The organism is Streptococcus sp. CSL10205-OR2, assembly GCF_025660655.1.
GTDB lineage: Bacteria > Bacillota > Bacilli > Lactobacillales > Streptococcaceae > Streptococcus.
In genome coordinates this window covers 1-57671 of sequence record NZ_JAOTIN010000001.1, presented here as the reverse complement: position 1 = coordinate 57671, position 57671 = coordinate 1, and the positions used below count along the sequence as shown (strand labels likewise).

Here is a 57671-nt window from a genome sequence, read left to right as displayed (position 1 = left end):
TATATCCAAGAAGTCACTTCTGTTTATGATATTGAATGGGCTGATGGGGTTAAATACGGCGAAATTTTCAAACAACCTGAATATGAACACTCAAAATATAGTTTTGAATTGAGTGATCAAGAGTTGTTATTAACTAACTTTAATAAATTTGAAAAGGAAGCCAAACGTTGTATAACAGATTCTCTAGTTCATCCTGCTTATGATTATGTTTTAAAATGTTCTCATACGTTTAATCTCTTAGATGCTAGAGGGGCTGTTTCTGTAACAGAGCGAGCAGGCTATATTGCACGTATCAGAAATTTAGCGCGTGAAGTGGCAAAAACGTTTGTTGCAGAGCGTAAACGTCTAGGTTATCCTCTTTTGGATGATGACACGAGACAAGCATTACTTGCTAAGGAGGACAAATAGAGATGACAAAGAATTTATTAATTGAACTAGGTTTAGAAGAAATGCCTGCCTATGTTGTCACACCAAGCATGAAGCAATTACGTGATAAAATGGGACAATTTTTAAAAGAAGAACGATTAAGTTTTGATAAAATTGAAATGTTTTCAACGCCAAGACGTTTAGCGGTTAGAGTTGTTAATCTAGCTGATTATCAAACTGATCTGGTTGAAGAATTTAAAGGACCTGCTAAACAAATTGCTCTAGATGAAAATGGCGAATTTACAAAAGCAGCTCAAGGCTTTGTCAGGGGAAAAGGGTTGACAGTTGATGATATTACCTTTCGTGATATCAAAGGCACAGAATATGTTTATGTCACCAAAAAAGAAGCAGGAAAACCAGCTAAAGAAGTGTTAAAAGCTATTCCTGAGCTTCTTAAAAGTTTGACTTTTCCAGTTAGTATGCACTGGGCTTCAAACCGTTTTGACTTTATTCGTCCTGTTCATACCTTGATTGTTTTATTAAACGATGAGATGTTAGAAATGGACTTTCTTGATATCACAAGTAACAGAATTAGTCGTGGGCATCGCTTTCTAGGAAAAGAAGTTGCCATTACATCGGCTGATAGTTATGAAGATGATTTGAGAAAAGAATTTGTTATTACCAACAGTGTAGAACGTGAAAATATGATTGTTGAACAAATCAAAGCGATTGAAAAAGAAAAAAATGTGGCAGTTGAGATTGATGAACAATTACTCAATGAAGTGCTTAACCTAGTAGAATACCCAACAGCCTTCATGGGAAGTTTTGATGTTAAATATCTTGATATCCCAGAAGAAGTTCTGATTACCTCAATGAAATCACATCAACGTTATTTTGTCGTAAGAAATCAAAACGGTCAGCTCTTGCCACACTTTATCTCGGTACGTAATGGTAATGATAAAGGACTTCAAAACGTCATTCAAGGAAATGAGAAGGTCTTGTTGGCTCGTTTAGAAGATGGTGAATTTTTCTGGCGTGAAGACCAAAAATTAAAGATTGATGACTTGGTAGAAAAATTAAAACAAGTTACTTTCCATGAAAAAATTGGTTCTCTTTACGAGCACATGGAAAGGGTTGAAAAAATTGCTAATCTTATTGGACGTCAATTGCATCTATCAAATGATGAGTTAGACAATCTTAATCGTGCTAGCAAAATCTACAAATTTGATTTATTAACCGGCATGGTTGGTGAATTTGATGAATTGCAAGGAATTATGGGTGAAAAATATGCCCTTCTTGCCGGTGAAAAACCTGATGTGGCAACTGCTATTCGAGAACACTATATGCCCATTAGTGCTGAAGGAGAATTACCAGATAGTCTAGTAGGTGCTCTTCTTGCCATTTCTGATAAGTTAGACACTCTCTTATCATTTTTCAGTGTTGATCTTATTCCAAGTGGCTCTAACGATCCGTATGCGCTTAGACGAGCAACTCAAGGAATCGTTCGTATCTTGGACAAATTTGGTTGGTCTCTTTCTTTAGAAGAATTGATTACTAGTGTCTATCAATTAGATGTCACTCCTTTTAACTATACGAATCAGTCAGAAGTGATGAGCTTTATTTTGGCTAGAATAGAAAAAATGATGGGTTCTGATATTTCCAAAGATATTATAGAAGCCGTTTTATCAAGTTCCACTTCCGTTGTTCGCACTCTTCTTGAAACCAGTCTAGCTATTTTTGAAAAAGCAAGACAAGATGATTTTAAAACATCCGTAGAAAGCTTATCACGTGTCTTTAATCTAGCAGACAAAGCCAATAGCGACAAGGTTGATGAGTCTTTGTTTGAAAATTCTTTTGAAGAAAAATTATATCAGGCCACCAAATCTTTAGATTTAGCTCATGATATGTCAGACAATTTGGATAACCTATTTGCTTTAAGTCCAATCATTGATGCTTTTTTTGACAACACTATGGTTATGGTAGACAATCAAGCATTAAAAGACAATCGTTTAGCGATTTTAGCACAGTTAAGAAATAAAGCTAACCAAGTCGCTACTTTCAATAAAATCAATACCAAATAGGGAGGTCTTATGAAGCAAGAAAAAATTGATCGCATCAATGAATTGGCAAAGAAGAAAAAAATGCAAGGTCTCACCCCAGAAGAAAAAGTAGAGCAAGCAGCTCTTAGAAAAGAATATATTGAAGGGTATCGTCGTACTATTAAGCATCATATTGAGGGTTTAAAATTAGTTGATGAAAAAGGAAATGATGTGACTCCAGAAAAACTAAAAGAGATTCAACGTCAAAAAGGCTTGCATGGTCGCAAATAACAAACTATATTCTTTGAAAGCCACTAATTAGTGGCTTTTATTAGTTACCTAACGGTAGTTTTGTGCTATAATGAAAGAGATAAAAAATAAAGAGAGGTCACAACATGACATTTGACAACATCGATCAGTTGGCAGTTAATACGATTCGTACCCTATCAATTGATACTATCCAAAAAGCTAATTCTGGTCACCCAGGTCTTCCAATGGGAGCAGCTCCGATGGCTTATGTGCTTTGGAATCATTTCTTAAAGGTAAATCCAAAAACTAGTCGTAACTGGACAAATAGAGACCGTTTTGTTTTATCTGCTGGTCACGGTAGTGCAATGCTTTATAGTTTACTACATTTAGCGGGTTACCAATTAAGCATTGAAGATCTAAAAAACTTCCGTCAATGGGGTTCAAAAACGCCAGGTCATCCAGAAGTTAATCATACTGATGGTGTTGAAGCAACAACTGGTCCGTTAGGTCAAGGTATTGCAAATGCTGTTGGTATGGCTATGGCTGAAGCTCATTTAGCTGCTAAATTTAATAAACCAGGGTTTGATGTTGTTGACCATTATACCTACGCTCTTAATGGTGATGGCGATTTAATGGAAGGTGTCAGTCAAGAAGCCGCTAGTCTAGCTGGACACTTAAAATTAGGAAAATTAATCTTGTTTTATGATTCTAATGATATCTCCCTTGATGGACCTACTTCAAAAGCTTTTACAGAAGATGTTAAGGGACGTTTTGAAGCCTATGGTTGGCAACATCTTCTTGTGACAGATGGTAATGATTTAGATGCTATCAGTGAAGCGATTAAACAAGCACAAGCTGAAACCAATAAACCAACCATCATTGAAGTCAAAACTGTTATTGGCTATGGTGCTCAAAAACAAGGAACCAGCGCTGTTCATGGTGCACCACTTGGTAAAGATGGTGTGAGTTTTGCCAAATCAACTTATGAATGGGATTATCCAGAGTTTACAGTTCCAAAAGAAGTGACAGAACGTTTCCAAACTGGTTTAGGACATAGAGGAGAAAAAGCGGAAAACTCATGGAATGATCTTTTTGCACGTTATGAAAAAGAATATCCAGAATTGGCTAAAGAATACCAACAAGCTTTCTCAGATTTACCAGTTGAAGTGTCATTAGAAGATTATGATTTAGAGACTAACCTTGCTAGCCGTGTTACTAGTCAAAAGGCTATTCAACAGATTGCTGAACAAGTGCCATCATTATGGGGTGGGTCTGCTGACCTTTCAGCGTCTAATAACACAATGATTGCCAATGATACAGACTTCCAAGCAGATAACTATCAAGGACGCAACATCTGGTTTGGTGTGCGTGAATTTGCTATGGCTGCAGCTATGAATGGGATTGCTCTTCATGGTGGTACACGTGTTTATGGTGGGACTTTCTTTGTATTTGCTAATTATCTTTTACCAGCTGTTCGTATGGCTGCCTTACAAGAATTACCAACTGTTTATGTGATGACACATGATTCTATCGCTGTTGGTGAAGACGGTCCAACACATGAACCAATTGAACAACTAGCAAGTGTTCGCTCAACGCCTAATCTAAATGTTATTCGTCCAGCTGATGGTAATGAAGTTAATGCAGCTTGGGCGCGTGCCTTAGCTGAAACGAAGCGACCAACAATGCTTGTGTTAACACGTCAAAACCTTCCAACCCTTGAAGGAACAAAAGAATTAGCAAAAGCTGGTGTTGATAAAGGTGCTTACATTTTATCTAAAGAAAAAGGAAATCTTGATGGTATCTTGATTGCAACAGGAAGTGAAGTAAAATTAGCTCTTGAAGCACAAAAAGAACTAGAAGAAAAAGGTGTCTTTGTTCGTGTGGTATCAATGCCATCACAAAATATTTTTGATGAACAAGATAAAGACTATCAAGAAAGTATCTTACCGTCACATATCACCAAACGTTTAGCTATTGAAGCAGCAACAAGTTATGGTTGGGCTAAATATGTTGGTTTATCAGGAAAAACACTAACCATTGACACTTGGGGAGCTTCAGCACCAGGAAATCTAGTGTTGGAAGAATATGGCTTCACTGTTGAAAATGTTTTAAACCATTATCATAGCTTATAAAAATGAAACACTAACCTTCATTATCTCTTTTTAAGAGCTAGTGAAGGTTTTTTATAGCAAAAGTAACCGATGATTTTCTGTAAATCAAGCTGCTATAAAGTCGATACTTTTTTTGTTATAATCAAAGGGACAAGCATGAGTCTGATGTCATTATTTTTTAGAGTATTTTCTAATTTTTTTGAGTTGTTCATTAATCTTTCTCAATGTAAAACTGAGTTTTTATGTCATTAAAAGGGGCTGACTATAAGAAATTGTCTAATCAAATATGATAATTCTTTTCTGAATGTTCCAATAGATGTTTAGGAATTTTTAAGTTTTCAGGTATACTCTAGAAAATAAGCTGGTCCTAATGAAAAACAGTTTATAAAAGACTAAAAATATGTTAAAATAAAGGTTATGACTAATGATTTTAACCACACAACAGTTCTCTTAGAAGAAACGGTTGATATGTTACATGTTAAGCCAGATGGTATATATGTAGATGCTACTTTAGGAGGTTCCGGACATAGTAAGTACTTGCTTTCAAAGCTAAGTATTAAGGGGCATCTGTACTGTTTTGATCAGGATCAGACTGCTATTTATAATGCCAAAAAAGAACTTGAATCCTTTATTCAAAAGGGACAAGTGACTTTTATTAAAGATAATTTTAGAAACCTCAAAAAAGCTTTATTAGCTTATGGTGTCACAGAAATTGATGGCATTCTCTATGATTTGGGAGTATCAAGTCCTCAACTTGATCAGCGTGAGCGTGGTTTTTCTTATAAAAAAGATGCACCCCTTGATATGCGTATGAATCAAGAGGCTAAGCTATCAGCTTATCATGTGGTTAATCATTATGATTACCATGACTTGGTTCGTCTCTTTTTTAAATATGGGGAAGACAAGTTTTCAAAACAAGTCGCTAGAAACATTGAAAAAACGAGACAAATAAAGCCTATTGAAACAACAACAGAATTAGTTGATATCATTAAAGCCAGTAAACCAGCGAAAGAATTAAAGAAAAAAGGTCATCCGGCCAAACAACTTTTTCAAGCGATTCGTATTGAAGTTAACGATGAGTTGGGTGCAGCTGATGAGTCTATCCAACAAGCTTTGGAGATGTTGGCTGTTGATGGCTATATATCTGTTATCACCTTTCATTCTTTAGAGGATCGTTTAGTCAAACAATTATTTAAAGATGTCAGTACTGTTGATGTACCAAAAGGTCTCCCTTTTATTCCAGAAGGAATGAAAGCTCAGTTTGAATTGGTTAATAAAAAACCAATCTTGCCACAACCAAAAGAATTAGAAAATAATAATCGTTCCCACTCGGCTAAATTACGAGTGGCCAGAAGAATTTGGAAATAAAGCTAATGAATGAAAAAAAGAATGAAGTCATCATTAATGTGATTCAAAAAAGAATCAAAACATTTACGCGAATTGAAAAAGCCTTTTATGGTGCCTTGATTATCACAGCAATCGTTTTATCTGTTGGTATTGTTTATATTCAAAGTCGAAATTTTCAGCTACAGCAAGAAATTTCACAACTAAATAAAAAAATAAACAACCAAAAAGATGAGTTTGATAATGCTAAACAAGAAGTTAATGAATTAACACGTTATGATCGCATTTCTGAAATTGCTGAGGAGGCTGGTTTAACCATTCAAGGCGGAAATAGTCAGAAGGTGGAGTGACATGAAAAATTTGAAAAAACGATTTTTACAATATGTTACCAAAAATAGGAAAAGTCCTTCTGCCAATAGAGAACATGTTGGTCAAAATATGATGATCTTAGCCATTTTTATCTTTCTAGTCTTTATGATAAATTTTATTATTATCATTGGAACAGATAGTAAATTTGGTGTCGATCTTTCTGAAAAAGCAAAAACGGTTTATCAAACGACTCAAAAAGTTCAGGCTAAAAGAGGTTCGATACTTGATAGAGTTGGTGAAGTTATTGCAGAAGACTCAACGACCTATTCTATTTATGCTGTTATTGATAAAAATTATGTCTCGGTAAATGATGAGAAATTATATATCCAATCTTTTCAATATGATAAGGTAGGAGATATTTTAAAAGAATATCTTGATATTGATAAGGACTATGTGATTGAGCAACTAAAAAGAGATGCCTCACAGGTCTTATTTGGTCCAAAAGGAGATAATATCTCTTATGGTGTCATGACAGAAATCACCAAAGCGATGGAAAATGCTAATATTCAAGGTATTGGATTTACCACAAGTCCTGGAAGAATGTATCCAAACGGTGTTTTTGCTTCTCAATTAATTGGCTATACAACTGTTAAAGAAGATAAAAATGGGAGTAAAACCCTTACAGGTTCTGGAGGATTAGAATACGCTTTAAATGATATTTTGTCAGGAACAGATGGTGTTGTAACCTACCAAAAAGATAAAAATGGAAATACCCTTCTTGGAACAGCAACAACTGTCAAAGAAGCATTAGATGGAAAAGATGTCTACACCACTTTATATGCACCTCTTCAAACCTATCTAGAGGCTCATATGAATGTGTTCCAAGAAAAGGCTAATGGTGTCAATGCGAGTGCAACAGTTGTTAATGCAAAAACTGGAGAGATTTTAGCCACTACTCAACGACCAACCTATGATGCTGACACTAAAGAAGGTTTTGGTGTTGAAGGTTTTGAGTGGCAAAATTTGCTTTATCAAACTAGTTATGAACCAGGTTCAACTTTGAAAGTCATGACTGTTGCTTCTGCTATAGATAATAAAACCTTTAACCCAAATGCAACCATTGACAATAGTAATGGGATAACAGTTGCAGATACAACCATTCAGGACTGGGATATTAATGACGGTAGTTCTCAAGGAACTGTCAGAAACTTTGTTCAAGGATTTGCCCATTCTAGTAACGTCGCGATGACACAATTAGAGCTTAATATGGGACATGATACTTGGTTAAATTATCTAGAGAAATTTCGTTTTGGTATAAGAACACGCTTTGGTATGGGCTATGGTGATGTTCAGGAAAATCCTGGAAAAGTTAACTCTGATAATGTTGTTACAACAGCAATGAGTTCGTTTGGACAAGGGATAAATGTTTCGCAAATTCAAATGTTAAGAGCTTTCACCGCTATTTCCAACGATGGTGTCATGCTACAACCAAAATTTATCAGTCAAATCTATGATCCAAATACTGATACATCTCGTGTAGGAAAAGCTGAAGTTGTTGGAAAACCTGTTTCTTCTGAAGCTGCTTCTCAAACACGTGATTATATGGTAACTGTTGGAACGGACCCTATTCATGGAACACTTTATAGTCAAGATTATGGTCCAGTTATCCAAGTTGGCAATGAATCCGTTGCAGTAAAATCAGGAACAGCTCAAATTGCTAAGGAAAATGGTGCGGGTTATCTAGAAGGTGAATTAAATAATATTTATTCAGTGGTTGCCATGGTTCCTTCTGATGAACCTGATTTCATTATGTATGTTACTTTGCAACAACCTGAACATTGGTCATTTCTTTTCTGGCAAGATTTGGTTAATCCTGTTTTAGAAGAAGCAATGTCAATGAAGCCCATTTTAACAGAGCCGGTTGTTTCTGTTTCAAATAAAAAAATGACTTACAAACTTCCAAAAGTTATTGGTGAAGATCCAGGTACAATTTCTGATGAATTACATCGTAATCTTGTTAGCCCTATTATATTAGGATTAGGAGATAAAATTGAAAAATCTTCTGTCAAAGAAGGTCAAGAACTTAAAGAAAGTCAACAAATTTTATTATTGACAAACAGTTTTGATACGTTACCAGATATGTACGGATGGACTAAAAAGAATGTTGAACAGTTCGCCAAATGGTTAGACATTGAGATTACCTTTAAAGGAAGTGAAGAAGGAACTGTTGTCAAACAAAGTAAAGATGTCGGAACTAGTTTGAAAAAACTCAAAAAATTAACAATTACACTAGGAGATTAGTATGTTACTAAGTCTAGCAGCGGGAGTTCTCGCTTTTCTAGCAACTGCTTTATTAATACCTCACTTCATACGTTTTTATCAGTTGAAAAAAATTGAGGGTCAACAAATGCATGAAGATGTGAAACAACACCTTGATAAAGCAGGAACCCCAACAATGGGGGGGACAGTCTTTTTAGTTGTTTCTTTCATCATTTCAATACTTTTAACCTTATTATTTTTAAGAGGAGATAACGTTGATACAAATGCTGTTTTGGGTATTTTATTAGTCATATTAATCTATGGTGCTATTGGATTTTTTGATGATTTTTTAAAGATTTTCAAAAAAAGAAATGAAGGATTAACTGCTCGTCAGAAATTAATTCTTCAAATTTTAGGAGGCATTATCTTTTATGTTTTGTACATGCAAGGTAATGGTACAAATTCTTTAAATGTTTTAGGTTATCATTTGCCTTTAGGTATTTTTTATGTGACATTTGTCTTATTTTGGTTGGTTGGCTTTTCAAATGCTGTCAACCTAACAGATGGTATTGATGGTCTTTCTTCTATATCGGTTGTTATTAGTTTGTTAACCTATTCAGTTATTGCTTTTAAGCAAGAACAGATGGGAATTCTACTTGTTATTGTTGCCATGATTGGATCTTTGCTTGCCTTCTTTATTTTCAATAAGAAGCCTGCCAAAATCTTTATGGGAGATATTGGAAGTTTGGCATTGGGTGCGATGTTAGCAGCTATTTCAATTGCTCTACACCAAGAATGGACACTCTTGTTAATTGGAATCGTTTATGTTCTTGAGACTAGTTCAGTCATGCTTCAAGTTGCTTATTTTCGATGGACTAAAAAAAGAACAGGTGAAGGCAAACGAATTTTCCGAATGACGCCTCTTCATCATCATTTTGAATTGGGTGGTTTTACCGGACGAGGAAATCCTTGGTCAGAATGGCGAGTGGATATTGTGTTTTGGGGGATAGGTCTACTTGCTGGCCTTATTACCTTAATGATGTTATATGTTTAAAACCAAACAGCAGTTATCTGCTGTTTAATTTGTTATCGTATAGGTAATAAAAAGAGAGGGAAAAATGTTATTTAAAGAATTTAAATTTAAAGATTATATTAATGACGCCTTGGTTGATTTGGGGTTCAAAGAACCAACCGAAGTGCAAGAAAAATTGATTCCGATTGTAAAATCAGGAAAAGATTTGGTGGGAGAGTCTAAAACAGGCTCAGGAAAAACACACACTTTTTTACTCCCTATTTTTGAAAAGCTTGATGAAACTAATGATACCGTTCAAGTTGTTATTACAGCTCCAAGTAGAGAGCTAGCTACACAGATTTATGATGCGACACGTCAAATTGCTCAATTTTCCAAAAAACCTATTCGTATTGCAAATTATGTAGGTGGCACCGATAAACTAAGACAAATCGATAAGTTAAAAAACAATCAACCACACATTGTTATTGGAACACCAGGCCGTGTTTATGATTTGATTAAATCAGGAAATCTTGATATTCATCGTGCACATACTTTGGTAATTGATGAAGCTGATATGACTTTAGATATGGGCTTTTTAGAAACGGTTGATCGCATTGCTAGTCATCTCCCAAAATCAGTTCAAATCTTAGTTTTTTCAGCCACAATTCCAGAAAAGCTAAAGCCTTTTTTGAAAAAATATTTGACACAGCCTGTGATTGAAAAAATAAAAATAAGTACAGTGATTGCTGATACTATTGAAAATTGGCTAATTTCAACCAAAGGACGTGAGAAAAATAATCAACTTCTAACGTTAATTAAAGCTCTTCAACCATACATGGCTATGATTTTTGTGAATACCAAGGAACGTGCTGATGAACTCCATACTTTTTTATCAGCAAATGGCTTGAAAGTTGCTAAAATCCATGGTGGTGTACCCCCGCGCGAACGAAAACGTTTGATGGCACAAATTAAAAAATTAGATTATGAATACATTGTAGCAACCGATCTTGCGGCAAGAGGTATTGATATTGAGGGTGTTAGTCATGTTATTAATGATGCAATTCCTCAAGACTTATCCTTCTTTGTTCATCGTGTTGGGCGAACAGGTAGAAATGATTTAAAAGGGACGGCTATTACACTTTATCAACCAAGTGATGATTCTGACATTCGTGAACTTGAGAAAATGGGAATTCGTTTTATCCCTAAAGTCATTAAAAATGGTACTCTTGAAGACACTTATGACCGTGATCGACGTCTCAATCGTGAAAAAAAACAAGAAAAATTAGACATTGAAATGATTGGTCTAGTTAAGAAGAAAAAGAAAAAAATTAAACCTGGTTATAAAAAGAAAATCAAATGGGCTGTTGATGAAAAACGTCGTAAAGAAAGACGAGTGGAAGCACGTGCCAAGAATAGAAATGCAAGAAAAGCAAAAAAACAAAGTTTTTAATCAAACATTTTTCTAGATTAAAAAAGTTATACTAACAATATATAAGAAGAAAAGCTTGGGACAGATTGATAGCAAAAGCAATGAATATCTGTTATAATTTGACTATTGAATGAGGAACTAGTTTAGGTGAGAATATGCTAATAGAAGTATTTAGTCTTTATTTACAAGGCTTAGTAGCAGCAGTGGTTGTGGTTTGTTTATTACTAGCAATATGGATGCTTTTTAGAGTTTTAAAACGAAAAGACAAAACAGCAGTGGAACGACAAGCTGCTTTATATGATGCTTTTTTAATAGCTATTATTACTATTCCAATCTTATCATTTGCTTTTATGGCAGTGATTCTGATGCTTAAGGCTTAGTAAACCTCATTACTAATAAAAACAACAAATTCAAAGAAAGAATGATAGGTAAAAACATGTATGATTTAATTGTCATTGGTGCAGGTCCTGCTGGGATTACTGCGGCACTTTATGCTGCTAGAAGTAATTTAAAAGTAGCAACAATTGAACAAGGAGCACCAGGTGGTCAGATGAATAATACCGCAGATATTGAAAATTATCCGGGATTTGAATTAATTTCTGGTCCAGAATTAGCAATGAAGATGTATGAACCACTTGATAAAATGGGGGTTGAAAATATCTATGGTATTGTAACTGATATTGAAGATAAGGGTGACTACAAAATTGTCAAAACAGATGACAAAACTTATGAAACAAAGACAGTGATTATCGCAACAGGTGCTAAACATCGTTTGTTAGGAGTTCCTGGTGAGGATACTTTTAGTAGTCGTGGTGTCTCTTACTGTGCTATTTGTGATGGTGCATTCTTTAGAGATCAAGATTTGTTAGTAGTTGGTGGTGGTGATTCTGCTGTTGAGGAATCTGTCTTTTTAGCAAGATTAGCTAAAAGTGTAACGATTGTTCATCGTCGTGATGAACTTCGTGCTCAAAAGGTACTTCAAGACAGAGCTTTTGCTAACGATAAAATTAAATTTATCTGGGACACAGTGGTCAAGGAAATTAAAGGAAACGATATCAAAGTTAAAAGTGTTGTTTTTGAAAATGTAAAAACAAAAGAAATCACAGAACAAGAATTTGGTGGAATCTTCATCTATGTCGGTCTTGATCCAGTTTCAAGCATGGTCACTAACTTAGGTATTACCGATGAAGACGGTTGGATCATCACTGATGAGAATATGAAAACAAGTATCCCAGGTATCTTTGCTGTAGGTGATGTGCGTCAAAAAACTTTTCGTCAAATAACGACTTCTGTTGCTGACGGTGCTGTTGCAGCACAAAATGTTTATCAATATGTAACAGAAAATAGCTAATTTTTGTCAATAAGAATACCTATTTTTTAACGATTGCTGCAATATCTACTAATCAAAAATTTAAGAAAGAATAAAAACACGGAATTCCCGTGTTTTTTTGTCTTATGTTATAATAGTAACAAGATAAAAGAGGAGAAAAGATATGTTTTCAGACGATAGTTTAAGTTTACACACCGATTTATATCAGATTAATATGATGCAAGTTTACTTTGAAAGAGGTATTCAAGATAAAAGAGCCATTTTTGAAGTCTTTTTTAGAAAACAACCATTTAACAATGGCTATGCTATTTTTGCAGGGCTTGAGAGAATTGTTAATTACCTAAAAGAGCTTAAGTTTTCAGAAAGCGACTTAGCTTATTTAAAAGAATTGGGATATCCTCAAGATTTTTTAGATTATCTTTCTGATTTTAAATTGCAACTAACAGTGAGATCTGCTAAAGAAGGGGATTTAGTTTTTGCGAATGAACCCATTGTCCAAGTGGAAGGACCTCTAGCTCAATGTCAACTGATTGAAACGGCTCTTCTTAATATTGTCAATTTTCAAACGCTCATTGCCACAAAAGCAGCACGTATCAAATCGGTGATTGAAAATGAGCCACTCCTTGAATTTGGTACTCGCCGTGCTCAAGAAATGGATGCTGCCATTTGGGGAACAAGAGCAGCAGTTATTGGTGGTGCCGATGCAACAAGTAATGTTCGTGCAGGTAAAATTTTTAATATTCCTGTTTCTGGTACTCATGCTCACTCATTTGTACAAGCTTATGGCAATGATTATGATGCCTTCATGGCTTATGCTCAAACGCATAAGGATTGTGTTTTTTTAGTGGATACTTATGACACACTTCGTTTAGGTGTACCATCTGCCATTAAGGTAGCTAAGGAACTTGGAGATAAGATTAACTTTAAAGGTGTGCGTATCGACTCTGGTGACATGGCTTATCTTTCTAAAAAAGTCAGACAGCAATTAGATGAAGCAGGTTTTCCTCATGCTAAAATTTATGCTTCAAATGATTTAGATGAAAATACTATTTTAAACTTGAAAATGCAAAAAGCTAAAATTGATGTCTGGGGAGTAGGAACAAAACTAATCACAGCTTATGATCAACCAGCTCTTGGTGCGGTTTATAAAATTGTTGCCATTGAAGGTGAAAATGGCCAAATGCGAGATACCATTAAGCTATCAAATAATGCTGAAAAAGTGTCAACACCAGGTAAAAAACAAGTTTGGCGTATTACAAGTAGAGCAAAGGGTAAATCTGAAGGAGACTATATCACTTTTGCAGAAACAGATGTGAACCAATTAGATAAAATTGAAATGTTCCATCCTGTTTATACCTATATTAGAAAAACTGTTGAAGATTTTGAAGCCGTTCCATTACTAATTGATATCTTTAAAGAAGGTCAACTGGTTTATAACTTACCAAGTTTATCAGAAATCAAAACCTATGCAAGAAAAGAATTTGAGCAACTCTGGGATGAGTATAAACGCGTGCTTAATCCTCAAGATTATCCCGTTGATTTAGCGCTTGATGTTTGGGAAAATAAAATGGACTTAATTGATCGTGTGAGAAAAGAAGCCTTTTCTAAAGGAGTGGATAAATGACCCTACAAGAAATTATTATTAAACAGCTTGGCGTTAAACCACAAATAGATCCTAAAGCAGAAATAAGAAAATCGATTGATTTTTTAAAAAATTATTTAAAGAAACATTTCTTTTTGAAAACCTATGTTTTAGGTATTTCAGGAGGCCAAGATTCGACACTAGCCGGGCGTCTTGCACAAATGGCAATAGAAGAATTAAGGCAAGAAACAGGTGATTTAAGTTATCAATTTATCGCAGTCAGATTACCTTATGCCGTTCAAATAGATGAAGCAGATGCTCAAATGGCACTTGACTTTATCAAGCCAGATAAACTGATCACCGTTAACATTAAAGAGTCAGTTGATGCTCAAGTGAGTGTTTTAAAAGAAGCAGGTATTAGTATTTCTGATTTTAATAAGGGAAACATCAAAGCACGTCAACGGATGATTACACAGTATGCTATTGCAGGAGAAACATCAGGAGTTGTGATAGGAACTGACCATGCGTCAGAAAATATTACCGGTTTTTTCACTAAATTTGGTGATGGTGGTTCAGACATCTTACCTCTTTTTCGTCTCAATAAAAGGCAAGGCAAAAGTCTTTTAAAAGAGTTAGGAGCAAATCCTGCCTTGTATGAAAAAGTGCCAACGGCAGATTTAGAAGATGATAAACCAGGTCTGTCAGATGAAGTGGCGCTAGGTGTTACTTATAACAATATTGATGATTATCTTGAAGGTAAAGAAATTAATCAAGATGCTCAAGCCAAAATTGAAGCTTGGTGGCAAAAAACACAACATAAGCGTCATTTACCCATTACAATTTTTGATGATTTCTGGAAATAAGATGATTAAAGAGGTTAGGAGAATGTTACCTAACCTCTTATTTTTTAAAAGTTTTAAAGATTATATGGGACTTTCATCTAATAGGTAATCATCAGTGTTAGTTATATTTTTAGAGAAATGGACAATTTAATTCTCAACTCAAAAAAATTTTCTTTTTTGCAGAGTTTTACTATTTATGATTGATTTGTTATAATATAGATTGCAGTTTAATATATTAAGGAGTTCATACAAGTGAAGAAATTCTTCCCCATTATAATGCTTTTAACACTATTATTTTCAGCCATTTCACCAGTTTTTGCAGATGAAACCACTGAAGATCTTGTAACGTTAGCAAGACAAGCTGGTTATGAAGTAGATGAAATTAATAAACCGAAAGCCTCTATTACAATGGATGCAGATACAGGTGAGATTTTATGGGCAGAAAATGCTGATGCCCAAAGAGATCCAGCCAGTATGTCTAAGATGATGACTCTTTATCTATTATTTGAAGAACTACAAAAAGGTGACTTAACCCTTGATTCTACTATTGTTGCCACAGAAACAGATCAAGCCATCAGTCAAATCTATGAAATTAGTAACAATAATATTGTTGCAGGTGTTGCCTATCCTATTAAGGATTTGATTACCATGACAGTTGTTCCTTCTTCAAATGTTGCAACTATAATGATTGCAAATTATTTGTCACAAAATAATGCTTCTGATTTTATTGACAAAATGAATGCTAAAGCAAAAGAGCTAGGTATGACGAATACTCAATTTAATAATGCCAGTGGTGCGGTAGCTTCTGCCTTTAATGGTTATTATAGTCCTGAGAGATACGATAATGAAGCAACCAATCTCACAACGGCAAAAGATTTTGCAACGCTTGCTTACCATTTTTTGAAGAATTTTCCAGAAATTGTAAATTATACTAATCAAACTAATGTAACGGTAATGACTGGAACACCATATGAGGATCATTTTATCTCTTATAATCATTCCTTACCTGGTGGTGCCTATCCTTTTGAAGGGGTTGATGGTCTTAAAACAGGGTCAAGTCCTTCAGCAGGTTTTAATGCAATGACAACAGCTAAACAAGGAGATAAACGCTTGATTGTTGTTGTTATGGGTGTTGGAGATTGGTCTGATCAAAATGGAGAGTTTTACCGTCACCCTTTCATAAATACCTTATTTCAACAAGGCTTTATAGAAGCGCAAAAAAGAGAAGAACTGGCACAGCAAACCACTGAAGAATCTTCTGATGATAACCAAATGACACAGGAAAATACTTTTTCTGAACAATCATCTTTTTCTCATCTGTTACCTGTTCTATTTATTGTTGGAACAGCTATTATTTCTCTTTTAGGTATACTTATTTATCTTCTAATCAAAGAAAAACATGAAAAAAGATAAGATAAAATAAAAAAAGTCATGGAAATGACTTTTTTTATTGAGTTCCTGTAGTTGTTTCTTCACTTACAACCGTTGTTTCTTGGATTTCTTCTTGGGTTGTTGTTTCCTCAGTAGTAGATTCTTCAGTAGTAGATTCTTCGGTTGTTGTTTCTTCAGTAGTTGTAAAGGTATTGGTATTGTAGCTTCCTCTTAGATAGAGAAAATCACCACTACGATATAATCCCGTTGGCATCTGCCAGTCTTCATTACCGTCTTGAGTCAGATAAGTCATCATATGACGATAAACTCTAGCAGCAATGTTCAGCCCATCACCATACACTGGTGTTAAACGGTCTCTATAGCCTGTCCAAACGGCCATAGCATACTGAGGGGTATAACCAACAAAGTTTTCATCAGGAGCCATGGTGCCAACCGAATAAGGATTGATGCCTAATCTTTCTTCAATAATGCTTAGTTCTTGATCAGTATAGTTAGAAGTACCCGTTTTACCAGCTTGATAAATTCCTGGTATAGCAGCTTCAGTTCCTGTACCATAGGTGAGAACTTTTTTCATCATATCAGTCATCATATAAGCAGTAGTCTCTTCCATAGCTTTACTACCACTATCCTCATAGGTTTTGACAGTACCATCGTTAAATTCAATTTTATTGATATATTGTGGTTTGTAATAGATACCACCATTAGCAAAGGCTGCATAGGCGGCTGCCATTTTCTCACTACTAGCACCGTATTGTGCTTCACCACTACTTGTATTACTAGAAATGGCATTAGAATAAAGCATTTGAGGATAGTTAATGTTAAGTTTTTCTAAAAAGTCTTGAGCTTTTTTTAAACCGGTTGCTTCTAGGGTTTTAACAGCAGGAACGTTTCGTGATTGGACAATAGCTGTTTGCATTGTCATCCAACCATAGTATTGTCTATCCCAGTTCAATAATTGATCTGAGGTACCTGGCCAATAATAAGGTGAGTCATTAAGTGACTGTGCTGTTGAAGTATACACTCTGTTTTCAATAGCAGGGGCATAAGCAGAGATAGGTTTCATAGTTGAACCCCAGTCTCTATCTGTTAAAACAGCTTGATTTGTTCCAAATGAGACATTAGGATCTTGATTACGACCACCCAATTGAGCAATGACTCTTCCGTTTGTTACATCAATAATGGTTGCCGCCACTTGGAATTCTGCATCAGGATAATTAACATAGGTATCTGAATTGTAAATATCCCAGAGGTAGCGTTGAGCATCTATGTCAACATTAGTGTACACTTTTAGACCAGCAGAAAAAATATCCTGTTGTGTTTCTTTTTCAACTTCTGCGATAACTTCTTTTAGATAGTTATCAAGATACTTGGGATAACTGCTATTTTCTCTTGCTTCTTGAAGACCATCAGTAACTGGTGTTGCTATGGCTTCTTCATACTCTTCTTTAGTAATATGTTTTAATTCATACATCTGTCCCAAAACAATGTCTCTTCTTGCCTGGGCTGCTTCTGGATTACCATAAGGATCATATTGACTTGGAGCTTGAGGAATTCCAGCTAAAAGAGCTAATTGAGCCACACTTAATTCGGTCAAATCTTTTCCAAAATAAGATTTGGCTGCAGTTAACATCCCGTAATTACCATTTCCCATGTATACCTTATTGATATAAAAGGTTAAGATTTCTTCTTTGGTATATTGTCTTTCCATCTGAAGAGCTAGCCAAGCTTCTTGAGCTTTTCTTTTCAATGTTTGGTCAGCTTCACTGGTTGAAAAATAAGCCAATTTAATTAACTGCTGATCAAGCGTTGATCCCCCTTGAGTTGTTGAACTCGTTAAATTGTGAAGGGCTGATCCAACAATACGATAAATATCAATTCCTCTATGATTAAAGAAACGATGATCTTCAATGGCAGTAATAGCATTAACTAAGCCAATAGGAATATTATCAGAAGACACACTTTCTCTTTTTTCAGACCCTAAGTCAGCAATAAGATTGTCGTTTTTATCAAATACCAAGCTTGAGCTAGTTGCATTGAGTTTTTCTTCTGACAAAGTAGGAGCACTACTAACGTAGTAAGCAAACAATAATCCACCAGCAATTATAGCCAAAATAACTAGACTGACACCAATGCTGATAGCATATTTTAAAAATTTAATAACTTTTTTCTTATTAATGGGAATCACCACCTAAAATAAAATGTTCAATAATATCTAAATAAGGAATTTGGGGAAAAGCCTGTGTTTCAATCTTAAAACCATTTTTTTTGATATAATCAAGAGGCATAGATTTACTGCCATTATCGATTTGATAAAAATCAACAAGGTAGGATGCAGGCAGATAGTAGGTTTCCTTAAGAGATGAGAAATGAAGAAGGACAAAGCAAATACCATCTTGTTCAATCACTTCTTTCATATGTTGGATTTGATGTCTATGGAAATTTTTCATAGGCATAGCTGTTTTTTGCCTAGTCTCCTTGGCTTCAAAATCGATATAATGTCCCTTATAGACACCAGAATAGTCAGTTGTTGAGGCTTGCCTAAAGTAAGCTTCAACAATTTTAGCTCGACTTCTTTGAGGATAATCGACTTTAACAATCTGAACTGGCGTGGGTTTTTTATGTATTACTGCCAGATGATGTGCTAGGTAGTAATTATTCGTACTATTTATTGCTGATTCAAAAGACATACCTCTGTTGGCAAAGTTAACAGTTTTTAGTGTCTGTTTTTTTGCAGTTGCCTTACGAATAAGCTTATGAGGATAGTTAACCATGAGACTCCTATACCTAGTTTTACTTATATGATAACATAAAGTACTAATATTATAACATATTTTTAAATAAGGAGACAAATGATGACTGTGATTCTTGTAACTGGCTATGGTGTATCAGAATTAGGGATTTTTAAAGATAATGATATTCGGATAAATATCATTAAAAAAGTAATAAAAAAAGATTTTATTGATTTTATAGGAGAAGGAGCAAGTTGGTTTGTTTTTACTGGTCGCTTAGGCTTTGAGTATTGGGCTTTAGAAGTTGCAAAAGAGCTACAAAAAGATAATGATTTCAAGATTGCAACGCTCTTTCCTTTTGAAAATCATGGACATCAGTGGAATGCTACCAATCAAGAAAAATTACAACAATTTAAAGCTGTTGATTTTCTAAAGTACAGCTTTCCTTATTACGAAAATCCTCAGCAATTGAGGCAATTTAATCATTATTTACTAAATAATACTAAAGGTGCTTATCTTTTTTATGATGAGGAAAAAAAGACAAATTTGGATTATCTATATCAGTTGATGAAAAAAGAAAAAGATTTTTTTATCCGCCAATTAACCTTTGAAAGACTTAATAATATTGTTGAAGACTTAGAGTAAATACTTGATTTTTTATCTAATTTTCGGTATGATTGAAATAATAGAGAATTTAATTATTCTTATAAATATAGAGATGTTTGGAGAAAGATATGGCAGGTATAAAATTAAGCCCTAAAGATATATTTGAACAAGAATTCAAAACAAGTATGCGTGGTTATGATAAGGATGAAGTCAATGAATTCTTAGATGATATTATTAAAGACTATGAAAACTTCATGGCTCAAATTCAGGCACTTCATAAAGAAAATGAAAAATTGAGAGAACAAGTGACTCAAAGTAAAATTGCAGAATCTTCTGCTGCCCACTCTGAGTTGTCACGCGTTTCAACTTCAGCAACCAATTTTGACATTCTAAAACGAATTAGTCGACTTGAAAAAGAAGTATTCGGAAAACAAATTATCGAATAATTTAAACATTAAAATGTACCAATAGTGTACAATACTTTGCAATTTTTGGATAATCGCATGATTTTTATAAATTATGAGGAAAGTCCATGCTAGCACTGGCTGTGATGCCAGTAGTGTTTGTGCTAGGTGAAACAATAAGCCTAGGGATGTTTTTAACATTACGGCGACCCAAATAGCTAAGTCTCAGATATGCTAAAGTAGGTCTGAAAGTGCCACAGTGACGTAGTTTTTGTGGAAACGCAAAAAATGGAACGCGGTAAACCCCTCAAGCTAGCAACCCAAACTTTGGTCGGGGCACGAGATAGATGGAAACAGAACGTACTATCTTGACTGTTTAACAGTAGACAGATGATTATCGAAAAAGACAAGACCTAGTTGTCTTTGGAACAAAACATGGCTTATAGAAAATTGCATAATAGGTTAGACTAGCTTATGCTAGTCTTTTATTTAATATAAAAAGAGGAATCATGAAAAAACAATTTGAATTGATCGCGACTTGTGCGGCTGGATTAGAAGCAGTAGTTGGAAAAGAAATTAGAAATTTAGGGATAAGTTGCCAAGTTGAAAATGGTCGTGTTCGTTTTTCTGGTGATTTAAGAACAATCATTGAAACCAATCTTTGGCTTAGGGCAGCAGACCGCATCAAAATTATTGTTGGCGAATTTTCCGCAAAAACTTTTGAAGAATTATTTCAAGGCGTTTATGCTCTTGATTGGGAAAATTATTTACCTTTAGGCGCACGTTTTCCTATTTCAAAAGCAAAATCCGTCAAGTCAAAACTGCATAATGAGCCAAGTATTCAAGCCATTTCTAAAAAAGCAGTTGTTAAAAAATTACAAAAACATTTTCACAGGCCAGAACATGTGCCATTGATGGAAACGGGTGCAGAGTTTAAAATTGAAGTCTCTCTTTTAAAAGATAAGGCAACGATAATGATTGATACAACAGGTTCAAGCTTGTTTAAGAGAGGTTATCGTGTTGATAAAGGTGGCGCCCCCATCAAAGAAAATATGGCAGCAGCGATTATTATGCTTAGTAATTGGTATCCTGATAAACCTTTTATTGACCCGACTTGTGGTTCAGGAACATTTTGTATTGAAGCAGCCATGATTGGAATGAATATTGCTCCTGGTTTTAACCGCGACTTTGCTTTTGAATCTTGGGATTGGGTTGATAAAACCCTTATTCAATCGGTTCGTGATGAGGCGGATTTAAAAGCGAATTATGATATTGAGCTTGATATTTCAGGTTTTGATATTGACCATCGCATGATAGAAATAGCCAAACAAAATGTCATTGAAGCTGGTTTTGCAGATGTCATTAAATTGAAACAAATGCGTCTTCAAGACCTACATACCAATAAATTAAACGGTGTTATCATCTCAAATCCACCTTATGGGGAGCGATTAATGGATGACGAATTAGTGACAAAATTGTATAATGATATGGGGAAAACGTTTCATCCATTAAAAACATGGAGTAAATTTATCCTCACTAGTGATGAAAACTTTGAAACAAAATATGGCAGTCAGGCAGATAAAAAACGTAAACTATATAATGGTACTTTAAAAGTAGATTTGTATCAATTTTTTGGAGAACGTGTTAAGCGGACTGTAGAATAGAAGAGGTGATTTTTTTGTCAAATAAAAATGATGATATTAGAGATGATAAGAATTTGGATTTTGACGATGCCAAAAATATGACGGTTGAAGAAGCTATTCGTAAGGATTCAGAAATTAAAGCTGGCATTGATGAAAATGATAATATTTTAGATAAATATATTAAACAACATCGTGATGAGGTTGGAAAACATAAATTCGAAAGTAAAATTCAAGCCTCTCAAGATGATCTAAAAGAAATAGATGACTTCATTCAAGAAAAAAGAGAAGAAATTAATCAAGAAGAAGAAACAAATTTTTCTCAAGAAACGATTGCTTTTGACCATATAGAGCCAGAAGAGTTTGAGGAGTCAGATGATATTATTTTTGATGAAACAAAGAAGTCCTCAAGTAAAAAAGGTCTTATAATCGGTAGTCTAATCGCTTTATTAATAGCTGTCTTTGCTTTTGGCTATGTTTTAAATAATCTAAATAGCCCATCTACCGATGACAAAGAACCTACTGTAGCAAAAGAAACCGATACTTCAAAAGCTAAAGAGGAAGATATTAAAGCATTTGATGACTTATATGCTGGCTTTTTTGTCGATAAAGAAATGACAAAACCTAAAAATAGTGAATTTGAACGTCTTTCTGAGCTAGAAAAAGTTTTAAATAATTTAAAAGGAACGTCTACTTACGCAGATAAAAAAGAAAAATATGACTCTTTGAAAAAAGCCATTGATGCGATAAAAGTGGTTAATGACCAATTCACAGAACCTGCTATAGTTGATGGTGAAAAGATTTCTCGTAATATTAAAGACTCTGCCAATTTTGATGCTATATCTACGACTATGTTAAATACTGGAAAAGCAAATCTTGACAATGTCTTACAATCTGCAGTATCAGAGGGTCGTCAACAATTAACGCAGAAGGCCGAAAAAGAAAAAGTAGCCTCAGCAAATCAAGCAGCTTCTGAAGCACCGGCACCACAACCTTCAAACGGTTCAGCAAATAGTGTCCCACCTGCCCCAGCAGCACCTGCTACAAATAATGCGATTGTTACTAATAATGCAGCCTCATTATATGGTATTACTAATTATGATCCAGCTAGTTTGCAACGTGACTTGAGCCGAGTGCCTTATAATAACGATGTGATTGCTGATGTTAATAATCCTTCTTGGGTGTTTAATGATGGCATTTTAGAAAGAATAGTGGCCGTAGCACAAGAAAGAGGTCTTATTTCAGGTAATAATTATATATTAGAACGTGTTAATATTATTAATGGTAATGGTTACTATAATATGTTTAAGCCAGATGGCACGTACTTATTCTCGATTAATGCTAAAACAGGTTACTTTGTGGGGAATGCCCCTGGAAGAGCAGATGATCTTGATTATTAAATAAGGAAAAACACTTCAACGCTGTTGAAGTGTTTTCTATATGAGTAAACAATTTTAGGATGGTCATTAAGCCAATTTTTCAAGCCAATCTTTGGCTTTTTTTAATGCGTCTAAATTAATTTCATGGCTATTGACCCAGAAAGTATCGACATTAGCACCACGCTTTTCAAACTGTTCTACGACATTACGACTGTCTTCTAAGGAACAGATAGGGTCTTCTTCCCCCATAGAAATAAAGACATGAGTGTTTTCTTTTAACTGTGTTAAATGCTCAGTATCTACAGGATACATTGGTGCAAATAAGATACCCTTATGAAAAGGTGTATGATCAGCCAATAGCAGATTAATAGCCATATTGGAACCATTTGAAAAACCAACTAAAACAACATCTTGTAAATCAAATTGATAGTTTTCTGCCATTTCTTCAATAAATTTTCGAATGACACCACCACGATAATTAAGATCATCAACGTCATATAGACCTTCTTCTAATCGTTTAAAAAATCGTAAAGCACCATATTCATTAACCTCACCACGTAAGCTCAAAATAGAAGCTTCAGGATTAAGGAATTCAGCTATTGATAATAAACTATATTCATCGCCACCCGTTCCATGAAGTAAAACTAAAACAGGTGCCTTTTTAGATCCTTTTTTAAAAATATGTTCCATTGATTTCTCCTAAGGTCTTTTTAATTCAGTAAACTTACCTAGTTGTGCATATGTTATACCAGCCAAACGACTCATAGGTTGTAAGTTTTCAGGAATCACATAAGTATTTTGATAGACAGCTTCGTCTAGATGGTAATGAAGTACTTTTAATAACATTAAATCCGAAATAATCTCATTAGCTTCATTTTTTATTTCAATATGATCATAAAGAATTGTTTCAAATCTTGTTTTAGCTTCATTGACTCCCGGTGTTTTAATAGCAATAGAAGGAGCAAGTGTCATACCTGTAGCTTCTAATTCGCTTTCTTCATAAGGAAGTTGGATAGCTGCTTGATTAACCATTGATAGATTATCAAGACTGACACTGTGAATAACTGCCTCTTTTTGTTCAAGAATGTTTCTTGCGGTATCTTTCATTTGACCATTCACTTGTTGAATACTCACTGATAAAATAGCCGGTCTATGAGAAACAATATTATAAAAACTAAAAGGGGCTAGATTAACAACGCCATTTTTTGACACGGTTGAAACAAAAGCTATAGGTCTTGGAATAACACTACCAATCAAAATCTTGTATTGTTCTTTATCGCTTAATGCTTCTTTAGCAATAGAAATCATTCAATTTCATCCTTAAATTCTAGAGGTTTCAAGTGTGCTCTAATCGCTTCACGGCGTTTTTCATACATATTAGGAAGTTGTAATTCTCTACCTAAAAATTCGTATTCCTCATCAACAGTCATACCAGGTCCGTCAGTAGCAAATTCAAAGATAACTTTACCTGTTTCACGAACATAAATTGATTTGAAGTATTTGCGGTCTCTAACAGATGTAACATTGTAGTCTTTTTGAATAAGGAATTCACGCCAAGCTAATTCAGTTTCATCATCTGGTAATGACCAAGCAATATGGTGAACAGTACCAGGTCCCCAAGCACCACGATCATAAGAGGTATTAGGAACAACTAAATCATGTTTTTCCATACCAACTGTTTGAAGACGATAAGCATCATCATTTTCAGTTAGGTCATCTAATCCCATAAATTCTTTTAGAAAATCGCGGCTACCAGATGGGTCATTTGAAAGGAGCATAGCACCGTGGAAACCAATGATATCAGGTTTATCAGCAGCTTCGCCAGATTCAACCATAGCCAAATCTAAACCATGAATATCTTGGAAGTAAAGAGCATTGTATTCAAACCAAGGTTTTTCTTCAACCACAACGTTGTTGTTGGTAAGACGTTTTTTCCAAAAATCAAGTGAACCTTTAGGAATTCTAAAAGCAATACGTCCAACTTGACCACTTCCTTTTTCACCAGGTTCAGCATTTTCCCATGGGAAGAAAGTAATTAGTGTGCCTTGATCATAATTTTGGTTTGAGAAATAAAGATGATAAACACTAGGGTCATCAAAATTGACTGTTTGTTTCACCAATCTTAATTTTAAAAGACCACGATAAAAATCTAAGTTTTCTTGAGCGCTACCGACAATAGCAGTAATGTGATGAATACGTTTAATTGCTTCCATGATAAATAATCTCCTTTTGATTAATGACGTTTTGTGTTGAATGGACGAATAGTATTTTCAATCATTTCTCTTTGTGACTCTAAAAATGGTGGTAAAGAAAGAATTTCTCCTAATGTTTCATAAGGTTCATCGGTTGCAAATCCAGGACCATCGGTTGAAATTTCAATCAGGATGTGACCAACTCTTGCATAAAGTGCTTCAAAGTAGAAACGGTCAACAAGACCAGAGTTCATAATGTTGAGAGTTTCATATTTTTTAGCCCAATGGCGAATAGCTTCACCATCTTTAACACGGAATGAAACGTGGTGAACTTCTCCGTAACCTTGCACTTCTTGATTACTTTCAGTATCTTTTCTAAGAATAACTTGGCCACCATGACCACCTTCACCAACTTCTAAGAGAGTGTAGTCATCACCTTCTTCAGCGATTCTCATCTCATAGACTTGCATGAGAAAATCTTTAAAGTCATCATAATAGCTAACCGTAATTTCTATAGGACCTAAACCATAAATGGCTTTATCTGTTGGAACCGGACCTTCTTTCCAAGGTTGTCCACCAGCAACACCTTTATTATGTTCGTCAGAAACGAGTTGGTAGCGTTGACCATCTTCTTCTTCAAAAGGAAGAGCTTTATGTCCTAATAAATCAATGATTCCATCATTTTTAACGCCAAATTCTTTAAAACGTTCCAAGTAGTATTCTAAAGCAGCATCATTTGGAACACGAAAACCAACTCGTGTGATAGAATTTGTTCCTCTAATACCTTTAGGATTGTCTGGGAAATCAAAGAAGGTCATATCAGTACCAGCTGATCCTAAGTCATCTGCAAAGAAAGTATGGTAAGTATGAATATCATCTTGGTTCACTGTTTTTTTAACCAAACGCATTCCTAAAATGTCTGTAAAGAATTTATAGTTACGTTCAACATCGTCTGTCATTGCAGTAACATGGTGAATACCAATTAAGTTAGTGTCTGTCATAATTTTCCTCTTTCGTTATTTCAATTTCGAAATATTTAGTAATAGATTAAGTGCCTATAAGCACTCGAATCATTTAGCAACTAGATAATTTTTTTAAAAGATCATTTAATGTTTTGATTTCATCATCTTCTAAATTATGAAATAGTTTTGTTAGCATCTCAGCATGCTTTGGAAAAGATGATGCAATTAGTTCTTCACCTTCAGATAATAAATAAACTTGGGTAATACGTTTATCTTCAGGATTTGTTCTACGTTCAACTAATTTCTTTTGACAAAGCTTATCTAAGGTATATGTTGTACTGCTGTTTGCGACTAAAATTCTTTCCTTAATTTCTTGCATTGTTTTAGGACCTTTATGGTATAACAATTCTAAAACAGCAAACTCACTAGAATTTAAGTCATAAGCTTGTACGTCATGTTTAACAGCTTGCTCAAATTTATCAGATATTCTTTTTAAACCAATAAATGTTTTTAAAGCTAACTCTTGACGTGTCATATTCCCTCCTTTATTTAAAATTCGAAATAATTTTATCAGAGAAAAAGGCACTTGTCAATCGTTTTGCTCTAAAAACTTAAAATAATTTAAAATCGAAATAAAAAAGCAAACGTTAAACCAATTAGGATATGTTTTATTTTTTATTTCGATGGATTTTATAACATTAGATGATGTGACGTTCAAAAGGATCGTCCGAAATGCCTCTTGATAAAATCAGTTTCGACCATTCCTTAGCAGAAAATAAACTGTGGTCTTTGTAGTTTCCACAAGATTCAATAGTAGTACCTGGAACATCTTCCCAAGAAACGCTATCAGCAATCTCTTCTAAGGATGCTTTAATCACTTTAGCAATATCTGTGGTAGTATGTTCACCCCACACAATCATATGAAAACCAGTACGACAACCAAATGGTGAACAATCAATCATTCCATCCATTTGTTTTCTAATCAGTTTTGCTAATAAATGTTCAATAGTATGAAGTCCTGAGGTTGGAATAGCATCTTCATTTGGTTGAACTAAGCGAATATCATAATTACTAATAACATCCCCTTTAGGCCCAACTTCTGTAGAAATTAAACGAACATAAGGTGCTTTAACAATAGTATGGTCAAGCTCAAAGCTTTCAACAATAACATCTTTAGTCATAATTTCCTCCTTTTACTCTTCTTTAATCATACCATATTTTTTTCTTATCTGTTGTATTTTTGGATTGTGAAAAATCTCTTTTTATGGTAAACTATAATAGGTTTTCATAAGAAAATCGAATAAATAAAATTTAAAAATTGAGGTATAAACATGACAAACATTTTTATAATGATTGCTTGTGCCCTCATTGGTTTGGTTATTGGTTATGTAGCAATTTCAGCAAAAATGAAATCTGCTAAAAATGCTGCAGAACTAACTCTTTTAAATGCAGAACAAGATGCTGTTAATTTACGTGGTAAGGCTGAAGAAGAAGCCAATCACATCAGAAAAACGGCAGATCGTGAAAGTAAAGCTTATAAAAAAGAATTACTTATAGAAGCTAAAGAAGAGGCTAGAAAATATCGGGAAGAAATTGAACAAGAGTTTAAGTCTGAAAGACAAGAACTTAAACAAATGGAAAATCGTTTAAGTGAACGTGCTTCAACTCTTGATCGCAAAGATGAAAATTTAACAAGTAAAGAAAAAACACTTGATTCGAAAGAGCAAAGTCTTTCTGATAAATCTAGACATATTGATGAGCGTGAGCAAGCAGTTGCTGCTTTGGAACTTAAAAAGACTGAGGAATTAGAAAAAGTGGCTTCTCTTAGTCAAGAAGAAGCTAAGGAAATCATTCTCGCAGAAACAGAGAAAAATCTGACACAAGATATTGCTAATCGCATTCGTGAGGCAGACAGAGAAGTCAGAGATCGTGCTGATAAAACAGCTAAAGAATTGTTATCTCAAGCCATGCAACGTCTAGCTGGTGAGTATGTGACAGAACAAACCATTACATCTGTTTCTCTGCCAGATGATAGCATGAAGGGGCGTATTATTGGTCGTGAAGGTCGTAATATCCGCACACTTGAAAGCTTAACTGGAATTGATGTGATTATTGATGATACACCAGAAGTGGTTGTCCTATCAGGATTTGATCCTATTCGTCGTGAAATTGCTAGAACGACTCTTGAAGTCTTGATTCAAGATGGCCGAATTCATCCAGCCAGAATTGAAGAATTGGTTGAGAAAAATCGTCTAGATATTGATAATCGTATTCGTGAATATGGTGAGGCAGCTGCCTATGAAATTGGTGCCCTTAACATGCACCCAGATTTGATTAAAATTATGGGTCGCTTGCAATTTCGTACCAGCTTTGGGCAAAATGTCCTTCGCCACTCGATTGAAGTTGGTAAGCTGGCTGGACTTCTTGCTAGTGAAATGGGTGAAAATGAAGCACTGGCCCGTCGCGCTGGTTTTATGCATGATATCGGAAAAGCGATTGACCGCGAAGTTGAAGGTAGCCATGTCGAGATTGGTATGGAGCTTGCTCGTAAATATAAAGAGCATCCAGTCGTTGTCAATACTATTGCTAGTCACCACGGAGATGTTGAACCTGAAAGTGTTATTGCTGTTTTAGTAGCAGCTGCTGATGCCTTAAGTTCAGCTCGTCCAGGTGCTCGTAATGAATCAATGGAAAACTACATCAAACGATTACGCGATTTAGAAGAAATTGCAAATGGTTTTGATGGTGTTCACCATAGTTTTGCCCTACAAGCAGGTAGAGAAATTAGAATTATGGTCCAACCAGAAAAGATTTCCGATGATGAAGTGACTATCTTAGCGCACAAGGTTCGTCAAAAGATTGAAAATAATTTGGATTACCCTGGAAACATTAAAGTAACGGTTATCCGTGAATTAAGAGCGATAGATTACGCAAAATAACAGACTAAAAAGACTTGGGAATTTCCCAAGTCTTTTTGATTAGTAATATAATAATTCTTTAGAGGTTTTGGTAAAGAGTTCAAAACCATTCTTTGTCACATGGCCACAATCTTCGATGCGAACACCAACTTTACCAGGAATATAGATGCCAGGTTCAACAGAGAAACACATGCCTTCAACAATAGTCATATCATTGCCTGCCATAATAGAAGGAAATTCATGAACACTCATGCCAATACCATGACCAAGACGGTGATTAAAGTATTCACCATAACCAGCTTTTTCAATAATATCACGAGCAGCAGCATCCACTTGACTAGCTGTTACCCCTGGTTTGATGAAATCAATGGCAGCCTGTTGCGCCTCACGACAAAGCTCGTAGATATCTTTTTTAAATTGGTCTGGTTTTCCTACCGCAACTGTTCTTGTCATGTCACTGGTATAACCAAGTGCCTCAACACCAAGGTCAAACAATAATAAAGAATCGTTTTCGATTTTATTTGTCCCAGGAATACCATGAGGATTAGCAGCATTATTACCTGTTAAAACAAGAGTGTCAAAACTCATTTTTTGGATGCCTTGTTTTTTCATACCAAATTCGATTTGACTAATGATATCTGCTTCTGTTGTGTCAAGTGAAATATTATCAAAACCAATTTGCACGGCTTTATCAGCATAATCACCAGCAACAAACATTTTTTCAATTTCATCAGCTGATTTAATTAAACGCATTTGATTGATAGTTGGTGTCAGATCAACAAATTCTCCAGTAAAGACTGTTTCAAAACCTCTTAGTTTTGTAATATTTAAGTTTTCAAATTCAACAGCTATTTGAGGATAGTCTGTTTTGGGAAGAATAGCTTTCATTTTTTGCCATGGTTGTTCAGAGTCAACATAACCAACAACAGGAAAGTCTAGCACTTCTTCAGCACGTTTAGCATCTAACTGTGGAAGAAAAAGCAGAGGTTTTTTATCCGCAAATAAAAACAAGAACATTAAACGCTCATGAGGATCACTGTAAAAACCTGTTAAATAATTGATAGATACTGGATCAGAGACGATGGCAACATTGATCATTTTTTCTGATAGGGTATTAGTAAGTTGTTTAATTTTTGTCATTTTGTTCACCTTTCTTTTTCTTATATTCTTCCAAAAAAAAGCTAAAAAAGCAAGATAAAATGTCAATTTGCTGAAAAAAAGACAGCAATTTGACTAAAAAAATATTTTTATGGTTGAAAGTGTTTTCAAATAGTGCTAAAATATTCTTGAAAGCGTCATTTTCAAAAAGAAAGGAAGTACTATGAATGAATACTGATGATACTATCACGATTTATGATGTTGCGCGTGAAGCAGGTGTGTCAATGGCCACTGTGAGCCGTGTTGTAAATGGTAATAAAAATGTAAAAGAAAATACTAGAAAAAAGGTACTAGAAGTTATTGAACGACTAGATTATCGTCCTAATGCTGTTGCTCGTGGCTTAGCAAGTAAAAAGACAACAACTGTTGGGGTCGTGATTCCGAATATTTCAAATAGTTATTTTTCCATTTTAGCTAAAGGAATTGATGATATTGCAACAATGTACAAGTACAATATTGTTTTAACCTCTAGTGATGAAGATGATGATAAAGAAATTAGTGTTGTTAATACACTCTTTTCTAAACAAGTTGATGGTATTATTTTTATGGGTCATCACCTCACTGAAAAAATTCGTGCGGAATTTTCAAGAACAAGAACACCCATTGTACTTGCAGGCACAGTTGATTTAGAACACCAATTACCAAGTGTTAATATCGATTATCGTAAGGCTGTTCAAGAAGTAACCGATATTTTAGCTGAAAATCATCAAGAAATTGCTTTTATATCAGGACCACTGGTTGATGATATCAATGGTAAAATTCGTTTAAAAGGTTATAAGGATAGTCTGAAAAAAAATAAAATACCTTTTAAAGAAGGACTCGTATTTGAAACAAAATATAATTACGAGGATGGTTTCCAATTAGCTAGTCGTATTATGACATCTGGTGCTACAGCAGCTTATGTCGCAGACGATGAATTAGCTGCAGGACTTTTAAATGGTTTGTTTGCAGCAGGTAAAAAAGTTCCTGAAGACTTTGAAATTATCACTAGTAATGACTCACCTATTACCAAATATACTCGTCCAAACATGAGTTCAATCAGTCAACCTATTTATGACTTAGGTGCAGTTAGTATGAGAATGTTGACGAAAATTATGAATAAAGAAGAATTGGAAGAAAAAGAGATTATTCTTAATCATGGGATTAAGAAACGTCAAACAACAAAATAGATTTTAATTTTAAATGTAAAAAGCTTTGCTTGGTCAGTTTATCACCAGGCAAAGCTTTTTATTAATACTTTTTTTTATAAGTAAACATAGCTAAACGATTATTAAAAAGGTAAATGATTGGAATAAGTAGTTTTTTAAGACCGGGTAGCCATTTTTTAAACTCATCAGTAAAATTGATATAACCAATTTGTTTTAACTTGGGATTAAGTTCGGTGATTTCTTTTCCGTTGGTTATGCCAAAAAAATATTGGGCATTTGTTTTTTTAACGGCTTTGTTCATATGTGCTTTTTTAACCACAGCTTTTGGTGTACAGTCTAAATGCAGTACAAATTCGTCGAAATGGTCTGTTAAAAGATTTAAAAAGAATTTAACTTCTTCAGGTTTGAAGTACATGATAACTCCTTCAGAGATAATTAACAGTTTTTCACCATTTGGATGAATCTCATCAACCCAACTAGGGTCAGTTGCTGATTTTGGAATAAATGTCACCCGATCACTTTCTTCAAAAAATTGTTTACGAATAGCAATGACATCGGGAAAATCAAGATCATACCAGTGAATTTTACCATTGTCTAGACGATTGAAACGTGTGTCTAAACCAGAACCAATGGAAACAATATGACAGGTGGGATATTGTTTAATAAATTTACTAATTTCATCATCCATCACTTTTGCCCGAGAAAGAATGCCATAATAATTTTTCATATCATTTTCAAGTTTTGAAAAATCATAATCAATTTTTTCAATCATCTCTGCTGATTTTTTATCGTTTAAGATAGAATTGTCAGAATGGTAGTCTCTTGCTCTAACATCTAAAGTGATGAGCATGGTTTCCATTACGCCTGTTAAGTTTATCTTCATAAGAATTCTCCTATTAAAAAAATCTATATTTAAAAATATTATATCATCATAAAAAACTTAGGAAAAGGTTTTATTGCTTGATTTATCAATAAATTGTTATTTTTGAAAAAATATCGTTTAACAATTACAGGATGAAAAATAAAATAAAATAAGATATAATAGGTCTATGAAAGTATTATTGTATTTAGAGGCAGAAAATTACCTCAGAAAATCAGGTATTGGACGTGCCATTAAACATCAAGAAAAAGCCTTGACAATGGCTAATCAATCCTATACAACAGATATCAATGACACTTATGATTTAATTCATATGAATACCTATGGTTATAAAAGTTGGCAATTAATGAAAAAGGCTCAAAAACAAGGTAAAAAAGTTATCATGCATGGGCATTCTACTGAGGAAGATTTTAGAAATTCTTTTATATTTTCTAATCTCATAAGTCCCTTGTTTAAATGGTATCTTTGTCAATTTTACAAAAAAGCTGATGCGATTATTACACCAACAGAGTACTCAAAGAAATTAATTAAAAACTATGGGATTAAAACACCTATTTTTGTTTGTTCAAATGGTATTGACTTAAAAAAATATGGCAAAAACCCTAAAAAAGAAGCAGCCTTTAGAGATTACTTTAACATTGAATCTAATGAAAAGGTGATTATGTGTGCAGGTCTTTATTTCAAACGAAAAGGCATTGAAGATTTTGTCAAAGTGGCTGAAAAACTTCCTAATGTTCGTTTTATTTGGTTTGGTGAAACAAATAAATGGGTTGTCCCACATTCTGTTAGAAGGATTGTGACAAAAAATCATCCTAAAAATGTGACCTTTGCTGGCTATATTAAAGGTGATATTTTTGAGGGTGCAATGACAGGGAGCGATGCTTTCTTTTTCCCTAGTAAAGAAGAGACAGAAGGTATTGTTGTTTTAGAATCTCTAGCAAGTAAGCAACAAACAATTCTTCGCGACATTCCCGTCTATGACAGTTGGCTAACTGAGGATGCCGTAGAATTTGCAAAAGATGTTCCAGGGTTTGTTGCAGCTATTCAAAAGGTTTTGGATGGAAAGAGTCACAAAGAAGAAGCAGGATACAAAGTTGCTGAGGCAAGAAGTATTGATAAAATTGGTCAAAGACTTGTATCTATTTATGAGAAAGTGATGGTGCTAAAATAATGAGAATAGGTCTTTTTACGGACACCTACTTTCCTCAAGTATCAGGTGTTGCAACAAGTATTTACACTTTAAAAACAGAATTAGAAAAATTAGGTCACGACGTTTATATTTTTACAACAACTGATAAACATGTTAAGCGTTTTGAAGACCCAACGATTATCCGCTTACCAAGCATCCCTTTTGTATCATTTACAGATCGTCGCATTGTTTATCGTGGTCTTTTTTCAGCCTATAAAATTGCTAAAAAGTATGATATTGAAATCATTCATACGCAAACTGAGTTTGGAATGGGGCTGTTGGGGAAAATGGTAGGTAAAGCCTTGAGAATCCCTGTTGTTCATACCTACCATACACAATATGAAGATTATGTTGGCTATATTGCCAAAGGAAAAGTGATTAGACCAAGCATGGTCAAATACATTGTTCGTGGTTATCTCAATGATCTAGATGGTGTGATTTGTCCAACTAGAATTGTCTATAACATCTTAGATGGCTACGATATTAAAATACCTAAACAAATTATTCCAACAGGAATTAAGTTGGACCAATTTGTTAATAGAGAAGTTTCTCAGGACTCAATTTGTTCCCTACGAGAAGAATTAGGAATTTTACCAGATGAAACCATGCTTCTTAGTTTATCTCGAATTTCCTATGAAAAAAATATTCAAGCTATTATCCTACAATTTCCTCTCGTGTTAGCTGAAAATGATAAGGTTAAATTAGTGATTGTAGGTGATGGTCCTTATTTAGACAATTTGAAAGATTTAGTTAATCAACTTGGTATTTATGATCATGTTATATTCACTGGAATGGTTAACCATGAAGAGACTGTCCGCTACTACAAATCATCTGACTTCTTTATTAGTGCCTCAACTAGTGAAACACAAGGATTGACCTATATTGAAAGTTTAGCCAGTGGAAAACCAGTGATTGCTCATGGCAATCCCTATCTTGATGACTTAATCAATGACAAAATGTTTGGCACTCTTTATTACAGAGAAACAGACTTATCAGATGCTATTTTGGATGCTGTCATTAATACCCCTGAAATGAATCCAAACCGCTTAAGAGATAAGCTTTGTGAAATTTCAGCTGAGGAATTTGGTAAATCTGCTTATGCTTTTTATCAAGATATTATCATTGCAAAAAAAATGACTACAAAAGAAAAGCTCTCCTTATCTGTTGAAGGTAGCAAAACAGATACATCTATCAAATTAGTTAAAAATACCATGTCATTGCCTGTAAAAGCAATTAAATTAACCGCAAAAACATCAGTTAAAGTTGTTAAAACACGTAAAAAAATTGTCAATCGTATTAGAGATTTTTTAGATTAAGGGGCTTGAAATATTTATAAATCATGCTATAATGTCACATAGAGACACGTTTTATCTCATCCTTTCTTTCTAGAGAGCGCTTGGTGCTGAAAAAGCGTAAGAAAAGAGGTAAAATACTACTCTGTATCTTTTTATGAAAACATAAAACGGTGGCCACGATATAGCCAATTAGAGGTGTAGAGTTTTTCTACATAAACTAAGGTGGAACCACGTTACGACGTCCTTTTGGATGTCGTTTTTTTTGTTTTAATAAAAACATATCTATTTATATTAAAAGGAGAATCAAATGATTAATATTACTTTCCCTGATGGTGCCGTCCGTCAATTTGAATCAGGAGTAACTACTTTTGAGATTGCTCAATCTATCAGTAACTCACTTGCTAAAAAAGCCTTAGCGGGTAAATTCAATGGTAAATTGATTGATACGACAAGAAAGATTGAAGAAGATGGTAGCATTGAGATTGTGACGCCAGATCATGAAGACGCTCTTGATATTTTACGCCATTCAGCAGCTCACTTATTTGCACAAGCAGCGCGTCGTCTGTTCCCTGAAATTAAATTAGGTGTTGGACCTGCCATTCAAGACGGTTTTTACTATGATACTGACAATGAAGCTGGACAAATTTCAAATGAAGATTTGGAAGCCATTGAAGCTGAAATGAGAAAAATCGTTAAGGAAAATTTCCCAAGCATTCGTCAAGAAGTTTCTAAAGATGAAGCGCGTGAAATCTTCAAAAACGACCCTTATAAATTGGAATTGATTGAAGAACATTCAGAAGATGAAGGTGGTTTGACCATCTATACTCAAGGAGAATACGTTGATTTATGTCGTGGTCCTCATGTTCCTTCAACCGGACGGATTCAAGTTTTCCAATTATTAAATGTAGCGGGCGCATATTGGCGTGGTAACAGTGACAATGCCATGATGCAAAGAATTTATGGAACAGCTTGGTTTGATAAAAAAGACTTAAAAGCTTACCTTAAGATGCGTGAAGAAGCTAAAGAAAGAGATCATCGTAAACTTGGGAAAGAACTTGATTTATTTATGGTTGACCCAGAAGTAGGACAAGGTCTACCATTTTGGCTACCTGACGGTGCCACTATTCGTCGTACGGTTGAGCGTTATATTACTGATAAAGAAATTGCTTCAGGCTATCAACATGTTTATACACCCGTTATGGCTAATGTCGAATTTTATAAAACATCAGGTCACTGGGACCACTACCATGAAGATATGTTTCCACCAATGGATATGGGTGAGGGAGAACAATTAGTGCTTCGTCCAATGAACTGTCCACACCATATCCAAGTTTATCGTAACCATGTTCATTCTTATCGTGAATTACCAATTAGAATTGCTGAACTTGGGATGATGCACCGTTATGAAAAATCGGGTGCTCTATCTGGGTTACAACGTGTGCGTGAAATGACTCTTAACGATGGTCATATCTTTGTTGCACCTGAACAAATTCAAGAAGAATTTAAGAAAACCTTGCAACTCATCATTGATGTTTACCGTGATTTTAATCTGACTGACTATAGCTTTAGATTATCTTACCGTGACCCTAATGACAAGGAAAAATATTTTGATAATGATGAGATGTGGGAAAAAGCCCAAACCATGCTAAAAGCGGCAATGGATGATATGGCACTTGACTACTATGAAGCTGAAGGTGAAGCAGCCTTTTATGGTCCTAAGCTAGATATCCAAGTAAAAACTGCTTTGGGTAATGATGAGACATTATCAACCATCCAACTTGATTTCTTGTTGCCAGAGCGTTTTGATTTAGCTTATACTGGTGCTGACGGAGAAGCACATCGTCCCGTTATGATTCATAGGGGTGTGGTGTCAACAATGGAGCGTTTCACTGCCTACTTAATTGAAACCTATAAAGGAGCCTTTCCAACTTGGTTAGCACCAACTCAAGTGACTGTTATTCCAGTATCAAATGATGCTCATACTGATTATGCTTGGCAAGTCGCTAATCAATTGAAAGAAAAAGGTGTGCGTGTGGTGGTTGATGAGCGTAATGAAAAAATGCAATACAAGATTCGTCAAAGCCAAACACAAAAAATTCCTTATCAATTGATTGTTGGTGATAAAGAAGTAGAAGCTAATCTCGTTAACGTGCGTCGTTATGGTAGTAAAGAAACACACACAGAAGAAGTGGCAACATTTGTTGCTAACATTCTGGCAGATATTGCTAACTATTCTCGTGTAGATTAATCAACTAGCCTAGAAATATTTTCTAGGCTTTTTAATTAGTCATTTGCTAAAATCTTCAAAATGGTATTTAATATTAGTAAGTAAGAGATGGCATTGTTAAAGGAGTATAAGATGTCGACAGAAGTTTCAAAAGATATAGAAGAGCAATTGATTAAAGACGGTTGGTCTAAACAATTGATTCTACAAATGAAAAAAGACGGTCAGGTCTTTTTAGATGTTAGGGTGGGTTCGCCAATGTTTATGTCTTTATGGCATCAAACACTTCAACTGACATCTGATAAAAAAGCTTGTTTAGAGATCTTTTTAAATCATATTGGCCTAACTGAAGATGATATCAAAATAGATAGTGCTAGCGTTAAAACGTCACTGGAAAAATTTTCACCAGTATTAAGACCTGATCATGACTTTTGGAAAAGTCTAGCCCAAACGGTTTCAACAGCATTTCCAGAAAATGAATTACGTCAAAAAACACCTCTTGGAAGACAAATTCATCAGCTCAGATATCTCATATCAGGACAACAAGCCCAGTGGATTAGAGATCATATAAAGACTGATAAAATGACCGACCAAGAGGCTTTGGCAGTCTTTTTAAAAGATAAAAAAGAGCAATCATGGTTTCCCTTAGGTTATGATTACTCTTTAAATGAATCGGCAAGGTTACATAACAAGTATTATCTTAAAAATGGTAAAAAAATTTACCCCGATCAAGAAATAACCACTAATTTTAAAGTGTTGGTTCATTTTCATACAGAGTTTATCATTGATAAAAAAGGTCATTTTGTTAATCTGATAGACTATGAAAGACAAACTGAAAATGGGATAATCAATACAGCTAGTTTTAATTATGCGACTAGTAATAATAAAAGACATAAAGAACTAGATATTAATCCTGTTTCAATACATGATCCTAAAAGTAGAAAAAAATTCTTTCCAAGATTTAAAGCAGCTCTTAATCTTCAAAAAGAATGGTTTTTCTTTGAACCCAAAGATTGGAACAAGAGTTATTTTCATGATGACAATGCCTATAAGCACGTGGTAAGACAGGTAGACCATTTTAGAAAAATCATCAAAAGAGAAAGCTAAAAAGTGTTAGGCAAACATGCCTAACACTTTTAATCAGAAATTTTATAAAAGACACTGTGTTCAAAATGGCTACCGCCTTCTAATTGTGTTTTGGTTGCTACCATCCGGTCTCTTTTCCCGTCAGAAGTATCACCATCACCAGAAATAAAACTAGAATCAGGAATAATAGTGTTTGCTGGAACAAGAATTAATGAGTAAGCCTCATCATTATTGCCATCTGGAACAATGTTAAGTTCGAGATTACTTTCTCTTAAAAAGGCACCTTGTATGACAAGATTTTCTGAATCTAAACCATCTCGGTTAAAAACAAGTGTATCTCCTAGTTCATTTTGCCAAGTACCGATGATACTAGTATAATCGCCTTTTTCAATATTTGTTAGAGACATTCCAGCTTGTTTGGTTTCATCTACATTATCACTGGTGGTTTGAGTGGTTTGAGTGGTTGTTGTGACTGTTGTTGCTTTCTCTTTTTCTTGATTAGAGCTCTGACATGCTGATAAAGAAAACAGTAAAAAAGTTAGGGGCAATAATAATTTGATTTTTTTCATAGGCTATTCCTCTCATTCTGATACTGTTATTATATCATTTTCCCTAAAAAACATTTAATTTAAGAGAATTGTCATCTATTTCCCAAAAACTGATTAAAATTTGATAGAATAAAGAATGAGCGAAGTTGAAGGAAGGGAGTTTTATGACTCAAATTAAATTATTAGCTTTAGATTTAGATGGCACTTTATTTAATAGCCAAAAAGAAGTACCTTTTTTAAATAAAATGGCTATCACCCAAGCTAAAAATAAAGGAGTAAAGGTTGTTATTACAACAGGTCGCCCTTTAAGAGCTATTGGCAATCTTTTAGAATTTTTGGATTTAAAAAGTCAAGAAGACTATAGCATCACTTTTAATGGTGGGTTAATTCAAAAAAATAATGGTAACAGTCTTTTTCAAAAAACATTGCGTAGAGAAGATGTGGAAAGGATTACCGAGATGTTACTGTCTTTAGGACTACCAGTTGATATTCTTAGTGATTCAAAGAGTTATACCTTAACTGCTGGTAATCACAAATCGCTTTATCCTACTGCTAATGTCCTATTAGATTTCCATGATATAAAGACACTTAAAGAACTCCCACATGACATTATTTATAATAAGATTGTCACCGTTTTTGATGCGAATTACTTAGATCAGCAACTGCCTAAAATTCCCAAGCGTTTTCATGAGGCATTTGAGATTTTTAAATCAAGAGATATCTTGCTTGAAATCATGCCAAAAGGTGTTGACAAAGGAAGTGCCCTTGCTATTTTGGGAGAGCATTTAGGAATAAAGAGAGAAGAGATGATGGCTATTGGAGATGAAGAAAATGATCTTGCCATGCTAAGATGGGTAGGACTACCAGTTGCCATGAAAAATGCTTCAGATACTGTTAAACAAGAAATCAAAAGAATGACCAGTCGCACAAATGATGAGTCAGGAGTAGCAGAGGCTATTGAAAAATATATACTAAGAGAGGGAAAAGATGGGATTATTTGACCGCCTATTTGGAAGAAATAAAAAAGAAGAGACTAAAGAGGACGTTGTGACCTCTGAGGAACAAATTGAAACAAACAATCCAGATATTAAAGAAAAAAGTGAAGAAAATGACTTGGTATCAATAGAAACTTCTGAAAGTCATCAAACTTTAGAACAGGAGTTTCAAGAAAATGCCACAGCTAATCTCACCAATGACTTGTCTCAAACACATGAGGAAAAAGAAGAGATTAAGCAAATTGCTAAAGATAATTTTAATGTCCTTGATACACAAGACATCAATGAAGTACAAGACATTGATAATGTGCAAGATAACTCTCAAGAATCTGATGAGGAAAAATACCACAGAACACTCAAAAAAACGCGTACAGGATTTGGTGCTAGATTAAATGCCTTTCTAGCTAATTTCAGAAGTATTGATGAAGAGTTTTTTGAAGATTTGGAAGAAATGTTGATTCTATCAGATGTCGGTGTTTTAGTAGCATCAAACTTGACTGAAGAATTACGTTATGAGGCAAAACTCGAAAATGCTAAGAGACCTGAAGAGTTAAAACAAGTCATCATCGAAAAATTAGTGACAATCTATGAAAAAGATGGTCAATTCAATGAAAAGTTAAATCTTCAAGAAGACTTAACGGTCATGTTATTTGTTGGTGTTAATGGTGTTGGTAAAACAACATCTATTGGTAAGCTTGCCTACAAATACCAACAAGAAGGAAAGAAAGTCATGTTAGTGGCAGCCGACACCTTTAGAGCAGGAGCTGTTGCACAACTAGTCGAATGGGGCAAAAGAGTTAATGTGCCCGTTGTCACAGGTGTTGAAAAAGCTGACCCAGCTAGTGTTGTTTTTGACGGTGTTGAAAGAGCTGTAAAAGAAGGTGTTGATATTCTTTTAATTGATACAGCAGGCCGTCTACAAAATAAAGACAATCTCATGGCAGAATTAGAAAAAATTGGTCGTATCATTAAACGAGTGATACCTGATGCACCACATGAAACCTTGTTAGCTTTAGATGCTTCAACGGGTCAAAACGCTCTAGTTCAAGCCAAAGAATTTTCAAAAATCACTCCTGTCACAGGGATTGTTCTGACTAAGTTAGATGGTACCGCAAAAGGTGGTGTTGTTCTTGCCATCAGAGAGGAACTTGACATTCCAGTTAAATTAATTGGTTTTGGTGAAAAAATTGATGATATTGGTGCCTTTAATTCCGAAAACTTTATGCAGGGGTTATTAGAAGGACTTATCTAATAAAAAATCTCAGAGAAAGAAATCTCTGAGATTTTTTGTTTTTTAAAAGACACGGTAAACATAAGGATTATCAGGTTCTTGGACATTCTGAATCGATTCAATTTCTAATACAGGTAAAGTTTGATCAAGATTTTGATTATATTCAAGACTTAATTTTCCCTTGACATTTACCCAGTTATTATCTTCTAGGCTAATATTTTCTCCCTTAGTTAAAAGTCCGTAAACACCGGAGTCTGCAATACAGTGAATAATCCCAAAACGAAAAAGGAATTGATAATTTTCTGTTTTTGGATCATTATAGACAAAACCTAAGTAGTTAATCTCACGACCAATAAATTCATCAGGAAAGAGATAGATAAGTTCCATCACTTCCATATAATTATCACTTGTAATCTTTAGAGGATTTGAGCCTTTGTATTTGTCTAGAGCTTTTTTCATCTCATTATTATAGGAAGCTTTGGTGAAATAAAGACTAGTATCAGGCTTTAAGTACTGGATACGGGTGCCATCACTACTTTCACCTGTTGGTGAAGAACCACTGGCAAGAGGAAAATGATAGCCTTTTGCGGAAACGGTTATGGAGTCAAGAGTGACAGTAGGGACTAAAAGACCAACTGCAATTGGAAATACCAAAAGAATGATGCTAGCCCATTTGGCTGATTTTGTCGTTAAATGACTAGGCATTTCTAATTTTTTCATCCAGATTATCAATTGAACAATGGCTAGAATGAGTGATAACACCATCGAAATATAAGCGAGATAAGAATAATGAATGTTGATGTATTGATCCAATTTTCCAGATAGTTGCAAGTACATCCCCAATTCAAAATAACCGACTAAAACTAAGAATCTAAGCATCACATTACCCCCAAGAATAAACAGTAGAGCACAACGACCACACTAGATGTCGCCATAAATTGCAGGATAAACCGTTTTTTAAAAGAATTAACCATCATGAGAAGATTTTTAATGTCAATTATCGGACCAATAATAAGAAAAGCCATGACGGGTGCCATTCCAAACGTTGATAATAAAGAAGCACCGATAAAAGCATCAGCCTCACTACAAAGTGATAGGATGAAAGCAAGTAACATCATGATTAAAATAGCTGTTAGCGGATTATGACCGATAGTGGTTAAAATACGAGTTGGCACATAAATTTGCATCCCTGAGGCAACGAGACTACCAAAAACCAGATAGCGTCCCACATCGAAAAATTCATCTACAGCATGAGATAAAGCGTAAAAAAGTTTTTGTTGCCAGTTTTTATCAGAGTAGTCATGAAAATGGGTATTGTTTCGATTAGGTTTTTGAATGTTGCTGTCAACTACAAATCCTAACATAATCCCTAAGCAAGTAGCCACAAGCATAGCACCAACAAGCCTTAAAAATAAAAAGCGAAAAGAATTGCCAAATGCTGAGTAGGTTGCAAATAAGACAATGGGATTAATGATAGGAGCAGTTGCTAAAAAAGGAATAGCAGTGTAGCTAGGTACTCTTTTTTCAATAAAGCGATTAACGATAGGCACGATACCACATTCACATGATGGGAAAACAAAACCAATCACCGTACCAAATAAAATGCGGAACCACTTATTTTTAGGTAAATATCTTGTCATCATGTCAGGGGTCAAATAGACTTCAATAGCACCAGCTAAAATGCTCCCCAAAAACACAAAGGGGAGAGCTTCAATGATGATAGATAAAAAAATGGCAAACCATTGTAAAACACTACTAGGTAATTGACTTAAAATAGACATGAGTTAAAATCATCTCCTTATTTGTTGGGATAACAAAACTTGTTATCTTGAGATAAGTAGTATTCATTATAACATTTATTTGTTTTTTCGACAGTTTTTAAAAATAAAAGAGGTTTCAAAAAAGACCATCTTTAAGAAGGTCTTTATTTTTTATCAGTTTGCTTATCTTCCTTTTTCTTTTCTGTATCAGGAGGAGAAGGTTTTGTTGCGGTTGGTAAGGTTGCAAAATTTTCCAACATTTTTTCTAAATCATCTTGCTTTTTATGAGTAATTGCCATAGGAAACCAACTTTCTAGTTTAAGATATCTCTATTATACTACAAAAGTCAAAAGAAAGTATATCTTGAAGAAAACAGCATAAAAGATACAGAGAAGAAAATTAATGACAGAACACAATTTATAGACCAGTCAGAAAAAATTTTTAAGTATAAAGATACCTACAAAGTATATACAAAATTAAAGAAAAGCAAATAGGAAGATTTTTATAACGAGCATACGACAAAGCTTATTTTATCTGAAAGTGCAAAGAAATAATTGAAAGAACATTTAGGAGAAAGCAAGATCTTAAATATATCCAAATGGAAATTAGAAATTGCCACTTTGAAGAAAGATAAAAAGAGACTTTATAGTCAAATATTAGAAATAAGGAAAGAAGTAGAACAAGAAAAGCAACTATCAAAGGTAAAGGGAAACGAGTTAGGCCTATAAAATGAAATTGAAATATGGTATAATATCATTAATACATATAAAAAGTGTACATTGGTCAATGATGTGAGACGAAAAATAAAAGAATCAAGAATCGATACCATATTTAGCTGTAATCATTTTTGCCTTTTATGTGTTGTCATTCCTTATTAAAGATACTGAAAGCGGCATGCTGATTTTGGTGATTGGAATTCTAATAAAATGCTAAGTAGTTTCTTTAGTTTATGGAATGAAAAATGTTCTTAATTGTTTATTTCCTTTACTCATTATGTTACTATTTGCACCGACCGTATTTATCTTTTATATCGATTGCCAGCATTTACATTCTTGTAAACGGATTAATTTCACTGGTGGGAAACTTTATTGGAAGTTTGATTAATAAAAAACAATTGTTAAGCAACTTGGAATTTGTGGAGGAATTACAAATGAAAAAAACAGCTTTAATCGTAATTGACATTCAAAACAATATTACTAAAAATTATAAAGATATAATAGACAATATTAATAAAGCTATAGATATCGCAAAAGTCAACAAATGGCATATTGTGTATATAAAACACAATGATTTAACCCCTAGTGCTAAATATTTTAAACCAGGAACTAAAGGAGCTGAACTTGTTCCAGATTTAAATGTGATTTCAGATAATATATTTATTAAAAGCAAAGGAAACGCTCTAACATCTGAGGACTTCAAGTCTTTTATTGATACAAACGAAATTACTGAATTTTATGTTGCAGGAGCTGATGCTACGGAATGCATAAAATCTACTTGTTATAATATGGCAAAATCAGGTTACACTGTGCATGTCATTTCTGATGGAATAACTAGCTATAACAAAGCAAAGATTCCAGAAATGATACAATACTATACTAAAAAAGGCTGTGATGTTATAAAATTAGATGAATTAAAGGCAATATAAAAAATTTAGTAGTTCAACATTAAGAAGATAAATCCAGTTTGTCTAATTGAATATAACAATTTGAGAAACAGTAAATCAAAATAGGTTTACTGTTTTTTTCTTACTCAATTTTCATAATGAAAGCATCCATAAATATAAAAAGGTACTAACATTTTAAAACGTCAGAAAAATAGTAAATAATATCCATTCATTAGTAAAGATGATATAATATAGGGTATGGAAAATAGTCAAATTATCGCCCAAGAATTGGGCATCAAACAAACACAAATAACAACAGTTTTACAGTTAACGACAGAAGGAAACACCATTCCTTTTATTGCGCGTTATCGTAAGGAAATGACTGGTAACCTTGATGAAGTTGATATTAAAGCTATTATCGATCGTGATAAACAATTAACGACTCTTTCAGAGAGAAAAGAGACGGTTCTTGCTAAAATTGCTGAGCAGGGGAAATTGACTCCTGAGCTTGAAAAAGCAATCACAGATGCTGAAAAATTAGCAGATGTTGAGGAACTTTATCTCCCCTACAAGGAAAAACGTCGTACCAAAGCAACAATTGCGCGTGAAAATGGTCTGTCTGACTTGACACGTCTTATTTTGCAAAATAATGCTAATCTTGAAGAAAAGGCCAAGAATTTCCTCAATGACACCTTTGATACAGTTGATAAGGCTTTAACTGGCGCTTCTGATATTTTAATTGAATTTTTATCAGAAGATCTTAAATTGCGTTCTTGGACTTATAACGAAATCTGGCAGTACAGTACGCTAACGTCAAGTTTAAAAGATGAGACTCTAGATGAAAAGAAGGTTTTTCAAATCTACTATGATTTCTCAGAAAAAATTGCTAATCTGCAAGGTTATCGTGTGTTAGCTTTGAATCGTGGTGAAAAATTAGGGGTTTTAAAGGTTTCTTTTGAACATAACTTGGATAAGATGACGCGCTTTTTTGAATATCGTTTTAAAGAGCAAAACGATTATATTAAACATAGTATTCAACAGGCGCTGAAAAAGAAAATCATTCCTGCTATGGAGCGTCGAATTCGTTCTGAATTGACTGAAAAAGCCGAAGATGGGGCGATTGCACTTTTTTCTGAAAATTTGCGTCATCTGTTGTTAATTGCGCCTTTAAAAGGAAAAATGGTTCTAGGATTTGACCCTGCCTTTCGTACAGGAGCAAAATTGGCTCTGGTTGATGCCACAGGTAAATTAATCTTGACACAAGTTATCTATCCAGTAAAACCAGCCAGTCAAAAACAAATTGAAGATGCCAAGGTTGTTTTAAAACAACTGATTGAAGACTATGGGATTGAGCTGATTGCTATTGGTAATGGAACAGCTAGTCGAGAAAGTGAGAGCTTTGTTGCTGAAGTTTTAAAAGACCATCCTCAGGTTTCTTACGTGATTGTTAATGAAAGTGGCGCGTCGGTTTATTCAGCGAGTGAGTTGGCAAGGCATGAATTTCCTGACCTACCGGTTGAAAAACGCTCTGCCATATCTATTGCTAGACGTCTTCAAGACCCTTTGGCAGAGCTGGTTAAAATTGATCCAAAATCCATTGGTGTTGGTCAATACCAACATGATGTGAGTCAAAAGAAATTATCAGAAAACCTTGATTTCACTGTTGAAACAGTAGTAAACCAAGTCGGTGTTAATGTGAATACAGCAAGCCCTGCTCTTTTATCTTATGTTTCAGGATTCAACAAAACCATTTCAGAAAACCTTGTCAAATACCGTGAAGAAAATGGTGCGATAATGTCTCGTTTTGACATTAAAAAGGTACCACGTTTGGGAGATAAGGCATTTGAACAGGCAGCCGGTTTCTTGCGTATTCCAAATAGTTCAAATATTTTAGATAATACTGGTGTTCATCCTGAAAGCTATCCTGCTGTTGAGCGCTTATTTGCCTTATTGTCTATTGAAGAACTAGATCAAGAAGCTCAAAAGAAACTAAAGGCACTTGATTATAAGGAAGTAGCAAAAACGATTGCAATTGGTGAAGCAACCTTAAAAGATATTATTCAAGACCTTTTAAAACCTGGTCGCGATTTACGTGATGATTTTGAAGCACCGACCCTCCGCCAAGATGTTTTAGATTTGAAAGACCTTAACATTGGTCAAAAACTTGAAGGTACCATTAGAAATGTTGTTGATTTTGGAGCTTTTGTTGATATCGGTATCCATGAAGATGGTTTAATCCACATTTCTCAGATGAGTCATCAATTTATAAAACATCCTAGTCAGGTGGTTTCAGTTGGTGATATCGTTACTGTTTGGGTCTCTAAAATTGATGAAGAACGCGGAAAAGTTAATCTTTCCTTGGTAGAATTAGATGGATCTCACTGAATACGTTAAAAGAGTTTCTCTTGATGATTTTGGCAAACCATTTCACCATCATGCAGTATGGAATAGTCGCCTAACCACAACAGGTGGGCGATTTTTCCCAAATGATGGTCATTTGGATTTTAGTTCAAAAATCTATCAAGAACATGGACCAGCTTTATTTCGAAAAATTGTTCGTCATGAATTGTGCCACTATCATCTCTTTTTTGAAAAAAGGGGTTATAGACACCGTGACAAAGATTTTAAAGATTTACTAAGAAAAGTTGATGGTATTAGATATGTCCCAAGAAAAATTAAGGCAGTTAAATACCATTATATTTGTCAAGCATGTGGCTTTTTATACCCACGTCATCGTCGTATCAAGACTTCTCGCTATCGATGTAGTAAGTGTCAGGGCAATCTAACCTTAAAAAATCATTCGTAAGACTGATGTATACATCACCATTACTGTTTATAATAAAATGGTATCCCAAAAGATAACAATACCTAACCTTCGACATAGAAAAGTTTAGTAAAAAGGGAGAGATTATAATGACTAAATGGTATAAAAAAAGAGAAAATAGTTGGCTTGCTGGTGTTCTCTCAGGGATTTCAGATAAATTTTCGTGGGATTTAGGTTTTCTACGTTTCCTCTTTTTATTAATTTTTTTATATACTAGGGGTGCTTTGCTGATCTATTTCATTTTAGCTCTTGTTTTACCTTATAAAGAAGATGAGATTAAAAAAACTTACCATCAAGGGCCACGTAAACGAAAAGATGCTGAACCTCTTGATGAAAAAGAAGATTGGTTTTGGTAAGTAGCTGATTAACGAAACGACACTTTTGCTGATTATTTTATAGAGAGATTTGGTTGAGCTAGTGACTTCATGATTAGTTGATAATGTCAAATTTCTCTTTTCTTAACAGGCATGTCATCTTATCATTTTTTCTAATTTATGATAGAATGAATAAAAGGAGAAAAAATGAAAGTTACAGTAAAGATGTTAGCAGAAAAAATAAAGCTCAACGTCATCTATGGCAATGAGTCACTTTTAAACAAGGAGATTACCACATCTGATATTTCTCGACCTGGTTTAGAGATGACTGGTTATTTTGATTATTATACCTCAGAGCGTGTTCAGTTACTAGGGATGAAGGAATGGTCTTATTTAATGGCAATGACATCTCATAACCGTTATTCTGTGTTAAGGATGATGTTAAAACCAGAAACACCAGCCATTATTGTTTCACGTGGCTTAGAGATTCCGGAGGAACTTCATCAAACTGCCAAAGAAAACGGGGTTGCACTCTTACAAAGTCGTGTGCCAACGAGTCGTTTATCAGGAGAAATTTCCTGGTACCTAGATTCATGCCTTGCTGAGAGAACTAGTATTCATGGTGTGTTAATGGATATATACGGAATGGGAGTTCTCATTCAAGGTGATAGTGGTATCGGTAAGAGTGAAACAGGTTTAGAACTGGTTAAAAGAGGCCATCGTTTGGTTGCTGATGACCGCGTTGATGTTTTTGCCAAAGATGAAGAATCGTTATGGGGAGAACCAGCGGAAATCTTGCGTCACTTACTTGAAATTCGTGGTGTCGGGATAATTGACGTTATGAGTCTTTATGGCGCTAGTGCTGTCAAATCATCTTCACAAGTTCAGCTAGCTATTTACTTGGAAAACTATGAAGCCAGTAAGGATTTTGATCGCTTAGGAAATGGCCAAGAAGAAATTGAATTATCAGGTGTTAAGATTCCTAGAATAAGAATTCCTGTTAAAACTGGGCGTAACGTTTCGGTTGTTATAGAAGCAGCTGCAATGAATTATAGAGCAAGACAAATGGGATTTGATGCCACAAAAAGTTTTGAAAAACGACTATCAGCATTAATTAAGAAGAATGGAGTTTCACATGATTGATCCAGTAGCTATTGAGTTAGGTCCAATTAGCCTACGCTGGTATGCTATTTTTATCGTTTCAGGTTTAATATTAGCTGTCTACTTAGCGATGAAAGAGGCCCCTAAAAAAAGAATTAAGCCAGATGATGTTTTAGATTTTATATTAGTTGCTTTTCCCATAGCCATTATTGGTGCGAGATTATATTATGTGATTTTTGAATGGTCCTATTATGCAAAACATCCTCTAGAAATCTTTGCCATCTGGAATGGTGGTATTGCCATTTATGGTGGATTAATTACAGGAGCATTAGTATTATTAGTATTCTCATATTATCGTATGATTAATGCTTTTGATTTCTTAGACATTGCTGTACCGGGTGTTATGATTGCTCAAAGTATCGGTCGGTGGGGTAATTTTGTCAATCAGGAAGCTTATGGGAAAGTAGTTTCCAACTTGGATTATCTGCCTGATTTCATTAAAAATCAAATGTTTATTGACGGTAGTTATCGTGTCCCAACTTTTTTATATGAATCAATGTGGAATTTAGTTGGATTTGCTATTATCATGATTTTAAGAAGGATTCCAAAATTTTTAAAAGAAGGTGAAGCAACATTCTTTTATCTCATTTGGTATGGTATCGGTCGCTTCGTGATTGAAGGTATGCGAACAGATAGTTTAATGCTTGGAGGTTTAAGAGTATCACAATGGTTATCTGCCATCTTGGTACTAGTAGGTGTTGTCATGATTGTTTTACGACGTTCAAAAAAAGAATTACCATTTTATCGTGAACAAGTGAATAATCAATTATCAAAATAGGGATATAGGAGAAATATATGGATTTAGTTGGACTATCTTTGTTAATCATCGCAATTGCATTTGTTGTTTTAGTTTTCTTTGCCATTAAGTTGATAAAGAATGTTTCAGAAACGGTGGAAGAAAGTAAAAAAACAATCACACTATTAACAACTGACGTCAATGTTACGTTAAACCAGACCAATGACTTATTAGCAAAAGCTAATGTTTTAGTTGAAGACGTCAATGGAAAAGTGGCAACCATTGATCCTTTGTTTAGTGCAGTGGCTGAGTTATCAGAAAGTGTTTCAGATTTGAATACACAAGCAAGAACCTTGGGGCAAAAAGCAACAGATGCCTCATCAAATGTTAGTCATGTGAGTAAAGCCTATACTGTTGCAAAAATTGCAAAAAAAATATTTAAAAAATAAGGAGAATTATCATGAGTAAATTTTTAAAAACAGCCATTATTGGTGCTATTTCAGGAGCTGCTGCAGCTTACTTTTTAACAACAAAAGAAGGAAAAAAAGTTAAAAATAAAGTGACTGAAGCCGTCGAAAAATTTAAAGAAGATCCAGATACCTATCAAGAATTAGCTAAAGAAAAAACAAAAGAATATAAAGACCTTGCAGTTGATACATTCAAAGAATATAAAGAAAAATTAGAAAAAGGTGAAATAACACCTGAAGACATTGCTAAAAACATTAAAGAAACAGCCAAAGAAGGTTTTTCAACAATCAAAGAAACCATTAAAGATATTCATTTGACTGATGATAAAACAGTAGGTGATGAATTTGAAGAAGAGGATATCATTATTGATTATGATCAAGTTGTTGAAGATGTTAAAGATACAGCTAGTGACGTCAAAGATGATATTGAAGAAAAAGCTTCTGATGTGAAAGAAAATGTTGAAGCAACTGTTTCTGATGTTAAAGAAACAGTCGAAGAAAAAGTAGACGATGCCACAAAAGAATAAATCGTCTTTTCGATTGAGAAAAAAATCTCCTTGATTTTGGTTCAGCTATTATTTCAAGATTGGAGACGCTAGAGATAAAATAAAAAATACAGGATGGGTAGAATGGTGGAAAAACTATGCTAGAAGTATGGTTTGTTGTATTACTTTTGATTTTATTTTTTATTGCGACAATTTATTTTTGGATAAGAGTTTATATAATAGACATTGTTAAAACTGTAGAGGTTGCTAAAAAAAACAAATTTACAAAAGTTCAATGGTTCTATATATGGATATTATCGATACTATTTGTTCTATTTTTATTTTATATTTCATTTAAATATAATATTATCTTTTAATTTTGAATGAGTATGGAATGATGTTGGCACCCTTTTTGGAGGGTGCTTTTTATTTTGCCAAGAGTATTTTACATTTATCACAGAAATAATTACAAAAATTAACTCCATCATATAAATTAAAATTATTTTTTAGATTATGAACATGAATTAATGAAACAAAAATATAAAATAATTCACCTTTTCTCTCTGTATTGAGTGTAATATAACAATCTATATCAAAATTGTTTAATAAACTCATTTCATTTTTAGGACATATGTGTTTTTTAGAAAATAAAAAACAGATTCAGCAAAATATTTTGCCGAATCTGTTCAGTTATAAAAATAAAAAAACTTTCCTCTATCTATTGTAAAAGAAAGTTAAGTGTTAAATAGTTTAATTAAATAAGGAACGAGGTTGATAACCACTAGACCACAAATAAAAGCTATTGGAAATGCTATTAATGGTTGAAGGTTAACTGAAAGAAATACAAATGTTAAAGCAACAGTTGTAAGGCAAAAAAAAGCTACTTTTAAGAAAAAAACAAGCTCTCTAAATTTTCTTTTTTTGGTATTTGAAATTTTATATTCACTGTATCTAGGGGCAGAATTAGGATAAAATTCTTTATCTTCTTCATAGACATTCTGCCTATTTAATGGCACTGGCATAGGCATCTCCTTTAAGTACCTTATTATAGTAACATAAAAAAGTAAAATGTTTGTTACAATTTTGTTACATTCTATAAAAAAAGCCCATTTTTAGCGATTTTTGATAAAATATTAGGTATGAGTGAAATGATTTTAACAGCAACAGCTGAAAGTATTGAACAAACAAAACAGTTATTAGAGTTAGGCGTTGATCGTATTTATATCGGTGAAAAAAACTTTGGCCTTCGTCTACCAAATACTTTTGAACGTGACGAGATGAATGAAATAGCAACTCTTGTTCACCAAAAAGGAAAAAAACTAACGGTAGCAGTAAATGCTTTGATGCACCAAGGTATGATTGATCGTCTGCCAGATTATCTGGATTTTTTAGAATCGATTAAAACTGACTACATTACTGTTGGGGATACTGGTGTTATTTATCTTATCAACCAAGAGAAAAGACCTTTAAAAATGATTTATGATGCCTCAACCATGGTCACTTCCAGTCGTCAAATAAATTTTTGGGGGAAAGTCGGGAAAGTCTCAGAGGCTGTTTTAGCTAGAGAAATTCCATCAGAGGAACTCTTTAAAATTTCCCAAAACTTAGACATTCCTGCAGAAGTTTTGATATATGGAGCTAGTGTTATTCATCATTCTAAACGCCCATTACTTCAAAATTATTATAATTTTACTAAAATTGATGATGACAAAACTAAAGCAAGAGATTTATTTTTAGCAGAACCAAGTGACCCTAATTCTCATTATTCCATTTATGAGGATAATCATGGCACACATGTTTTTGCTAATAATGATATTAATCTCATGACCAAATTAAATGAGTTAGTTGCACATGGCCTGGCACACTGGAAGTTAGATGGCATTTATACACCAGAAACGTCATTTACAGAGATTGTCAGTTACTTTGTTAAAGCCAGAGATTTAATCTCATTAGGTCAATTTGATCAAGCACAAGCTTTCTTATTTGATGAAAAAATACAAGAAAATCATCCTAAAAATCGTCAGTTAGACACAGGTTTTTATGATTTTGATCCTAATCTTGTAAAATAATTTGTTTTAAGTGAGGAAATAAGATGACAGGAGTAGAAAAAAAGCGTCCCGAAGTTTTAGCACCTGCTGGGACTCTTGAAAAATTAAAGGTTGCTATCCATTATGGTGCTGATGCCGTTTTTATCGGTGGTCAAGCTTATGGTTTAAGAAGTAGAGCGGGTAACTTTACTATTGAAGAAATGGCAGAAGGTGTTGCTTTTGCTAAAAAATATGGTGCTAAGGTTTATGTAGCAGCTAACATGGTTACTCATGAAGGTAATGAAGAAGGAGCTGGTGAGTGGTTTCGTCAATTAAGAGATATTGATATCTCTGCTGTTATTGTTTCTGATCCTGCTTTGATTGAGATATGTGCGACAGAAGCCCCAGGTTTAGAAATTCACTTATCAACCCAGGCCTCAGCGACCAATGTTGAAACGTTCAAGTTTTGGAAAGATTATGGTTTGACCCGTGTCGTTTTAGCACGCGAGGTATCAATGTCAGAATTGGCAGAGATTAGACAACGAACGGATGTCGAAATTGAAGCCTTTGTTCATGGCGCGATGTGTGTGTCATACTCTGGTCGTTGTACTTTATCAAACCATATGAGTCATCGAGATGCCAATCGAGGAGGTTGTTCACAATCTTGTCGCTGGAAATATGATCTCTATGATATACCATTTGGTCAAGAACGTCAAAGTTTAACAGGCGAAGTTGTTGAGCCATTTTCAATGAGTGCGGTTGATATGTCAATGATTGAGCATATTCCAGAATTTGTTGAAAATGGTGTGGATAGTTTAAAAATAGAAGGACGCATGAAATCCATTCACTATGTTTCTACGGTTGCTAATTGTTATAAGGCGGCTGTTGATGCTTACATGGAGAGTCCAGCTAAGTTTGAAGCTATTAAACAAGAGTTGATAGATGAATTGTGGAAAGTGGCTCAAAGAGAACTCTCTACAGGCTTTTATTATGGAACACCAACAGAAAATGAACAACTTTTTGGCGCTCGTCGCAAAATTCCTCAATACAAATTTGTAGGAGAGGTGATGGCTTTTGATGAAGCCACAATGAGAGCAACCATTCGTCAAAGAAATGTCATCAATGAGGGTGATATTGTTGAGTTTTATGGCCCAGGTTTCCGTCATTTTGAAACAACTATTACTGACTTACGAAATGAAGAAGGAAACAAAATTGATCGTGCTCCAAATCCTATGGAATTACTTTCCATAAAAGTACCTGAAGTGGTTAAACCAGGAGATATGATTAGAAGTTGTAAAGAAGGTTTGATTAATCTTTATAAAGAAGATGGCAGTAGCCAAACTGTTAGAATATAAAAAAGCTCACTAAACAGTGAGTTTTTTAATAATCTTTTAATTGATTTTGGGAGACCTTAATAGAAGGTGGAACGATAGAGATTTTATGGATATCGCTAATAGCAATGATGGCTGATAAATTACGTTGAAAGTTCTTCATAATGAGTTTTTCACTGTTTTCTTCAAAACGAACAATATCACCTGTAAAACTCTTGTCTTGGTAAATCACATGAACAGAAGAGTCATTATGAAGAGCCTGCTTGATAACGTCAAGCAGTTGTTTTTTTGTAATGTCCTCCAAAGAAGGTTTTTCTTTTGGGTCAATAAAGTCTTTAATAGCCTCTATTATCGGTTTAAATATCTTTATCATAGTATTTTCTCGTTTAAATTGATACAATGATTATATAATATTTTAATGTTAAATAAAATAGCAATTAGAATAAAAATAGGTTACAAAACCATATTATAAGGAAAAATCCCGATGTTTAACATTAGTTTTCGAATAGGCAATTAGGAGGATTTAAAATGTCAGAATTTAGCTTTGAAATAGTAGAACACCTGCTCGTTTTATCAGAAAATGAGAAAGGTTGGAAGAAAGAATTAAATAGAGTCAGTTATAATGGTGCAACACCTAAGTATGATATTCGTTCTTGGAATGAAGATCATACAAAAATGGGCAAAGGTATTACACTGACAAATGAAGAATTTGATGTTCTTTTACAAGCTTTTAGAAAATAAGATTATTTAACGTAGCCTTGTTTTCTAAGAACATTAAATAAAGGTTTTGAAAGAAGCGTCACTAGAGCTAATTTTAAAATTTCAGGAATGATGAATGGGACAACCCCAGCCATAATGGCACTACTTAGATTGAGTTTTGCAACAACCATTAAGCCAATGACACCAAGAACAAAAACAATAATATCCCCTAAGATATTTGCTATTAACACCTTCACTAGAGAAGAATTGGTGTTGGTTAGGATTGATGTGACAAATGAAAAACCAAGCATTCCCCATAAAAACCCACCGGTTGGTCCAAATAAAACTTGAAAACCAGATGCCCCACCTGCAAAAACAGGGATACCTATTGCCCCTAAAACAAGGTATAATAGTGTGGCAGTTGTCGCTTCTTTGGGTTTTAATAGTGTAGCGACTAATCCAATAGCAAGTGTTTGCAGACTAAAAGGAACACTTCCAAAAGGGATGGTAATTTGTGCTAAAATAGCAATCATTGCAGCTGCAATAGCTGTTAAAGTAAGTGAAAATGTTTTTGAATGTCTCATAAATACCTCTTTAGTTAACTTTTTATTTTTATTGGTTAACTAAAATTATAGCAATTTTCAATAAGATGTCAATACAAAATAAAAAAGTTTAGAAGATGATATCATCTTCTAAACTTTTTCTTATTTCATTGTTGGGAAAAGCAGAACATCACGAATAGTAGTTGTATCTGTTAACAACATCACCAAACGGTCAATACCAATTCCTAAACCACCTGTTGGTGGCATACCATACTCAAGCGCCTCAACAAAATCATAATCAATGCCTGTTGCTTCATCATCACCAAGTTCTTTGGCTTTTGCTTGTGCTTCAAAACGAGATAATTGATCAATCGGATCATTTAATTCGGTGAAGGCATTAGCGTATTCTTTAGTCACAATAAAGAGTTCAAAACGATCGGTAAAGCGAGCGTCATCTGGATTCTTTTTAGCCAGAGGTGAGACTTCAACAGGATGACCAAAGACAAAAGTGGGTTGAATAAGTGTTTCTTCAACAAAGGCTTCAAAGAAAGCATTGATAACATGACCAACACTGGTAAAATGTTTTTCAAGAGTGACTTGCTTTTCTTTGGCGAGAGAAACAGCTTCTTCAAAAGTCATTTCTTGCCAGAAATCAATACCAGTCACCTCTTTAATGGCATCTACCATATGGACACGTTTAAACGGCTCATGAATATTGATTTTAGTTCCTTGATAATCTATTGGGCCATCACCTTTAACAGCTTTAGCAGCATGTTGGATGATGCCTTCTGTGAGATTCATGATATCTTCATAGTCAGCATAGGCTTCATAAACTTCAATAGAAGTAAATTCAGGATTGTGTGTGGCATCCATTCCTTCATTTCTAAAAATACGACCAATCTCATAAACACGTTCCATACCACCAACAATGAGACGTTTCAAATGAAGCTCAGTAGCGATACGAAGTACCATGTCAATGTTTTGAGCATTGTGGTGAGTGATGAATGGTCGTGCTGCTGCCCCACCAGCTTCGTTATGAAGAACAGGTGTTTCGACTTCTAAAAAGTTAAGTCCGTCTAAGTAACGTCTAATTTCGGAGATAATTTTTGAACGTGTGACAAAACGCTCAAAACTCTCACGATTAGAAATTAAGTCTAAATAGCGTTTACGGTAGATGGTTTCAATATCTGTTAAACCGTGGAATTTTTCAGGCAGTGGGCGAAGTGATTTTGAGAGATGAGTTAGCTTAGTTGCTTTAATCGATAGCTCACCCATATCAGTACGCATGATTTCACCTTCAACACCAAGAAAATCACCTAAGTCAGCTTTTTTGAAAATCTCATAATTTTCATCACCAACAGCATCCTTACGAACATAAATTTGAATTTGACCATCTCGATCTTGAATATGGGCAAAACCAACTTTACCTTTACCGCGCTTGGTCATTAAACGTCCAGCAACAATGGCTGTTTCTTCAAGGCCATGCAACTCTTCTTTACTCTTATCAGCATATTTTTCTTTTAATTCAAGAGAGTTAGCTGTACGCTCGAAACGTTTACCAAAAGGGTCAATTCCTTGTTCAGCTAAGGCAGACATTTTTTCACGTCTAATAATTTGTTGATCATTTAATTCTTCATTGTATGGGTTAGACATCTTCTTCCTCCAATAATTATTCCACCCTATTATAACATAAAAGAGTCTAGAATAGGCGTTACAATTCTTAAAGTATGTTTGAAATTTATTATAAAAAAGGGTATAATTTATAAAATACTAACTTCTTAGGAGTAACTATGATAACTTCAATTGTTTTTGACGTTGATGATACAATATATGATCAAAGACGTCCCTATCAATTAGCTATTGAAAAATGTTTTCCCGATTTTGATATGAGTCATATCAAAGAGGCTTATATTCGTTTTCGCCATTATTCTGACACCGGATTTCCAAGAGTTATTGCTGGAGAGTGGACAACAGAGTATTTTCGTTTTTGGCGTTGTAAAGAGACCTTAATGGAATTTGGTCATCCTGAAATAGATGAAGAAATGGGGATTCGTTTTCAAGAAATTTACGAGCATGAATTAGCCAATATTACTATGCTTGATGAAATGAGAATGACCTTAGAATTTTTGAAGTCAAAAAATGTCCCTATGGGTATTATTACCAATGGTCCAACGGAACATCAACTCAAAAAAGTTAAAAAATTAGGCCTTTATGATTACATTGATCCTAAAAGAGTGATTGTCAGTCAGGCAACTGGTTTTCAAAAACCCGAAAGAGAAATCTTTAATCTAGCAGCGCAACAATTTGATATGAATCCAAATACAACTTTGTATGTTGGTGATTCCTATGATAATGATATTGTTGGTGCTCATAAAAGTGGCTGGCACTCTATGTGGTTTAATCACAGAGGTAGAAGTTTAAAGCCTGGGACGAAACCTGTTTTTGACCTTGAAATTGATAACTTTGAGCAACTTTTTGGTGCCGTTAAGGTTTTATTTGATTTACCAGATAATAAATTTATTTTTGATACTAATGAAAAGAGTAATCCTATCTTACAAATGGGGATTAATAATGGTCTGATGATGGCAGCTGAGCGTTTATTAGAAAGTAATATGAGTATTGATAAGGTTGTCATTTTACTTCGTTTAGATAAAAAACAAGAACAATTTCTTCGAATGAAATATCGTCATTAAATTAAAAAGAAACAGAAAAAAATTGGCTCATTGTCAACTGTAGTGGGTGACTAGTCATCAAGATCGGGAGAGAATCACATTGATTCTCTCCCTTTTAATGTTCAAAGCGATGAGAATTTTTGTTTTAAAGTTGTTAAAGTTTCTAAACCCAAAGGCTTGTCTTTTGATATCCTTGATTAAC

56 protein-coding genes, 1 other RNA gene and 1 pseudogene (1 of these 58 running past the window's edge) are annotated in these 57671 nt (G+C 34.3%); 40 read left to right on the top strand and 18 right to left on the bottom strand.

Annotated elements, in window-relative coordinates:
• The 14 genes from glyQ to N7659_RS00230 form a co-directional block, all read left to right on the top strand.
• Positions 1-408, top strand: partial view of a glycine--tRNA ligase subunit alpha gene (gene glyQ, locus N7659_RS00295; RefSeq protein ID WP_263275263.1) — the 3' end only. The gene continues 510 nt to the left of window position 1, outside the view; the window shows 408 of its 918 coding nt (coding positions 511-918); its start codon lies beyond the left edge, outside the window; the stop codon is at positions 406-408.
• A 2-nt stretch (positions 409-410) separates the two neighbouring features.
• Positions 411-2447 carry a glycine--tRNA ligase subunit beta gene (gene glyS / locus N7659_RS00290; protein ID WP_263275262.1) on the top strand — a complete coding sequence of 679 codons (2037 nt, stop codon included), beginning with the start codon at positions 411-413 and terminating at the stop codon, positions 2445-2447.
• A gap of 9 nt (positions 2448-2456) precedes the next feature.
• Positions 2457-2696: a DUF896 family protein gene (locus N7659_RS00285; RefSeq protein ID WP_263275261.1), complete on the top strand. Its 240-nt coding sequence runs from the start codon at positions 2457-2459 to the stop codon at positions 2694-2696.
• Between the two features lie 104 nt (positions 2697-2800).
• Complete coding sequence (gene tkt / locus N7659_RS00280; RefSeq protein ID WP_263275260.1) at positions 2801-4786, top strand: transketolase; 1986 nt, start codon at positions 2801-2803, stop codon at positions 4784-4786.
• Between the two features lie 396 nt (positions 4787-5182).
• Positions 5183-6133 (top strand): 16S rRNA (cytosine(1402)-N(4))-methyltransferase RsmH, encoded by a 951-nt coding sequence (rsmH, locus tag N7659_RS00275; RefSeq protein WP_263275259.1) that lies wholly within the window; start codon positions 5183-5185, stop codon positions 6131-6133.
• Between the two features lie 5 nt (positions 6134-6138).
• Positions 6139-6459, top strand: coding sequence for a cell division protein FtsL (gene ftsL, locus N7659_RS00270; RefSeq protein ID WP_199567153.1), 321 nt, complete (start codon positions 6139-6141; stop codon positions 6457-6459).
• Between the two features lies 1 nt (position 6460).
• Entirely contained in the window at positions 6461-8719 is a 2259-nt protein-coding gene (pbp2X, locus tag N7659_RS00265) for a penicillin-binding protein PBP2X (RefSeq protein ID WP_263275258.1), read from the top strand.
• Position 8720: 1 nt separating this feature from the next.
• Complete coding sequence (gene mraY / locus N7659_RS00260; RefSeq protein ID WP_263275257.1) at positions 8721-9731, top strand: phospho-N-acetylmuramoyl-pentapeptide-transferase; 1011 nt, start codon at positions 8721-8723, stop codon at positions 9729-9731.
• Positions 9732-9795: 64 nt separating this feature from the next.
• The gene (locus N7659_RS00255) at positions 9796-11139 is read left to right on the top strand and encodes a DEAD/DEAH box helicase (RefSeq protein WP_263275256.1); all 1344 of its coding nucleotides are present in this window, start codon (positions 9796-9798) and stop codon (positions 11137-11139) included.
• A 134-nt stretch (positions 11140-11273) separates the two neighbouring features.
• Entirely contained in the window at positions 11274-11498 is a 225-nt protein-coding gene (locus N7659_RS00250) for a DUF4059 family protein (protein ID WP_199567149.1), read from the top strand.
• A gap of 41 nt (positions 11499-11539) precedes the next feature.
• Positions 11540-12469 carry a thioredoxin-disulfide reductase gene (gene trxB / locus N7659_RS00245; protein ID WP_411575286.1) on the top strand — a complete coding sequence of 310 codons (930 nt, stop codon included), beginning with the start codon at positions 11540-11542 and terminating at the stop codon, positions 12467-12469.
• Between the two features lie 142 nt (positions 12470-12611).
• Entirely contained in the window at positions 12612-14072 is a 1461-nt protein-coding gene (locus N7659_RS00240) for a nicotinate phosphoribosyltransferase (RefSeq protein ID WP_263275254.1), read from the top strand.
• Entirely contained in the window at positions 14069-14893 is an 825-nt protein-coding gene (gene nadE, locus N7659_RS00235; protein WP_263275253.1) for an ammonia-dependent NAD(+) synthetase, read from the top strand. Before N7659_RS00240 ends, nadE begins: the two co-directional genes overlap by 4 nt.
• A gap of 231 nt (positions 14894-15124) precedes the next feature.
• Positions 15125-16285, top strand: coding sequence for a serine hydrolase (locus tag N7659_RS00230; protein ID WP_411575285.1), 1161 nt, complete (start codon positions 15125-15127; stop codon positions 16283-16285).
• A 34-nt stretch (positions 16286-16319) separates the two neighbouring features.
• Here the strand turns inward: N7659_RS00230 and pbp1a are convergent, their stop codons facing one another.
• Both pbp1a and recU read right to left on the bottom strand, forming a co-directional pair.
• Positions 16320-18449, bottom strand: a complete 2130-nt coding sequence (gene pbp1a / locus N7659_RS00225) for a penicillin-binding protein PBP1A (RefSeq protein WP_263275429.1) — start codon at positions 18447-18449, stop codon at positions 16320-16322.
• Positions 18436-19035: a Holliday junction resolvase RecU gene (gene recU, locus N7659_RS00220; protein WP_263275252.1), complete on the bottom strand. Its 600-nt coding sequence runs from the start codon at positions 19033-19035 to the stop codon at positions 18436-18438. The genes pbp1a and recU overlap by 14 nt, the downstream gene beginning before the upstream one ends.
• Before the next feature lie 78 nt (positions 19036-19113).
• Here recU and N7659_RS00215 point away from each other — a divergent pair, with 78 nt between their 5' ends.
• The 5 genes from N7659_RS00215 to N7659_RS00195 all read left to right on the top strand — a co-directional run bounded on the left by N7659_RS00215 (position 19114) and on the right by N7659_RS00195 (position 23043).
• Positions 19114-19638 (top strand): SLOG family protein, encoded by a 525-nt coding sequence (locus tag N7659_RS00215; protein WP_263275251.1) that lies wholly within the window; start codon positions 19114-19116, stop codon positions 19636-19638.
• A gap of 89 nt (positions 19639-19727) precedes the next feature.
• Positions 19728-20045 carry a cell division regulator GpsB gene (gene gpsB / locus N7659_RS00210; RefSeq protein WP_317629554.1) on the top strand — a complete coding sequence of 106 codons (318 nt, stop codon included), beginning with the start codon at positions 19728-19730 and terminating at the stop codon, positions 20043-20045.
• A gap of 41 nt (positions 20046-20086) precedes the next feature.
• An RNA gene (gene rnpB, locus N7659_RS00205) (RNase P RNA component class B) lies at positions 20087-20451 on the top strand.
• 61 nt (positions 20452-20512) lie between these two features.
• Positions 20513-21667: a class I SAM-dependent RNA methyltransferase gene (locus tag N7659_RS00200; protein ID WP_263275250.1), complete on the top strand. Its 1155-nt coding sequence runs from the start codon at positions 20513-20515 to the stop codon at positions 21665-21667.
• Positions 21668-21744: 77 nt separating this feature from the next.
• Positions 21745-23043 carry a cell division site-positioning protein MapZ family protein gene (locus N7659_RS00195; RefSeq protein WP_263275427.1) on the top strand — a complete coding sequence of 433 codons (1299 nt, stop codon included), beginning with the start codon at positions 21745-21747 and terminating at the stop codon, positions 23041-23043.
• A gap of 66 nt (positions 23044-23109) precedes the next feature.
• Here the strand turns inward: N7659_RS00195 and N7659_RS00190 are convergent, their stop codons facing one another.
• The 6 genes from N7659_RS00190 to N7659_RS00165 all read right to left on the bottom strand — a co-directional run bounded on the left by N7659_RS00190 (position 23110) and on the right by N7659_RS00165 (position 27357).
• On the bottom strand, positions 23110-23712 hold the full coding sequence (locus N7659_RS00190; protein ID WP_263275249.1) for an alpha/beta hydrolase: 603 nt from the start codon (positions 23710-23712) through the stop codon (positions 23110-23112).
• A 9-nt stretch (positions 23713-23721) separates the two neighbouring features.
• On the bottom strand, positions 23722-24330 hold the full coding sequence (locus tag N7659_RS00185) for a flavin reductase family protein (RefSeq protein WP_263275248.1): 609 nt from the start codon (positions 24328-24330) through the stop codon (positions 23722-23724).
• On the bottom strand, positions 24327-25235 hold the full coding sequence (locus tag N7659_RS00180) for a VOC family protein (protein WP_263275247.1): 909 nt from the start codon (positions 25233-25235) through the stop codon (positions 24327-24329). The genes N7659_RS00185 and N7659_RS00180 overlap by 4 nt, the downstream gene beginning before the upstream one ends.
• Positions 25236-25255: 20 nt before the next feature.
• The gene (locus tag N7659_RS00175; protein ID WP_199567137.1) at positions 25256-26215 is read right to left on the bottom strand and encodes a VOC family protein; all 960 of its coding nucleotides are present in this window, start codon (positions 26213-26215) and stop codon (positions 25256-25258) included.
• A gap of 73 nt (positions 26216-26288) precedes the next feature.
• A complete protein-coding gene (locus N7659_RS00170; RefSeq protein ID WP_199567136.1) occupies positions 26289-26711 on the bottom strand; it encodes a MarR family winged helix-turn-helix transcriptional regulator in 423 nt (140 codons plus the stop codon).
• 163 nt (positions 26712-26874) lie between these two features.
• On the bottom strand, positions 26875-27357 hold the full coding sequence (locus tag N7659_RS00165) for an S-ribosylhomocysteine lyase (RefSeq protein ID WP_263275246.1): 483 nt from the start codon (positions 27355-27357) through the stop codon (positions 26875-26877).
• A 150-nt stretch (positions 27358-27507) separates the two neighbouring features.
• Here N7659_RS00165 and N7659_RS00160 point away from each other — a divergent pair, with 150 nt between their 5' ends.
• Positions 27508-29115: a ribonuclease Y gene (locus tag N7659_RS00160; protein WP_263275245.1), complete on the top strand. Its 1608-nt coding sequence runs from the start codon at positions 27508-27510 to the stop codon at positions 29113-29115.
• Between the two features lie 39 nt (positions 29116-29154).
• Here the strand turns inward: N7659_RS00160 and N7659_RS00155 are convergent, their stop codons facing one another.
• On the bottom strand, positions 29155-30234 hold the full coding sequence (locus tag N7659_RS00155) for a M24 family metallopeptidase (protein ID WP_263275244.1): 1080 nt from the start codon (positions 30232-30234) through the stop codon (positions 29155-29157).
• Positions 30235-30419: 185 nt separating this feature from the next.
• On the opposite strand from N7659_RS00155, the gene ccpA reads away from it, so the two are divergent.
• A complete protein-coding gene (ccpA, locus tag N7659_RS00150; protein WP_263275243.1) occupies positions 30420-31421 on the top strand; it encodes a catabolite control protein A in 1002 nt (333 codons plus the stop codon).
• 61 nt (positions 31422-31482) lie between these two features.
• On the opposite strand, the gene N7659_RS00145 is transcribed toward ccpA, so the two are convergent.
• Entirely contained in the window at positions 31483-32283 is an 801-nt protein-coding gene (locus tag N7659_RS00145) for a class I SAM-dependent methyltransferase (RefSeq protein WP_263275242.1), read from the bottom strand.
• Between the two features lie 166 nt (positions 32284-32449).
• Between N7659_RS00145 and N7659_RS00140 the strand changes: the two genes are divergently transcribed.
• The 4 genes from N7659_RS00140 (at position 32450) to N7659_RS00125 (ending at position 38095) form a co-directional block, all read left to right on the top strand.
• Positions 32450-33451 (top strand): glycosyltransferase, encoded by a 1002-nt coding sequence (locus tag N7659_RS00140; protein WP_263275241.1) that lies wholly within the window; start codon positions 32450-32452, stop codon positions 33449-33451.
• Positions 33451-34785 carry a glycosyltransferase family 4 protein gene (locus tag N7659_RS00135; RefSeq protein WP_263275240.1) on the top strand — a complete coding sequence of 445 codons (1335 nt, stop codon included), beginning with the start codon at positions 33451-33453 and terminating at the stop codon, positions 34783-34785. The genes N7659_RS00140 and N7659_RS00135 overlap by 1 nt, the downstream gene beginning before the upstream one ends.
• 286 nt (positions 34786-35071) lie before the next feature.
• Entirely contained in the window at positions 35072-37012 is a 1941-nt protein-coding gene (gene thrS / locus N7659_RS00130) for a threonine--tRNA ligase (RefSeq protein ID WP_263275239.1), read from the top strand.
• Positions 37013-37123: 111 nt separating this feature from the next.
• Positions 37124-38095: a DUF3114 domain-containing protein gene (locus N7659_RS00125; RefSeq protein WP_263275238.1), complete on the top strand. Its 972-nt coding sequence runs from the start codon at positions 37124-37126 to the stop codon at positions 38093-38095.
• 29 nt (positions 38096-38124) lie between these two features.
• Here N7659_RS00125 and N7659_RS00120 read toward each other — a convergent pair whose 3' ends face one another.
• Positions 38125-38643: a DUF6287 domain-containing protein gene (locus N7659_RS00120; RefSeq protein WP_263275237.1), complete on the bottom strand. Its 519-nt coding sequence runs from the start codon at positions 38641-38643 to the stop codon at positions 38125-38127.
• 143 nt (positions 38644-38786) lie between these two features.
• Here N7659_RS00120 and N7659_RS00115 point away from each other — a divergent pair, with 143 nt between their 5' ends.
• Positions 38787-39623, top strand: coding sequence for a Cof-type HAD-IIB family hydrolase (locus tag N7659_RS00115; protein WP_263275236.1), 837 nt, complete (start codon positions 38787-38789; stop codon positions 39621-39623).
• Positions 39610-40869: a signal recognition particle-docking protein FtsY gene (gene ftsY / locus N7659_RS00110; protein WP_263275235.1), complete on the top strand. Its 1260-nt coding sequence runs from the start codon at positions 39610-39612 to the stop codon at positions 40867-40869. The genes N7659_RS00115 and ftsY overlap by 14 nt, the downstream gene beginning before the upstream one ends.
• A 42-nt stretch (positions 40870-40911) precedes the next feature.
• Here the strand turns inward: ftsY and N7659_RS00105 are convergent, their stop codons facing one another.
• The 3 genes from N7659_RS00105 to N7659_RS00095 all read right to left on the bottom strand — a co-directional run bounded on the left by N7659_RS00105 (position 40912) and on the right by N7659_RS00095 (position 42907).
• Entirely contained in the window at positions 40912-41727 is an 816-nt protein-coding gene (locus N7659_RS00105) for a TIGR03943 family putative permease subunit (protein ID WP_263275234.1), read from the bottom strand.
• Positions 41727-42629 (bottom strand): permease, encoded by a 903-nt coding sequence (locus N7659_RS00100; RefSeq protein ID WP_263275233.1) that lies wholly within the window; start codon positions 42627-42629, stop codon positions 41727-41729. The genes N7659_RS00105 and N7659_RS00100 overlap by 1 nt, the downstream gene beginning before the upstream one ends.
• A gap of 143 nt (positions 42630-42772) precedes the next feature.
• A complete protein-coding gene (locus tag N7659_RS00095) occupies positions 42773-42907 on the bottom strand; it encodes an SPJ_0845 family protein (protein ID WP_263275232.1) in 135 nt (44 codons plus the stop codon).
• A gap of 78 nt (positions 42908-42985) precedes the next feature.
• Between N7659_RS00095 and N7659_RS00090 the strand changes: the two are divergent.
• The 9 genes and pseudogenes from N7659_RS00090 to N7659_RS00050 all read left to right on the top strand — a co-directional run.
• Positions 42986-43336, top strand: a pseudogene (locus N7659_RS00090) (conjugal transfer protein TraA); the annotation flags it as partial.
• 422 nt (positions 43337-43758) lie between these two features.
• Positions 43759-44253, top strand: coding sequence for a cysteine hydrolase family protein (locus N7659_RS00085; protein ID WP_263275231.1), 495 nt, complete (start codon positions 43759-43761; stop codon positions 44251-44253).
• Positions 44254-44469: 216 nt separating this feature from the next.
• A complete protein-coding gene (locus N7659_RS00080; protein ID WP_263275230.1) occupies positions 44470-46596 on the top strand; it encodes a Tex family protein in 2127 nt (708 codons plus the stop codon).
• A complete protein-coding gene (locus N7659_RS00075; RefSeq protein WP_263275229.1) occupies positions 46583-47017 on the top strand; it encodes a SprT family protein in 435 nt (144 codons plus the stop codon). Before N7659_RS00080 ends, N7659_RS00075 begins: the two co-directional genes overlap by 14 nt.
• A 104-nt stretch (positions 47018-47121) precedes the next feature.
• A complete protein-coding gene (locus tag N7659_RS00070; protein WP_317629555.1) occupies positions 47122-47391 on the top strand; it encodes a PspC domain-containing protein in 270 nt (89 codons plus the stop codon).
• A 165-nt stretch (positions 47392-47556) separates the two neighbouring features.
• On the top strand, positions 47557-48492 hold the full coding sequence (hprK, locus tag N7659_RS00065) for an HPr(Ser) kinase/phosphatase (protein ID WP_263275227.1): 936 nt from the start codon (positions 47557-47559) through the stop codon (positions 48490-48492).
• Entirely contained in the window at positions 48485-49288 is an 804-nt protein-coding gene (gene lgt, locus N7659_RS00060) for a prolipoprotein diacylglyceryl transferase (RefSeq protein ID WP_263275226.1), read from the top strand. Before hprK ends, lgt begins: the two co-directional genes overlap by 8 nt.
• Positions 49289-49305: 17 nt before the next feature.
• Positions 49306-49695, top strand: coding sequence for a DUF948 domain-containing protein (locus tag N7659_RS00055; RefSeq protein WP_263275225.1), 390 nt, complete (start codon positions 49306-49308; stop codon positions 49693-49695).
• An 11-nt stretch (positions 49696-49706) separates the two neighbouring features.
• Entirely contained in the window at positions 49707-50240 is a 534-nt protein-coding gene (locus N7659_RS00050; protein ID WP_263275224.1) for a YtxH domain-containing protein, read from the top strand.
• 692 nt (positions 50241-50932) lie between these two features.
• On the opposite strand, the gene N7659_RS00045 is transcribed toward N7659_RS00050, so the two are convergent.
• Entirely contained in the window at positions 50933-51220 is a 288-nt protein-coding gene (locus N7659_RS00045; protein ID WP_263275223.1) for a DUF3270 domain-containing protein, read from the bottom strand.
• Positions 51221-51337: 117 nt separating this feature from the next.
• Between N7659_RS00045 and N7659_RS00040 the strand changes: the two genes are divergently transcribed.
• Both N7659_RS00040 and N7659_RS00035 read left to right on the top strand, forming a co-directional pair.
• Positions 51338-52267, top strand: coding sequence for a peptidase U32 family protein (locus tag N7659_RS00040; RefSeq protein WP_263275222.1), 930 nt, complete (start codon positions 51338-51340; stop codon positions 52265-52267).
• A 23-nt stretch (positions 52268-52290) separates the two neighbouring features.
• Entirely contained in the window at positions 52291-53580 is a 1290-nt protein-coding gene (locus tag N7659_RS00035) for a peptidase U32 family protein (protein ID WP_263275221.1), read from the top strand.
• A gap of 25 nt (positions 53581-53605) precedes the next feature.
• Here the strand turns inward: N7659_RS00035 and N7659_RS00030 are convergent, their stop codons facing one another.
• A complete protein-coding gene (locus tag N7659_RS00030; RefSeq protein ID WP_263275220.1) occupies positions 53606-53929 on the bottom strand; it encodes a hypothetical protein in 324 nt (107 codons plus the stop codon).
• Between the two features lie 155 nt (positions 53930-54084).
• On the opposite strand from N7659_RS00030, the gene N7659_RS00025 reads away from it, so the two are divergent.
• Positions 54085-54297, top strand: coding sequence for a YdbC family protein (locus N7659_RS00025; RefSeq protein ID WP_199567109.1), 213 nt, complete (start codon positions 54085-54087; stop codon positions 54295-54297).
• 2 nt (positions 54298-54299) lie between these two features.
• Here N7659_RS00025 and N7659_RS00020 read toward each other — a convergent pair whose 3' ends face one another.
• Entirely contained in the window at positions 54300-54839 is a 540-nt protein-coding gene (locus N7659_RS00020) for a biotin transporter BioY (RefSeq protein WP_263275219.1), read from the bottom strand.
• Between the two features lie 120 nt (positions 54840-54959).
• Positions 54960-56450: a lysine--tRNA ligase gene (gene lysS, locus N7659_RS00015; protein ID WP_263275218.1), complete on the bottom strand. Its 1491-nt coding sequence runs from the start codon at positions 56448-56450 to the stop codon at positions 54960-54962.
• 137 nt (positions 56451-56587) lie between these two features.
• Here lysS and N7659_RS00010 point away from each other — a divergent pair, with 137 nt between their 5' ends.
• Positions 56588-57490, top strand: coding sequence for an HAD family hydrolase (locus tag N7659_RS00010; RefSeq protein WP_263275217.1), 903 nt, complete (start codon positions 56588-56590; stop codon positions 57488-57490).
• Positions 57491-57671 lie beyond the last annotated feature (181 nt).

Excerpts from the sequence above, each read along its gene's own strand:
- glyS (WP_263275262.1), top strand. The coding sequence starts at position 411 with ATGACAAAGAATTTATTAATTGAACTAGGTTTAGAAGAAATGCCTGCC.
- N7659_RS00285 (WP_263275261.1), top strand. The coding sequence starts at position 2,457 with ATGAAGCAAGAAAAAATTGATCGCATCAATGAATTGGCAAAGAAGAAA.
- tkt (WP_263275260.1), top strand. The coding sequence starts at position 2,801 with ATGACATTTGACAACATCGATCAGTTGGCAGTTAATACGATTCGTACC.
- rsmH (WP_263275259.1), top strand. The coding sequence starts at position 5,183 with ATGACTAATGATTTTAACCACACAACAGTTCTCTTAGAAGAAACGGTT.
- ftsL (WP_199567153.1), top strand. The coding sequence starts at position 6,139 with ATGAATGAAAAAAAGAATGAAGTCATCATTAATGTGATTCAAAAAAGA.
- pbp2X (WP_263275258.1), top strand. The coding sequence starts at position 6,461 with ATGAAAAATTTGAAAAAACGATTTTTACAATATGTTACCAAAAATAGG.
- mraY (WP_263275257.1), top strand. The coding sequence starts at position 8,721 with ATGTTACTAAGTCTAGCAGCGGGAGTTCTCGCTTTTCTAGCAACTGCT.
- N7659_RS00255 (WP_263275256.1), top strand. The coding sequence starts at position 9,796 with ATGTTATTTAAAGAATTTAAATTTAAAGATTATATTAATGACGCCTTG.
- N7659_RS00250 (WP_199567149.1), top strand. The coding sequence starts at position 11,274 with ATGCTAATAGAAGTATTTAGTCTTTATTTACAAGGCTTAGTAGCAGCA.
- trxB (WP_411575286.1), top strand. The coding sequence starts at position 11,540 with ATGATAGGTAAAAACATGTATGATTTAATTGTCATTGGTGCAGGTCCT.
- N7659_RS00240 (WP_263275254.1), top strand. The coding sequence starts at position 12,612 with ATGTTTTCAGACGATAGTTTAAGTTTACACACCGATTTATATCAGATT.
- nadE (WP_263275253.1), top strand. The coding sequence starts at position 14,069 with ATGACCCTACAAGAAATTATTATTAAACAGCTTGGCGTTAAACCACAA.
- recU (WP_263275252.1), bottom strand. The coding sequence starts at position 19,035 with ATGGTTAACTATCCTCATAAGCTTATTCGTAAGGCAACTGCAAAAAAA.
- N7659_RS00215 (WP_263275251.1), top strand. The coding sequence starts at position 19,114 with ATGATGACTGTGATTCTTGTAACTGGCTATGGTGTATCAGAATTAGGG.
- gpsB (WP_317629554.1), top strand. The coding sequence starts at position 19,728 with ATGGCAGGTATAAAATTAAGCCCTAAAGATATATTTGAACAAGAATTC.
- N7659_RS00200 (WP_263275250.1), top strand. The coding sequence starts at position 20,513 with ATGAAAAAACAATTTGAATTGATCGCGACTTGTGCGGCTGGATTAGAA.
- N7659_RS00195 (WP_263275427.1), top strand. The coding sequence starts at position 21,745 with ATGACGGTTGAAGAAGCTATTCGTAAGGATTCAGAAATTAAAGCTGGC.
- N7659_RS00190 (WP_263275249.1), bottom strand. The coding sequence starts at position 23,712 with ATGGAACATATTTTTAAAAAAGGATCTAAAAAGGCACCTGTTTTAGTT.
- N7659_RS00185 (WP_263275248.1), bottom strand. The coding sequence starts at position 24,330 with ATGATTTCTATTGCTAAAGAAGCATTAAGCGATAAAGAACAATACAAG.
- N7659_RS00180 (WP_263275247.1), bottom strand. The coding sequence starts at position 25,235 with ATGGAAGCAATTAAACGTATTCATCACATTACTGCTATTGTCGGTAGC.
- N7659_RS00175 (WP_199567137.1), bottom strand. The coding sequence starts at position 26,215 with ATGACAGACACTAACTTAATTGGTATTCACCATGTTACTGCAATGACA.
- N7659_RS00170 (WP_199567136.1), bottom strand. The coding sequence starts at position 26,711 with ATGACACGTCAAGAGTTAGCTTTAAAAACATTTATTGGTTTAAAAAGA.
- N7659_RS00165 (WP_263275246.1), bottom strand. The coding sequence starts at position 27,357 with ATGACTAAAGATGTTATTGTTGAAAGCTTTGAGCTTGACCATACTATT.
- N7659_RS00160 (WP_263275245.1), top strand. The coding sequence starts at position 27,508 with ATGACAAACATTTTTATAATGATTGCTTGTGCCCTCATTGGTTTGGTT.
- N7659_RS00155 (WP_263275244.1), bottom strand. The coding sequence starts at position 30,234 with ATGACAAAAATTAAACAACTTACTAATACCCTATCAGAAAAAATGATC.
- ccpA (WP_263275243.1), top strand. The coding sequence starts at position 30,420 with ATGAATACTGATGATACTATCACGATTTATGATGTTGCGCGTGAAGCA.
- N7659_RS00145 (WP_263275242.1), bottom strand. The coding sequence starts at position 32,283 with ATGAAGATAAACTTAACAGGCGTAATGGAAACCATGCTCATCACTTTA.
- N7659_RS00140 (WP_263275241.1), top strand. The coding sequence starts at position 32,450 with ATGAAAGTATTATTGTATTTAGAGGCAGAAAATTACCTCAGAAAATCA.
- N7659_RS00135 (WP_263275240.1), top strand. The coding sequence starts at position 33,451 with ATGAGAATAGGTCTTTTTACGGACACCTACTTTCCTCAAGTATCAGGT.
- thrS (WP_263275239.1), top strand. The coding sequence starts at position 35,072 with ATGATTAATATTACTTTCCCTGATGGTGCCGTCCGTCAATTTGAATCA.
- N7659_RS00125 (WP_263275238.1), top strand. The coding sequence starts at position 37,124 with ATGTCGACAGAAGTTTCAAAAGATATAGAAGAGCAATTGATTAAAGAC.
- N7659_RS00120 (WP_263275237.1), bottom strand. The coding sequence starts at position 38,643 with ATGAAAAAAATCAAATTATTATTGCCCCTAACTTTTTTACTGTTTTCT.
- N7659_RS00115 (WP_263275236.1), top strand. The coding sequence starts at position 38,787 with ATGACTCAAATTAAATTATTAGCTTTAGATTTAGATGGCACTTTATTT.
- ftsY (WP_263275235.1), top strand. The coding sequence starts at position 39,610 with ATGGGATTATTTGACCGCCTATTTGGAAGAAATAAAAAAGAAGAGACT.
- N7659_RS00105 (WP_263275234.1), bottom strand. The coding sequence starts at position 41,727 with ATGCTTAGATTCTTAGTTTTAGTCGGTTATTTTGAATTGGGGATGTAC.
- N7659_RS00100 (WP_263275233.1), bottom strand. The coding sequence starts at position 42,629 with ATGTCTATTTTAAGTCAATTACCTAGTAGTGTTTTACAATGGTTTGCC.
- N7659_RS00095 (WP_263275232.1), bottom strand. The coding sequence starts at position 42,907 with ATGGCAATTACTCATAAAAAGCAAGATGATTTAGAAAAAATGTTGGAA.
- N7659_RS00085 (WP_263275231.1), top strand. The coding sequence starts at position 43,759 with ATGAAAAAAACAGCTTTAATCGTAATTGACATTCAAAACAATATTACT.
- N7659_RS00080 (WP_263275230.1), top strand. The coding sequence starts at position 44,470 with ATGGAAAATAGTCAAATTATCGCCCAAGAATTGGGCATCAAACAAACA.
- N7659_RS00075 (WP_263275229.1), top strand. The coding sequence starts at position 46,583 with ATGGATCTCACTGAATACGTTAAAAGAGTTTCTCTTGATGATTTTGGC.
- hprK (WP_263275227.1), top strand. The coding sequence starts at position 47,557 with ATGAAAGTTACAGTAAAGATGTTAGCAGAAAAAATAAAGCTCAACGTC.
- lgt (WP_263275226.1), top strand. The coding sequence starts at position 48,485 with ATGATTGATCCAGTAGCTATTGAGTTAGGTCCAATTAGCCTACGCTGG.
- N7659_RS00055 (WP_263275225.1), top strand. The coding sequence starts at position 49,306 with ATGGATTTAGTTGGACTATCTTTGTTAATCATCGCAATTGCATTTGTT.
- N7659_RS00050 (WP_263275224.1), top strand. The coding sequence starts at position 49,707 with ATGAGTAAATTTTTAAAAACAGCCATTATTGGTGCTATTTCAGGAGCT.
- N7659_RS00045 (WP_263275223.1), bottom strand. The coding sequence starts at position 51,220 with ATGCCAGTGCCATTAAATAGGCAGAATGTCTATGAAGAAGATAAAGAA.
- N7659_RS00040 (WP_263275222.1), top strand. The coding sequence starts at position 51,338 with ATGAGTGAAATGATTTTAACAGCAACAGCTGAAAGTATTGAACAAACA.
- N7659_RS00035 (WP_263275221.1), top strand. The coding sequence starts at position 52,291 with ATGACAGGAGTAGAAAAAAAGCGTCCCGAAGTTTTAGCACCTGCTGGG.
- N7659_RS00030 (WP_263275220.1), bottom strand. The coding sequence starts at position 53,929 with ATGATAAAGATATTTAAACCGATAATAGAGGCTATTAAAGACTTTATT.
- N7659_RS00025 (WP_199567109.1), top strand. The coding sequence starts at position 54,085 with ATGTCAGAATTTAGCTTTGAAATAGTAGAACACCTGCTCGTTTTATCA.
- N7659_RS00020 (WP_263275219.1), bottom strand. The coding sequence starts at position 54,839 with ATGAGACATTCAAAAACATTTTCACTTACTTTAACAGCTATTGCAGCT.
- lysS (WP_263275218.1), bottom strand. The coding sequence starts at position 56,450 with ATGTCTAACCCATACAATGAAGAATTAAATGATCAACAAATTATTAGA.
- N7659_RS00010 (WP_263275217.1), top strand. The coding sequence starts at position 56,588 with ATGATAACTTCAATTGTTTTTGACGTTGATGATACAATATATGATCAA.